Source organism: Magnetovibrio blakemorei, assembly GCF_001746755.1.
Lineage (GTDB): Bacteria > Pseudomonadota > Alphaproteobacteria > Rhodospirillales > Magnetovibrionaceae > Magnetovibrio > Magnetovibrio blakemorei.
On record NZ_MCGG01000017.1, the window covers coordinates 115344 to 171802 of the forward strand.

A 56459-nucleotide genomic window follows, 5' to 3' on the forward strand; every position below is an offset into this window, starting at 1 on the left:
CATGTCACGGCGAACCCGCCATCATCAAGCGCCGTAATTTCCGGCAAAACCTGATCGCCGGTGGTATACGTCGCGTTGACCTGAAACTCACCACCAACCGCAGAACCGCTGGAATCGAAACGTTGGGCGAAGATACCGATACCGTTTCCATCGGTTGCGTTTTCATCTTGCCACGTGACGACATAGCCACCGTTGCTTAAGCCGGTTACTGCGGGGTTGCGTTGGTTGCCCGCCGTCGTGCTGTTGATGACAAATTCATTGCCAATGGTATTGCCGCTGGCGTCATATTGTTGGCCGATAATCCCGGAAGAAGCGCCATCTAGCGCGTTGGCGTCATTCCACACAACGACATAGCCTCCCCCGTCCAAGGCAGCTATCCGATTTGCAGCCTGATCGCCAGCCGTTGTCGTGTTGACTTGAACATCAGCACTGTCAATGGCCTCTTGCGTGCTGATCGAGTTGGAAACACTGAAGGATGTCCCAGCGTCATTGGGGATCAGCTTGGCATCCCCACCGGTGCTGAGATAATAGCTCGACCCCGCGTACTGGCCGTTGATGTCGACCTTGCTGTCGCTTTTTTCGCTGAATTCTACGGTGTGGGTTGCGGTGGTGACGGCCTCGCCCGCAGAGGAAAGATTGGCCAGCAAATTGGTGCCCTGGTAATACGAGTCTCCCACCAGATTATTTAACTGGTTGAGCATCTCGTCAAATTGATTGGGATCGATGCTGCTGGGCACGGCGGAGGCCTGAACCAACCCTTTCATCTGCCCCAACATGCTGGTGACGCCGCTGAGGGCATTTTGCGCCGCCAGGACAAGGCTGACGCCCTGATCCATGCCGTCCTTGCGTTCCAGAAGGTCCTTGGTCCGATCAGATAAACTTTTGGCTTGAAAAAAGGATTCCGCCCCATCAATGGCACTGCTGACTTTAAGCCCAGTCGCCAGACGCTGCTGCGTGCGATCCTTCAACTTTGTTGTCTCTTTAAGAGACAGTAGAGCTTTGCGTTCTGCAGTTCCAAGACTGATGCCTGTCACAGGAACATCCTCCTTTAAAGGCATTTGCGGGCTTCTGCCCTGCGTATAATGTCATACTTATTGGAGAGGTTAAAACATGACCTTACAAAAAACAAGGCCAATGATTCACATGCGGTTGATTTATAAGGACTTAAGCTTAACCTTTGATCCGCTTAGGACGTCAGTTCCCCACGCCACGCCTTCACCACGTTGCGACCGCCCCTTTTGACGTCGTACAGCACTTGGTCGGCGCGTTCGATGGTTTTGGTGATGTGCTCGACCGTGTCAATTTCGGCAACGCCGAAAGACGCGGTTACACTCAGGTTTTCCCCCGCCGGACCATAGGGCATCTGTGTCTTTTCGATTTTGTCGCGCAAACGATCCAGGACCGAAACGGCGGTGTCCAGTTCGGTGTTGGGCAGGCACAGCAAAAACTCTTCCCCACCATATCGATAAACCATGTCGTAAGGTCGCAATTGGGCCGAGAACATGCCTGAGACGTGACGCAACACCATGTCGCCCACCACGTGACCATAGATATCGTTGATCTTTTTAAAATGATCCAAGTCCACCATCGCCAGAGAACACGGCAAATGAGACCGCCGCGCGCGTTCGCGCTCGTTGTCCAAATCCACCATCATATCGTGACGATTGCGCATGCCCGTGAGCGGGTCCATCTTGGTCAAGCCGCGCCAAGAATCATTTTGCAGTTGTTGCACCAAGCCGTTTATGTCCAGCAACGTGTTCATAAATTGGGTGTAATCATCAACCGGATGAGGTTCGCCATCGGCACGGACAGCCAAAAACCCGCGCACCTGAGCGACCATATCGTTAAGGCTTTCGCCCAAGGCTTGAAAACTGGGATTGTTGCGAAACGCCAAAGACGCATCGCTCTGATACCAGGCCCCCAACGGCACGTCAGACAGCGCCGCCACGGAAAAAGCCGAGATGTCGTGTTTCACCACAACCTGTTCCTGCCAGGTCTTAAACCATTCGGTTTGCTTTGAAATCGCCCGCTCTATTGCGCTGATGCCGTTGAGCACCGTTTCCGGCAAGACCATGACCGGACGGTCATCTTTCGCCGTGTTTTGCTTGTGTACCATTTTGAGGTTCCTCAGAACATCCCGGCGCATTGGGCGCGCCAAGTTCCTTTGTGGGTAGCAAAATTTAGAGAGATTCTCAATCGTCCATATGGCTCATGGTTGCCTAACGCCTCGCCGACCAATGATAAATCCACAAAGCGCCCTCAATCACATGTTCAATATAATTTACACCAATCCCCCCTAAAACTTGCAGATAAGGCCGTAAACCGCCAGAGGGGAAACACCCCCGTTTTAAATCAAGAACAGGCCTAAAATTATTTTTTAAAAGCTGAAATTACCTATTGCATTCAACCAACAAGGCGACTAATTCAGCAGACATAGACGCACACGCACGTGCCGCTGGCCCTTAGTGGTTTATGCAACGACGACCGCGTCCTTTTTGGCAACGCCGGCTGGTGCCGGATCTAAAAGGGGTGTACCGATGTTTGCAACCGAATTGGGCAGCAATGCCCGTTTGCGCCGACAAGTTTCTAAAAAAACTCAAATTTCACTGGTCCCAGAGCTGCCGCATGCGCCTGAGGGCCATCGTTTGCCTGAAGAGCAAGGCGGGCTTTCGCCACGTATTGCCGCCTTCATTAAAGCCCATGAATTGCCCTCGCCGTGCCTGGTGGTGGACGTCGATGTTGTCGAGCACAACTACGCGACCATGACCCACCTTCTGCCGTTGGCCAACGTCTACTTCGCCGTCAAAGCCAATCCGGCTGAAGAAGTGATTTCGCGCCTGGCCCAGTTGGGTTCAAACTTCGACACCGCCAGCCCTGGCGAAATCGATTTATGCCTGAAGTTGGGCGTCCCGCCGTCGCGCATTTCGTACGGCAACACCATCAAAAAACAAGCCGACATTGCTTATGCCTATACCCAAGGCGTGCGCATGTATGCCTTTGACAGCGACGCCGAATTGGAAAAGATCTCCATCAGCGCGCCGGGTTCAAAAGTCTATTGCCGCATTTTGGTCCAAAGCGAAGGGGCCGAATGGCCGCTGTCGCGCAAGTTTGGCTGCGATCCCGAAATGGCGCTTGAACTGTTGGTGAAAGCCCAGGACTTGGGTCTGGACGCGTCCGGCGTGTCGTTCCACGTCGGTTCTCAGCAGACCAATTTGAGCCAATGGGACCCCGCCATTGCCCAGGTCAAAAAGCTTTTTGACGAAGCCGCTCTGCGCGGTGTCGAATTGCGCATGATCAACATGGGCGGCGGTTTTCCGTCGCGCTACCGCGCCAATGTGCGTCCCTTGGAAGACTATGCCCAAACCGTCATGACCGCGATGGTGCGCCATTTTGGCGCTGCCTTGCCGGAAATGGTTCTCGAGCCCGGCCGTTCTTTGGTGGGTGACGCAGGCGTCATTCAGGCCGAAGTGGTTTTGACCTCGAAAAAGAGCGTCGATGACGAAAAACGCTGGGTGTTCTTGGACATCGGCAAATTTTCCGGTCTTGCCGAAACTATGGACGAAGCCATCAAATACCGTTTGGTGACGGACCATGACGGTACCGAAACCGGCCCCGTCGTGCTGGCTGGCCCGACGTGCGATTCCGCCGACATCTTGTACGAAAAAACCGCTTATGAATTGCCGTTGGCTTTGCAAGCGGGCGACAAGGTGCTGATTTTGTCAACGGGGGCTTACACCACCACGTATTCATCGGTAAACTTCAACGGCTTCGCGCCGCTTGAAGCGATCTGTATCTAACGAGGACCGGGGTGATGAACGCCCTTCTGCAAACCGCCTTTATCAACGCCCCCGCCGTATTGGTGCGGGCCGAACAAGCGGAGCACGGCCAAGATATTGATTCCTTGGTGGACTTAAACTTCGGACCGGACCGGTTTCGCAAAACCGCCTATCGGTTGCGCGATGGCCTTGATCCCCTTGACGATTTGGGCTTGGTGGCCACGCAAGGTAGCCGCCTGATTGGCACCATCCGCTTTTGGCAGGTGGCCGTCCAAGGTGTGTCCTCGACCTTGCTGCTGGGTCCGATTGCCATCCATCCCGACTTTCATGGTCGGGGGATTGGTCGGGCATTGATGAACGCCAGCTTGGAAAACGCCAAGGCACAAGGCTGGGACGCGGTGATTTTGGTCGGTGACGAACCCTATTACCGGCGCTTTGGCTTCACCCGTTCGTTGGTGCAAAACCTGGCCCTGCCGGGTCCCGTGGACTTGGCGCGGTTTTTGGGTCTTGAACTGGTGGACGGTGCCTTGAAGCACGCTTCCGGCATGGTTGGTCGCGTTGAAGTCTAACCGCTAGCGAATTCCTGAGGCCAACATCACGCCAAAGGCGATGAACAAAGCCCCGGATATCTTGTTGACCTTACCTGAAATGGTTTCGCGGCCCTTGCCGACCAATGTTTTGGCCAGGGCCGCGTACATCATCAAGGCGGAAAACGACAACACCATCAAGGTCCCGCCTAAAATCGCCAACTGTTGCCAAATGGGTCGGCTGACATCCAAAAACTGCGGGAATAAAGCGCCGATCAACAGCAGCGCCTTGGGATTGCTGAGCGCCACCATAAGGCCTTGCAAATAACTTCTGCGGTGCGACGGCACCACTTCAATCCGTTTCAAACCGTCTTTGGTTGAGACTTTGGCCGCGCGCGATGCGCGCAACACCTTCACGCCTAAATAAATCAAATACAGACCGCCCGCGATGCGCAGGCCTAAAAACCATTCCGAAGAAGCGCTCATCAACGCCCCGACGCCGAGCGTCGAGGCCAAAGTAAGCACCGCCAATCCTGAAACATTGCCCAAAATCGGAACCACGGAACGTCCCAGGCCATAGCGACCGGAATGCGTCACCGCCATCAAAACGGCTGGGCCCGGCGTCAACACAGCCGCTACGGCGATCAAAACGAAGGAAAGCCAAACGTGGAGGTCCATTTAGGCTAAATCAACCCCGCCAACGGTGAGCTTGGGTCGGCGTACATCTTTTTCGGCATACGCCCGGCCAAATAGGCCAAGCGTCCCGCTTCAACGGCCAGTTTCATGGCCCGCGCCATCTTGATGGGGTCTTTGGCTTCGGCAATGGCGGTGTTCATAAGCACGCCGTCACAGCCCAGTTCCATAGCGATGGCAGCGTCAGACGCGGTGCCGACACCGGCATCAACCAGCACCGGAATGTTGGCCTGTTCGATGATGATGCGGATACCGACCGGGTTTTGGATGCCCAAACCGGACCCGATGGGAGCCGCCAGCGGCATGATCGCGGCGCAGCCCATTTCTTCCAGAATTTTCGCCTGGATGGGATCATCGGCGCAATAAACCATCACCTTAAAACCCTCATCGATCAGCGTTTGTGCCGCCTTGAGGGTTTCCGGCATGTTCGGGTACAAGGTTTTTTGATCGCCCAACACTTCCAGCTTCACCAAGTCCCAGCCGCCAGCTTCGCGCGCCAAGCGCAAGGTGCGCACGGCTTCATCGGCGCTAAAGCAGCCCGCCGTGTTGGGCAGATAGGTGTAGGTTTTGGGATCGACGTAATCCGTCAGCATTGGCTCTTTGGGATTGGACACGTTGACCCGGCGCACCGCAACGGTGACGATTTCTGCGCCAGACGCTTCAATGGCTTTGGCGGTTTCTTCGAAATCTTTATATTTTCCGGTGCCAACCAACAGCCGCGACCAATATTTTTCTCCGGCCACTTCAAAACAATCGGCCTTCAAGCTGGGATCTTGCCCCGGATCGTTACACGGCGTCTTGGGTGCACCGCCGCCGATGAAGTGAACAATTTCCAATTTATCGCCGTCTTCCAAAGCGGCGTCGCCATAGGTGGACTTGGGCACAATCTCCAAATTGCGCTCAACGGCGACCTTCGATGAGTCAAGACCGATTCGCGTCAACAGCTCATTGACCGTCAAAACCGACTCAAATTCCTGAAATTCGCCGTTAATGGTGAGACGCATACCCTCTGCCTTTCCTATTATATTGCCTTGAAGACCGTTTTTTCACCGCTTTCGGCTGGTCTTGTGTGTTCAGCGTTGTAACATAAGCCAAAGTCCCTATTCCACAAGAGTATGTGCGTGCTATAAAACGCCCATACTGTATAACGAGATCTGAGTTACGATCTGAGGGTATTTCGATGACAGCCAAGGTGTTGGTCCTCAATGGGCCGAACCTCAATCTTTTGGGAACGCGTGAACCCGATGTCTACGGCGCCGAGACGCTGGCGGGCATCGAGGCCAATTGCCATGCGCGCGCCAAAGCCTTGGACTTAGAAATCGAATTTCGCCAAACCAATAGCGAAGGCCAACTGGTGGATTGGGTGCAACAAGCCCGAGGCACGTTTGACGCGTTGATTCTTAACGCCGGGGCCTATACGCATACCTCTGTCGCCATTTTGGACGCCTTAAAAGCCGTGCAAATACCGACCATCGAAGTACACCTATCCAATATTCACCAGCGCGAAGAATTCCGCAGCCATTCCTACATTTCCAAGGTTGCTGTCGGCATGATTTGCGGATTTGGCGGATTTGGCTATGAAATGGCGCTGGAATCCGCCGCGCGCCTGTTGACCAAGAAGTGAGACCAATCGCTCATGAGCAAAACAATTGACGTCGATGACGACCTGATCCGCAAGCTTGCGGGCCTGATGGACGAAACCGGCCTGACCGAAATCGAAATCGGCCAAAACGACTTTACGGTGCGCGTCGCCCGCGGCAGCACCGCTGTGGCCACCTATGCGGCTCCAGCGATGGGCCATGCCCCGGCAGCTGCACCAGAAACCCCGGCAGCCCCCGCCCATGCGGACCACCCCGGCGTGGTGACTTCACCCATGGTGGGTGTGGCATACACCGCGGCAGAACCCGGCGCGGCAGCATTCGTCAACGTCGGCGATCATGTCAGCGAAGGCCAAGTGGTGTTGCTGATCGAAGCGATGAAAGTGTTCAACCAAATCAAAGCCCCGCGCGGTGGCACGGTGAAAAACATTTTGGTGGAAAGTGGGTCTCCGGTCGAATTCGGCGAACCTCTTTTGATCATCGAATAAGCGGCGGGGCCAACATTTATGTTCGACAAGGTACTTATCGCCAACCGGGGTGAAATCGCGCTGCGTATTTTGCGTGCGTGTCGTGAAATGGGCATCAAAACGGTGGCCGTTCACTCCACCGCGGACGACAGCGCCATGCACGTGCGCTTGGCCGACGAAGCCGTTTGCATTGGACCACCCCCGGCCAAAGATAGCTACTTGAACATCGCCGCGATCATCTCGGCGGCACAAATTTCCGGCGCGGACGCCATTCATCCGGGCTACGGATTTTTGTCGGAAAACGCCCACTTTGCCTCTATTGTTGAAGAGCACGGCTTTGTCTTTATCGGCCCAACCGCCGAACACATCACCTTGATGGGCGATAAAATCGCCGCCAAAGACGCGGTCAAAAAAGCCGGTATTCCCGTGGTTCCTGGCTCTGACGGTGGTGTCAGCACCTATGAAGAAGCCATCAAAGTGTGCAAAGACATTGGCTATCCGATCATCATCAAAGCCACAGCGGGTGGCGGTGGACGCGGCATGAAGATGGCCACGTGCGAAGCTGAACTTGAACTGGCTTTCCGTTCGGCGCGCTCCGAAGCCGAATCCGCCTTTGGCAACGCCGAAGTCTACATCGAAAAATTCCTTGGTCGCCCGCGCCACATTGAAATTCAGGTCTTGGCCGACAACTACGGCAACGTGGTGCACTTGGGTGAACGCGATTGCTCGTTGCAGCGTCGCCATCAAAAGGTTTTGGAAGAAGCGCCCTCACCGGCCCTGAACAAAGAACAGCGCGACAGAATTGGCGCCATTGCCGCCGAAGCGGTGAAAAAAATCGGCTATCGCTCGGCAGGCACCATCGAATTCTTGTATGAGGACGGCGAGTTCTTTTTCATCGAAATGAACACCCGCTTGCAGGTTGAACACCCGGTGACGGAAATGATCACGCGCCTGGATTTGGTGCGCGAAATGATCCGCATCGCCGCAGGTGCACCGTTGGGCTATACCCAAGAGGATGTGGTGTTTATCGGCCATGCCATTGAATGTCGCATCAACGCCGAAGACCCGGTGAGCTTCATGCCGTGTCCGGGCACCATCGGCATTTACCATGCCCCGGGCGGCCTGGGCGTGCGCGTCGACAGCGGGCTATACACCGGCTACAAAGTGCCCTCGCACTACGATTCCATGATCGCCAAATTGATCGTCCACGGCACCAACCGCAACGAATGCCTAATGCGGTTGCGGCGCGCCTTGTCGGAATACGTCATCGACGGCCTGAAAACGACCATCCCGCTGCACCAAAGACTCGCCACCGCGCCCGACATCATCAACGGCGATTACGACATCCATTGGCTCGAAGCGTTTATGGAAGAGACCAAACCCAAATAGACCAACGGACAGACACGCGACCTCGGTCGCGTCACCTGAACACAGGAAGGCCGGGCGACATAACATCGCCCGGCCCTTTTTCCCGGTCCATTTACAGTTTCGTCAAATGGATCGGAATTCGGCTAAGGGATTCAATAGCCGCCTTTCTTTCCGGCACCCGCAAAGATAAACGATCCGGTGTAATCGAACGGTTTCCACCACGGCCCCACGCCGGTTTCCTTGTCGGTGTGACGCATAAAGGCGTGACCCTCGGGTGGCTGGATATGGAACACCAGATTGTATTCACCCGCACCGTCCAGTTTGACATTGGCACCGTAATGGGGGCCATCAGACGCAACCATGCCCATGAACATACCGGCTTTTTTCCAATCGCTGCCACTCTTCGTCAGCTCATAAGAAATGTTCAGGTAAGGGATCCATTCCCCACCTGCAAAGCCGTTTTCATTGCCGACAACGGCGTGAATATCGGCTTCCAGGTGAATGTCGGTTACGGCACTTCCTTGATCGTGCATGGCAGGTTCCATGTCGACGGGCTGGAGGAAGATGCCCATAACCTCCATACCGTTGATGACGATCGGCTCGCCGGCGGGCTGTTCGCCAGCCGTTGCAGCGGTCGTACCAATCGTCGCGGCCATTACGCTAATAATAATCATTTGCAACAGTTTTTTATGCATATTGAGACTTTCCTTTTCTGCCGTGTGTAAATTTGAGGAAAACGTTAGAGACTAAAGACGGCCGGATACCAGGCCGCACCGACAAAGGTGATGCTCACGGCACCACCTGCCAACGGAATAAACCGCACATGTGACGCAACGCCCTGGTGCGCCAAAATGCGCCAGCCGAGCCACAGGCTCCACACCGCACCCAGCGCAAACAAAACACTCTTCACCAAACGCACATCGTCTGCGGACAGGCCCAAAAGGGACAAAACGGAAAAGAGTTCCCCGCCCAAACCCAAGACCAAAGACACCATGGCCACCGGAGCGATTTGATAGCCAAGTTCGACAAACCGACGCGACCAAGTGCGCGCCCCGCCAAGCCGACCTGCCAACCATGCCGACGCGCCCGTTGTGAGGCTCAGAACGATAACCGACAACACCATCCATCCCACCATGTACCCCGTGATGGTGATAAAATCGACCCAGCGAAACACTTCACGCTCGACCGGAAACACCGCCATCAACCAGCTTGGGCCGGGCTCACCAACCCACAACCAGCCGGACTTGATGGCGCTCGTCGCCAACCACAGGCGAAAGCTCTGATAGTTGTCCAGCACCAGCCACAAAAACCCACCCAAGGCGACGCCGTTGCCCAAAAAGAGAAACAGAACTTCGGACAGGTTCGGATTGCGCCCGGCAATCTCTTCGATCTCTATGCCCGGTCGGCGCACGGCCAAGCGCAAACCGCCTTGAGTATTGGGGTGCACGCAGCGAAAACATTCGATGCAGTGACGGGTTTCCGTTTTGCGTTTGAGATCAATCATGGTTGGGCACGCCGTCGCCTCGGTCCATGCATCGCCCCCTTCGCGCAGACGCTTGGGACGAAAGTCCACCATGCCCAGTCGTGAATAGACGCCCAACAACAGGCCAATGGGGCACGCATGACGACACCACGCGCGCTTGTTCCGCCCCCACACGAAGCCGACGACAATGGCCACGGCCATCACCCCGCCAAACAGCAGCGCGGAGGTTTCCGCATGATCGCGCGCACCCAAGGTTTGCGCCCAAATGGTGATGACGATAAAACTGACAACTGGCGTCCCCGGCCACTGCAGCCACGCCGGAATGGCGCGTTTAAGGCCCTTCTTGTTCGCCCATTCGGACGCCGCGCCCATGGGGCACAGCAAGCCGCACCAACTGCGTCCGGTGAAAATCACCGACACGAACACAAGGGGAAACCACAGCCCCCACAACAGCAAGTTGGCGAACAGCCTGTAATTGTCCAACAGTCCGTCCTGAGGGCCCGGTATCGCGCCCAGGGGCGGCGCAAAAATCAACCCGACAAAGGCCAAAAACATCAGCACATGCACCCACACCAAACGGTGACGGTGACGCACGAAAAACGCCTCGATCCCGCTGACGATACGCTGTGCGCTCCGGGCGCCCCACTCGGTCATGACGCACGCCTGCGCAAAAGCGGCCAGCAACTGCCCAACGCGAGGATCACCAATACGGCAAGCTGCGCACCAAGACTTTCCAGGGTCGGAAACAGACCCAACCACGATACTTGAAAACCACCATCCCATTGCGTCGCGGACACCCAGCGAATCACCTGGAGCTCCGCCACGCCCTTACCCACAAACACCACCGCCAAGGCCCCTAAGGTCACCGCCGTGACGGTGAAAAACAATTTCAGCGGCAAACGCAAGCCGAGTATCCGAATGGCGACGAACAGCCCCCCCAACACGACGGCGGCCAGCACAAAGCCGCTGATGATGGCGTCACCGCCGTCTGGGTGATCGGCGATCAAGGCTTGATAAAACAGAACCGTCTCGGCCCCTTCCCTGTACACCGCCAAAAACACCGCCGCCATCAAGGACAAACCACTGCCCGACTCAATCGCGCCATCGACGTGTTTGTGGATGTAAGCCTGCCAACGTTCAGCCTCGCGCTTGGACAGCAGCCAATGGCCCACGTACAGCAACACCCCAGCCGCGAGCAGCATGGTCAGCCCTTCCAAGGCTTCCAACGCTCGTCCGTCCAAGCCCATCACAGAGGTAAAAATCGCCCACGCGGTGAAAAAGCTCGCAACCACCGCCGCGAAGATGGCCCCGTACAGCATCGTCATGTGTTTGCGCTCACCGACGCGCTGCACGTAAGCAACCAGAGCCCCCACCACAAGCAGCGCTTCCGCACCTTCGCGCAAAAGAATCAAAAAAGCCGAGGAAAATGACGGCCACCACGAATCCGCGCCCGAAGCCGCACTGAACACCGCCTGTTCTTCCATCAGTCCCAAACGCAAATGTTCCCATGCGCTCAACACCTCCAAGTGGGCGGCCCCTTTGGCGGACAAACTGATGAGTTGCGAAAATCGGCCTTCCAGTTCAGCTTTGCGTCCCCCATCGCGACGCGCAATGGCGTTTTCCAGCCCGCTCGCCTCGAAGTCGTCAAAATACAAATCCGAAAAAGCATCGCTTGACGTCAAGCCGTCCTCCGCCTGATAAGCATCTGCAAGCACGTTGCCGTGCTGGATTAAGGTTTCAAGCGCTGCGACAAAATCGGTGGCGGCCTCGGCCCTGGCCGCGCCGCCCATCAACACAAGGCCCAAAAACATCGTCAGAAGCAGCTTGCGCGCCACACCGAAAATTGCCGTGGACATGACCGTGCAATCGTTAGCGAACATCGTAAACATCCTTTGAAACCCCAGCCTGGTCGAGCGCCACGGCATCGTGCTCGATCAACCCAACCAGCGCATCGCGCGCGTCTTGGATCTCATCAGTGGAGCCCTTTCCGATCAGGCGCCGCACCTGTGAAAAGCCACTTTCAATCTCATAAGCCCGGGCCTGACCGAATGTTTTGCGGATCGCCGCTTCCATCTTTCGATCTTCAAACACGCCAAAATAGGCCCGCGTTTGGCTGCGCTTGGCGGCTTTATCGTCCCCGCGCCGGACCGCCTCAATCATTTCGTCGAACACAGCCGAAACCTCTGTAGCGACCCCACGCCAATACCCCGCCTCAGACGAAACGGTATCGGCGCGCACGCCGGAGGGGAGGCTTAAGGCCAAGACACACACCACACCTGCGACCCACAGCGTCAAGCGCGACGCCCAAGGGCCGAGGCCGGAAGAACCGTCAACGATGCGCATTCCGGGAAACGGGTTGGAGCTATGAGGAGACATGAATTACCTGCTATTAAGAATTATTCGCAACAAATACTACTCCTAACTAACACACCGATTTCAAGGTGTCAAATAATGATTATCATTCTCAACAAAGAATACATTCTGAGGGATGTGGACAAAAATTCTGCCCCTGAGCGTCCACAAAAAAAGCTCGTGAATCACTGAAAACGTTGAGAGTTTACGATTTCAGAGGACAGCAGTCTTGTCCGCATCACCGCAACGGTCGAGCCACAGCGATGAGATATCAAGAGCTGCGCCCCCGCCTTTGCGAGATTGACTTAAGAGAGAGAGTCATGGCGAGGAGCGAAGCAACGTGGCCATCCAGAGCAACACGCCCCTGCCCCACCGCATGGATTGCCGCGCGCCAAGCGGCGCTCGCAAAGACGGGGGAATCGCCGAAATTTCAACTCCGCTCTGCTTGACCGCGTGGTTGCACAAAAAACAACCAATGGTTATGCTCAGGCATTAGACAGAATAATGGTGATCTGAGAAAAGTAACCTGCCACCGTAACCACCGTACCCCCCCACCGTAATCCTCACACTTGCCATCAGGCCCCAAAATTTTCTGGGTATTTGTTGACACAGGAGGCATTTTCGTATCTTTCTCTCCGCATAATAGAAAATGAGAGAATAAGAATGAAGCGTGCAATCTGCATCGTCTTTTCAATGCTCATGATGAGCGGCTGTCAAACTACCCAAAGCACGGAAGGCACGAACTGGGATGCTGAACAAGCTCTCTGGGGTTCCGCCTACGATCAGGACAACAAGAAGCGCTTCATCCCCGTTCAACTGTGGACTGGCGGGTCTTGGGACAGCCAACACCAGATCACCACGCCCCTAACAAATTTCCAATTTGGTTCACGCAACCATAAGCGCACCGAAGGCCCTTTCGACTGGATAAACCCAATCACTAACAAGCCTAGCAAAATGTACAAACGGTTCAATAACGGAAAAATCCAGTTTTTTACGATCCGTGAGGACCAAACGGGATTGGGCCGTTCATACGATAACCGATGGTCCCTGTACTGCGCAGATGAAGCCAAGTTCCCACTGGGATGGTGGATGGAAGGCGAAGAGCGCACCTTCACCTACCAATGCACCAGTGGTGAAAATTTAGACACGTACACCGTGAAGCTGACAATCGATACACTCGATTACACCTATCAAGGCCGCAAACACGCCCTGAAATACAGTTGGAAACTGTTTCGCGGTGACAGCAGGGTGGATTCAAAGACCTATATTTATGCACCGCATAAAGGAATGGTTGAGGTGTGGTGAAAAAACAAAGATCTAACAAAAAGATGCTGGCAACGACTTAAAGGCTTCGGGGCAATCGTCTACATCTAATCCTGACTTACATTCCCTTGATTGAATTATAGTGACAGTGCACAAAACGCTTATATAAAAAAACCACGGTCACCATTACTCACACTCCCGACACGCTCCTCCCCCAAAAACCAACGCCCCCGAAAGTCGGAGGCGTTTTTTTGTTTAGCGGTTTTTCTTGATGGAGGCTGGCACGCGCTCTAGCGGCGGTGCCAGCCATTCGCGTGCGGCTTCCCAAATGCGCCGGAGCCATCGGCTTGATGGCGGCTGATTGTCCTCCGGTTCGCCCAACAGCATCACCGCAACGCCCATCTGCACGCTGGAAAAGGTCAAGCCGGTCATAAAGGTGAACAACGCCATTGCCACAAACCCGATGTCCGAGGCCAGCATCAAGGTGCGCATGCCGCCGATGTCAGCCAGCAAAAAACCGCCGACAAACACAAAAGCAATGACAAAGCCGATGGCGGCGTGCACGAGCAGAAAACGAACCAGAGGGGGCATTGGATATCTCCCATTTTGAAGGCAGTCGCGTTTGTCTTCATCAAAGTGGCGTATCAAGGCTAGAATGATAGCAGCACGCGTGTATGCTGTCCAAGAATTCCGTGTCCAGCCCCTGTTCATGTACGGTCAGATGAAATCCGTTCACACTTGCCCTATATTGTCTTCAAGACGCCTGTTCTTTTCCTCGGCACGCTCAAATTCATGGACTTCTGATGGCCGCACGCCCCATTCCCGGACCGCATAAGTTAACCCCCGAAATCCTCGTTCGCGCCTATGCGGCCGGGGTGTTCCCCATGTCGGAATCCCAGGATGATCCAACGATTTTTTGGGTGGACCCGCAATTGCGTGGGGTGATCCCCTTGGACGGGCTGCACATTTCCAAATCTTTGCGCAAGGTTTTGCGTCGGGGCGATTTTGAGATCACCGTGGACCAAGACTTCCCCGCCGTCATTGAAGGCTGTGCTCAACCCCGACGTCCGCGCCCAGAGGACGACTTGGACGACCAACCCGGCGGCACCTGGATCAACGATGAAATCCGCCGCGCCTATATCGAAATGGCTGAAATTGGCTTGGCCCATTCGGTGGAGTGCTGGCAGGACGGAGAACTGGTGGGGGGGCTTTACGGCATCAGCCTCAAAGGCGCGTTCATGGGCGAAAGTATGTTTTCAACCCGTCCTAACGCGTCCAAAGTGGCCCTGGTTCATTTGGTGGCACGGCTGAGACTTGGGGGCTTTGTGTTGCTCGACACCCAGTTCATCACCGACCACTTGGCCAGTATGGGCGGCGTTGAGATTTCCGGGTTTGAGTATCAAGAACGCCTCCAGCACGCGCTGGGCGTCGATGCTCATTTTCCGGTTTCGGCCTCAGCAGGCGCCATTTCTTCGGAACTCGAGATTTTGTTCTCACAGCCCAAAACCCACACGTCATAGACCGGGTGTTCCAGGGCGTTGAGGCCGGGGCTGGACGCAAACATCCAGCCGCGAAACACGCCGATGGCCGCTTCGCCGGGACGCACTTCCCAAATGTCTAAGAACGCCGCACTTTCGGGGGTATCTTCAGGGGGGCGTTTGTCGCAATGACGGGCAATGATTTCCAGGGTGCCAAAACGCACCACGTCGCCCAAATTGACTTTTAAGGTGGTGACCCGCGCGGTCACTTTGTCCAAGCCTTGCAAAATAACGGTCTCATAGGGCTCGGCGCCCGCAGGGGCGCTCAACAGCGTCGCCCAAAGAAGCCCGACAAAACCGACCGCAATCCTGAAACCCATCATACAGGCTTTACCACCTTAAACCGAAGACGCACATAATCCGCGACCCACTTGTTGTACGGGTCAAACAGGTGCGGTTGCAAGGCATCTCGAACTTCATCAATCATCTGCGCGTGCTCATTTTCAGGCACCGCTTGCATGAAACTGCCGGCAAACGTTTCCAGCCACGGCCCGATGTCGCCCGGCAAATCGGTGGGGCGACGAATCAACGTGACCGAGCGGGTCTCGAAGCCCGCACGTTGCAACATCATTTTGGCCGAACTATCACCCAAATAAGACCACGGATCATATTGTGCGGGATCAATACCGCGGCGCATCAGCGCGTTGTACAATGCCATGCGGATGGTTTGGATGTTGCCCGCCCCGCCCATTTCCGCGACAAACCGCCCGCCCGGCTTCAAAGCGCGGTAGACGTTTTCAAAGACTTTCGACAGTGGGCTCATCCAATGCAGGGCTGCGTTGGAAAACACCGCATCGAATTCGTTGTCGAATTTCATTTCCAGCGCGTCCATGCACACCACTTTCAAACCGCGGTGCTGGGCGCCTTCGATCTGATCGGCGCTGTTGTCCATGCCCAGAACATCTGCCCCACTGGCGACGATTTTATCCGTGAGGATGCCTTCGCCACAGCCCAAATCGAGGATACGTTCCCCCGCTTTCGGAGCCAGGATTTGAACCACGGGTTCACCCAAAAGGGATACGAATACCCCATGCCTAAGATAGGTTTCGGGGCTCCAACTCTGCTGTGCATTGATCATAAGATGGTCTCTCGATTTATACCTGGGGGGAGACACTCTATTTACGAAATCAGCCTGTTATTCGCAACTGCATTTTTTGCAATGCAGCATTGTCGACATTGCGCCGACGTTTTCGTTTGTGGTTTTCAAGCCGCCTTACTGACCGGGACCGCCCAAACCGGGTCCTGCATCAAGCCCACCACCGTTGGCCTCCCCTTCGCTGCCGCCGGTGGCCAGAAAGATGATTTCCCCCACTTGATCTTCCAAGGAACGGAAGTCTTTGGTGTTGGTGATCTCCGTCCCGGGAGCCAAGATTTCCTTCGCTTCGCCCGGAACCAGCAACACATACTTGTCGCCCAACATGCCCGAAGACGAAATGGTTGCGGACGTGTCTACGGGCAGCTGAATGTCGGGACGAATGGACAAGCTCACCACCGCATCGAAGGTTTTCGGATCCAGGGAGCTGGTCAGCACCGTGCCCACCTTAATGCCGCTGATGCGCACGTCCGAGCCCTTGCTCAAACCGCCAATTTTGAAAAAGCGCGCCGACACTTCATAGCCCGTAACCGCTTTGATTTGCGCGGTGTTGTAGGCAAAGTACACAAATACGGCCGCCACCAACAAAACGGCAGCCCCCATCACGGTTTCAATCGCATTGCGCCCCATGGTTAGTTTCCTTGATCTTCAGTAGAGGTGGGCATATCAGGCAATTCAGATGCGCCGTTCACAGCGTTCGCTGTTTTCGCTTTTCTGGCATTGCCCTCATCAATAATCAAATTCAGCAATTCGCTAACGATCATGGAACCTTGGGTGTATTGAAACACATCGCCCGATTTCAGCGCCGCGTCTTCAACCCCCGGTTCGATCTCCACCGATTTTGAACCGAACAGACCGTCCGTATGAATGGCGGCGGCGCTATCTTTTGGCAGGGTAATGGTGTTGTCGATGTTCAGGCCCACAACGGCGCGAAAATGATTGTCCAGGCTGACCGTTCCGACGGTGCCGATGGGAATCCCGCCCAGACGCACTTCATCGCCTTCGAACAAACCGTCAATACGGTTAAACACCGCGGTCACGTTATAACTGCCAACGTTGGCTTGGGTGCTTAAATCTTTGCCGCCGTAAGAGACGGCGAACATAAAGGCCAAGACCGCCATCGCCAGCCCGCCAACCAATATGTCGTGTGTGTCACTGTGGCGCATGACTACTGTCCTGGCGTCCAGGCTTGGTAATCACCGGTGGCGGCGGCGCGCTTGCCACCTTTGTAATCGCTGCCTTGGGGACGATAAGCATTGAGCGTGCCGGTCAGATTCGGAATATAATGTTCTTGCCAGTCCAGCGGCTGCGCAGCGGCTTCGGACAAGGGCTTAGCCGAGGTAAAGTGAATCCACGCATGCCATTCGGGCGGAATCTTCGAAGCTTCTTTTTTCCCCTTATAAATGACCCAGCGCCGTTCGCGACCATTGAGCTTTTTGCTGTTGCGATAGTACTTGTTGCCAAATTCGTCGGAGCCCACCTGCTCACCATGGAGCAAGGTATAAAGATGCGTGCCGATGCTGCCGATATCCATAACGAACGTGTCTCCGCTTTTTGAAACAAAGTATAAACCGGGTCGCTGCACGGTCAGCAGAGGATTCCCCCAACCGCACGGCACTTTTATCGCATGTGCTTAGCCGACAGTCCAGCGCATCAAAACGACGCAACGCATTCTTGTATATAAGTAAATGATAATATTTCCGATTCTCGTCCTGTCATTTCATCCCCGAAACAGTGTCCTCTCCCCTCCATAGAACTGATTACGTGCGGAGCATCTGTGAATTTGCAAAGGGATGTGCGGATTTAAGCCGCCAAATAGACAAATCGGATTAGTTTTCGGCTCCGGGCAAATGTGAAATTCATCTTTTGCGCGATGTGTCCCAAGCAACCCCCTGAAACATCACATTATTTAGTAGCTAGTAGAGTCTTATGCACAATTTATTGTGCTCACTGGCAAGAAGATTCATTGAGCGTTAACCCCTCTTGGTCTACATATAGTGCCACACCGAAACAAGCGACACATTGAGTAGTGTTTATTCACACAAACAAGGGTGTTTATTCACGTCAATAAGCGAGAGAGCCGATATAACGGTCATTTCGGTGTGCTCAAGGGGAAGATGGGAGGCGGTGTCTCCGTTCCGTAAGCCACTGTCAGCAACACAAATAACCTGGGATCTGGGGTCACATGCGTATACAGCGTCACTTCACAAAACAGGGGCAATCGCCCTACGCCAATATCGAATTTCGCACAACATCGAGCGAAATCCGCAATCCGAACGGCTCGATCGTCTTTAAACTGGACGATATGGAGGCTCCGGCAGCATGGTCCCAAGTGGCGTGCGATGTCATCGCCCAGAAATATTTCCGCAAGGCCGGTGTGCCCGCAGCGTTGAAACCCGTCGCAGAAGCCGATGTGCCCGAATTTCTGTGGCGCTCCGAACCCGACCGCGCCGCCCTGAAAAAGCTGAACGAAGACGACCGTTCCACGTCCGAAGTCAGCGCCAAGCAGGTGTTCGACCGTTTGGCGGGCACCTGGGCCTATTGGGGCTGGAAAGGCGGCTACTTTGACGCTGAAGAAGACGCTTCCGCTTATTATGACGAAATGCGCTATATGTTGTGCAAGCAGATGGCGGCACCGAACTCTCCCCAGTGGTTCAACACGGGTCTGTTTTGGGCCTACGGCATCGATGGTCCGGCCCAAGGCCACCACTATGTGGACTTCACCACCGGTAAATTGGTCAAATCCAAATCTGCTTATGAACACCCCCAACCCCACGCGTGCTTTATTCAGTCCATCAGCGACGATCTGGTCGGCGACGGCGGCATCATGGATTTGTGGGTGCGTGAAGCGCGCCTGTTTAAATACGGTTCCGGCACGGGCTCGAACTTCTCCAACCTGCGCGCCGAAAACGAACCCCTATCGGGCGGCGGCAAGTCTTCGGGCTTGATGAGCTTCTTGAAGATCGGCGACCGCGCAGCGGGTGCCATCAAATCCGGCGGCACCACCCGCCGTGCGGCGAAGATGGTCGTGGTTGACGTCAATCACCCTGACATTGAAAACTTCGTCAATTGGAAAGTCACTGAAGAACAAAAGGTCGCCGCCCTGGTGACCGGATCGAAGACCGTTTCCAAGCACATGAACGCAGTGATGGCGGCATGTCACGGGGGTGCCGACGGCGATGATGAAAACCGTTTCGACCCCAAAGAAAATCCGGCGCTGAAAAAAGCCATCTTGGCCGCCCGCCGCGCCATGATCCCGGAAAACTATGTCCAGCGCGTGATTCAGTTCGCCCGTCAAGGCTACACCGATGTCAAATTCCCCGAATTCGACACCGATTGGGATTCCGAAGCCTACATGACGGTTGCGGGGCAGAACTCCAACAACACCGTGCGCATCACCAACGATTTCTTGGAACGCGTTCTCCAAGACGGTGAATGGGAACTGATCCGTCGCACCAACGGCGAAGTGCACAAGCGCATCAAGGCGCGCGATTTGTGGGAAAGCATCGGTCATGCTGCATGGGCGTGTGCGGACCCCGGCATTCAATACGACACCACCATCAACGAATGGCACACGTGTCCTGAATCTGGTCGCATCAATGCGTCCAACCCGTGTTCGGAATACATGTTCTTGGACGACACAGCATGCAACTTGGCCTCGTTGAACCTTTACACCTTCCAGCGTCCCGATGCGTCTTTGGACGTGACGGCCTTTGAACACGCGGTGCGTTTGTGGACGGTGACGTTGGAAATTTCCGTGCTGATGGCGCAATTCCCATCCCCCGAAATTGCGCAACGTTCCTACGAATTCCGCACCTTAGGCTTGGGCTTCGCCAACATCGGCGGCTACTTGATGGCGGCGGGTCATTCCTACGACAGTGACGAAGGCCGCGCCATTTGCGGGTCCATTTCTGCATTGATGACGGGTGTCGCTTACGCCACGTCTGCCGAAATGGCGGGCGAGCTGGGCGCGTTCCCGGGCTATGCGCAAAATGCCGAAGCCATGCTGAAAGTCATCCGCAACCACCGTCGCGCCGCGCATTCCGATGCCACCGGCTACGAAGGCTTGTCGGTTCTGCCGGTGCCTTTGGATGTCGACAGCTGCACCGACGGTGCCTTGGTCGCAGCGTCCCGCGAAGCTTGGGACCTGGCCCTGGAACTGGGTCAGCAACACGGTTATCGCAACGCCCAAACCACGGTCATCGCCCCCACCGGCACCATTGGTCTGGTGATGGATTGCGACACCACCGGGATCGAGCCGGACTTCGCCTTGGTGAAGTTCAAAAAGTTAGCCGGCGGCGGTTACTTCAAAATCATCAACCGCATGGTTCCGGCGGCGCTGGCGCGTCTTGGCTACAGCGAAGCCGAAGTCGAAACCATGGAACGCTATGCCTTGGGCCACAGCTCGTTGAAAAACTACAAGGGCGCCATCAGCCACGCGGCCTTGATGGGCAAAGGCTTCACCGAAGAAGCCATCGGCGCTCTTGAAGCCGCCTTGAAGGATGCGTTCGACATCAAATTCGCCTTCAACAAATGGTCTTTGGGCGAAGAGTTCTGCACCCAGGTCTTGGGCATCGATGCTGCGCAACTTGATGAAGTCTCGTTCGACATGCTGGGTCACTTGGGCTTTAGCAAAGACGACATTGAACAGGCCAACACCTATGTGTGTGGCGCCATGACCTTGGAAGGCGCGCCGCATTTGGCTGAAGAACACGTGTCCGTGTTTGATTGCGCCAACGCCTGCGGACGCATCGGCAAGCGTTATCTGAGCGTCGACAGTCACATCCGCATGATGGCGGCCAGCCAGCCGTTCATCACCGGGGCGATTTCCAAGACCATCAACATGCCCAACGATTCCACCGTTGAAGACTGCAAAGACGCTTACATGCTGTCTTGGCAGTTGGGCATCAAAGCCAACGCGTTGTATCGTGACGGCTCCAAGCTCAGCCAGCCTTTGCAAGGCTCCTTGCTGGACGGCGACTTGGCGGACGACGAAGAAAGCTTGTCGGAACTCTACAACGACAACGCCGCCATCGCGGCCCGCACAGGTGTCATCACCGAACGCATCATCGAACGCATTATTGAACGCGACAAATTGCCCGATCGGCGCAAGGGTTACACCCAAAAGGCCATCGTGGGTGGACACAAAGTCTATCTGCGCACGGGTGAATACGACGACGGGCGCATCGGTGAAGTGTTCATCGATATGCACAAAGAAGGCGCGGCGTTCCGCTCCTTGATGAACAACTTCGCCATCGCCATTTCCATCGGTCTGCAATACGGCGTGCCGTTGGAAGAATTCGTCGAAGCGTTCACCTTCACCCGGTTCGAGCCGTCAGGCTTGGTTGAAGGCAACGAAACCATCAAGATGGCGACCTCGATCTTGGACTACATCTTCCGCGAACTGGCGGTGAGCTATCTGGCGCGCAACGATTTGGCCCACGCCAAACCCGCCGACCTGATGCCCGACGCCATGGGTGCCGGCCATACCGAAAGCGATATGGACATGATGGAAGACGCCATCAGTGCAGTTGAAAAACTGACCTCTCAAGGGTTCGTGCGTTCACGCAAACTGACCGTCATCAAAGGTGGCGCGGGTGACAAAAAAGCCAAACCGCAACCTGTCGCGGCTGAATTGAAAAAAGCGGTGTCCGGCGGTGGCGGCATGCCGCAATCAGTTTCCGGCGGCATGGCCCACGCGGGCGGCTCGATGAGCGTTGAAACCACGTTGGTGGAAACGGTCGACATCCACATGGAACGTGTGCGCGAAGCGCGCATGCGCGGTTACGAAGGGGACGACTGCCCTGAATGCGGTAACTTCACGCTGGTGCGCAATGGCACTTGCTTGAAGTGCGACACCTGCGGTGGCACGACGGGCTGCTCCTAAAGCCCCCGGCGTTCCCTACGCGAGGCCCCAATAGGGACCGTAAAAAGGGCTACGTAAGACGACTGTCGGTTAGGTTCGTTTTTCCGACATCCAAGGGATCCAGTACTCCTCCCTGGATCGACTTAGAGGGCGTTCAGCGAATTTCGCTGCGCCCTCCCCTTTTTTGGGGCCTAAAGCAAAATCGGCGAAAAATTGGCTTTTGGAAAATACCTTTAGGACATGGTATCCTTTGGCCTTGACGCAGAGGATGCCGCCCATGTTTCGCTCCGCAGTTTTATATCTCAGCACGTTCGTTTTGGCTTTGGTCTTAGGTGCCGGCCTTCCGGTGCTGGCCGATGATGGCTATGACGCTTATCAAAACGGCGACTTTGCCTCAGCGCGGAACATTTGGCTCAAGACCGCCTACAAAGACCCCTATTCCGCCTACAACCTGGGGACCCTTTTCGAAACCGGAAAGGGTGGCGATGCGGACCACAAGGAAGCTTTCAAGTGGTACGACGAAGCTGCCAGGAAGGCCCGTGGCGATGAGATGACGGCGCTGAAACGTCAAGTTGTACTGTCCATGGGACGGCTTGTCGTGAAGAACAAAGACGCCGATTTAATTTCGACGGCGGGCATGTATTTGTCCACCTTGGCGATGAAAACCGGCGATCCGGCGGCCCTGCGCATACGTGGCCTGTTGATGGAGTTTCAAGCCGATCATTCCATCGAAAACGACATCGCCAACGCCGATAACCCCATGCGTTTCGCCTATGGCTTGTTCACGGTCGCCGCGGAACGAGGTTCGCAAAAAGCTTCAGAGGACGCCAAACGGGTGTGGGAAAAAGTCGACGACAAAATGGCTGCGCTCAACAACACCAAACTGGTACGTGACGAGTTGCTGCGAAATGGTGTGAACTGATCAGATCCGGTCTTGATCGGAATGTTTGTCTTGCTCCCCCGGATTGCTCTTGGGCAACGTCTCGTCTGGCTCGGAGGGCTTGCGGCGAATGAGGATATCGCCGTTGGGTAAAATCACCGGAGCCGCGTACTGCGGCACGGCTTTGATCATCAGCTCCAGGGCTTGCAACATCATGCGCGACGCCCCTTCCAACAGTTCTTTCGGGCTACTTTGGCTGTCAACGCCCGGAATATCCATCGTGTCCGCGTGAGCGGGCTGAGCGCTGATGAGCAGGCCTAAAACGGCGAGTGGCGCAAATAACTTAATAAGCATCCGAGGGCCTTTCGAACGGTGTTGGAGCAGGACACACTCTAGCACCTCGGCACCCATTTCACCATCACCAGATCAGCATGAAGCCTTTAATACGGCCCCAAACATCCCCACATACTCTGGAGGCCGAAAAAGGATGACGCTGATCATGAACAAGCCAAAAATCGCCGCCACTGAACCCCAACCCGTGAATCTGGAAGCCGGCAAAAAATATGCTTGGTGCAGTTGCGGACATTCTCAAACCCAGCCATTTTGCGACGGTTCTCACAAGGAGCAAGGTTTTAAACCCGTCATATTTACCGCCGAAGAGTCCGGCGAAGCCTGGCTCTGCATGTGCAAGCAGACCGCCACCCCGCCCTTTTGCGATGGTAGCCATGCCAACTGCACAGATGAGCCGACTTGATTGTGCGGCTGAATAATTACTCGTACGTGCAGAGATAAGCCGTGTCGTGATAGACTTTGAGCTGGAAGCTTTTTCCAGATGCGACTTCAAACGATGCACCGGAGGCGAACACCTGCCAATCGGACGCGCCGGGCAGTTTGACCGTCAACGCGCCGGAAATCACGGTCATGACTTCTTTTTGGCTGGTGGAAAATTCGTATTCACCGGGCGCCATGACGCCAACGGTTGCGGGCAGTTTTTCACCTTTAAACGCGATGGATTTAACGGTGCCCTCAAAATATTCATTTACGCTAAACACGGTCTTCATCTCCAATTCAGTGTGAGTTGGAGGCATGTATACCCGTGCGCCCCCCCATGCAAGCAAAGAAATGCAAGCTCTGGAAGCATCATGGCTTGAATCTTGACCCTAAAAATCTTGAATAGCGATGATCACCTCTTTCAAACCGCAATCGCAGCTATGAGGATCATCGAAATGAACACAGCCCTTTTTATGCTGCACGTAGCCCAACGCTTTATAGGACATATTTTTCAGCGTGCCCGCATGGCTGTTTAAGGTGCGTTCGACCACGATGGACAGGTAATCGGGATCGATCGGCTTGGCAATAAAGTCGATCGCGCCATTGCGAAAACATTCCACCGCCACCGCCTGCGAGTTGTCGGATGTCAGCACAATGGTGGGCGTGGAAATACGCGCCTTGTCCATATCGCGCAACACCGACAGGCCGTCTTGCCCAGGCATTTGATAATCCAGCAGCACCAAATCAATGCCGCCTCGCAACAGCTGGCTGACCGCACCCTCGGCTCCGGGCAACGTGCTTACGCCATAGCCCTGATCCATCAAAACCGTTGTTACCCAGAGTCGAAAATCTTCGTCATCATCGATTACTAAGACGTCTGGCATGATCAATCCCCCGCAATCTCACACAACGTATTACATATGGGGATGTACTGATGATAGTGTTACAACTTTTTTTACATCATCATCCAATCTTGAGATCGATCCGCACAGGGGTTACAGTTCAGCCCAATTGTCCCGCAGCGCTTTTTATTAATTGAGGTCCACATGTCCACCATAGACGCCCGCTTGACCGAACTTGGCCTGACCCTGCCCCAAGCCGCCGCCCCTGCCGCAAACTATGTGCCCTTTGTGCGCACCGGAAACTTGGTGGTGATTTCGGGTCAGATCACCTTGGAAAATGGCGTTCTCAAATATGTGGGACGGGTGGGCGAAGATTTCACCACCGAGCAAGCCTATGAGGCGGCAAAATTGTGCGGTCTGAACCTGATTGCCCAACTCAAAGCCGCGTGTGACGGCGATTTGGACCGGGTCACGCGGGTTGTGCGCCTGGGCGGTTTCGTCAACTGCACGGCGGACTTCACCGAGCAACCCAAAGTCATCAACGGGGCATCGGACTTGATGGCCGAAGTTTTTGGCGAAAAAGGCAAACACGCCCGCGCAGCGGTCGGCGTCAACACTTTGCCCTTGGGTGTCGCGGTTGAAATTGAAGGCCTGTTCGAGATCGCATAAGCGCAATCTTCTTCTTGCCGTTACCCCTACGGCACCACATATCCAAGCCATGCCCGATGGTCACGAACACATAAACATTTCCTTGGTTGAAACGATTGGTGCTGTCTCGCCCGATCAATGGGACGGTTGTGCGGGTCCCGCCAATCCGTTTGTCAGCCATGCCTTTTTATCCAGTTTGGAAGATGCAGGGTGCGTGCAGGCCGACACCGGTTGGGCGGCCCGCCATGTGCTGATCCAAGACGACAGCGGTACCCTTTTGGCCGCAGCCCCAATGTACCTCAAGGGCAATTCCATGGGCGAATACGTGTTCGATTGGGGCTGGGCCGAGGCTTACGAGCGCGCAGGCGGACGTTACTACCCCAAACTCCTTTGCGGGGTGCCATTTACGCCCGTCACAGGACCCAGGTTGTTGGTGCGCGGCGATGTTCAGCCGAGCCTGGCCTTAAACCTCAAACACCAATTGGCCCAAACCATGTCAGAGGCTGTCCAAGGCGCAAAGCTGTCCAGCCTGCACGTCAACTTCATCCCCGTCACAGACGTCCAGGTCTTTGCCGACGCGGGCTATCTGGCGCGCACCGGGCTTCAATATCACTGGCAAAACCAAAGCTATGACTGCTACGATGACTTTTTGGCCCAGTTGTCGTCGCGCAAACGCAAGGCCCTGAAAAAAGAGCGCCGGGCGGCAACGGAAGGTACCGGGCTGCACATTGAGCACTTGAGCGGGGCCGACATCCAGGCGCGCCACTGGGATGCCCTTTATGGGTTTTACAGAGATACCTCCAACCGCAAATGGGGCCAGGCGTATCTCAACCGAGATTTTTTTGAACTGTTGGGCCAGCGCCTGGCGAACAAGGTCGTGCTGGTGATGGCCATGCGCGGCGCCGACATCGTCGCAGGCGCGCTCAATCTGGTCGGCGACGATGCCCTTTATGGCCGCTATTGGGGCTGCAAAGAAGAGATTCCCTACCTGCATTTTGAAGTCTGTTACCACCAAGCCATCGATATCGCCATTGAACGGGGTTTGGCGCGGGTCGAAGCCGGGGCTCAAGGTGAGCACAAAATAGCGCGCGGCTACCTGCCTCAGATAACTCATTCCGCGCATTTCATCCCCGATACTAACTTTCGCGCCGGAGTATCGGCATTTTTGGATCGCGAACGCACCGCCATTGCCCATGAACGTCAAATCCTGCTGGCCGAAAGCCCCTATCGACAAAGCGACAGCTTGGGTTAGAATTGGTTATGAAAATCATCTTGAAATTAATCGTATGGCCGATGGTGTTGATGGTGTTGAGCGCTGGTGCACTCAGCAGTGCGGCCAACGCCATGGCGATCAACCGCTGCATGCGCGTGCTGAAAGATTCGGCTGGACGCGAAACCGTAGTCAACACGTGTGCGCCGTGCATGACGGTCAAAGTCGAACGTCAGCGTCCCGGACAAACCATGGGCACCCCCAGCCAGCGCGAATTCAACATGCCCGGTGGGTCCAGCATGCCGCTACCGTTTCTCGGCCCCGGCACCACCCGCATCATGAGTGAAGCGCCCTGCCCAGAAGCACAATAAGTAGCTCAATAAGGGTTTAAGGGCACGGCTTTATCTCGGCACGGTGACGATGGCGTCTTGTTCGTCAAGCGCTGCCAAAATGTGTCGCCACCCGTTTTTGCGGGCCTCATAGCGGGCGTCCTCCAATCCCAAATGACGGACCAACAATATGGCCAGCTGGTGGTTGGCATTGAATTTGCGGCCCAAATAAACGTTCATGCTCATGTTGCATCCTCCGCTTTCATTCCCGGTTTCCCAAATTGGCAAAGGGGCACAGAATAAAAAAGAAGCCACGGTCTGAAGTTTGTGTATTTATATGAGTTGATTGCCCTGCTTACTTAAAGTAAATACACAACGCAACCTTCTCCCCCCCTTAGAGAACGCCCAAAGGTGGGGTTTTGTGAACGCAAAATGCAAAATGCGCGGTCACTGTCCTGACCCGCGTTGGGTCGTACCTAAGCCACCTCAAAACACCGCTAATGATTATGACGATGATGCTCATCGGGATAATGTGGATGGGTGTGACGTGTGGCTTCGTGAAGATGTTTGTGAATGTGCGGACCATCAGGGGAATGATCGTGCTCATGTCCGTGATGCCCATCGGCATGAGCGTGAACATGGGAATGTTCTAGGGGTTGGTGTTCATGGGCGTGTGCATGGCGTTCACTCATATGGAGCCAAACTCCGATTGCCATCAGCCCGCCCGCCAAAACAAGGGCTGGGGTCAGGGGATCACCAAGAAGCGGGACAGCTATGATTGCCCCGACGAAAGGAGCGGTAGAAAAATATGCCCCTGCCCTGGCCGTACCAAGTTCGCGCAAGGCCATCACAAAGAGCACAAGGCTGATCCCATAGCCCAAAAACCCAACAATTCCCGACAGTGCAAGCGTACCTGCGGACGGAATGGCGGTCCCGACAATCATCGCAAGACAAACGTTCGTTGCACCCGCAACAAGTCCCTTGATCGCAGCGATTTGAAACGGGTCTGACAGCGACACTTTGCGCGTCAGGTTGTTATCAATTCCCCAACACAAGCAGGCCGCCAAGATGGCAAATACAGGCCAGGGGGATTGCACGTCGATCCCGCCCGACCATGACAGGACGACGGCCCCAACAACGATGGCCACCATGCCAAGGGCAATGCGCAAATCGAAGTTTTCACGAAAAACATACCACGCAAGCAGCGCCGTAAAGACCCCTTCCGCATTCAGCAAAAGTGAGGTGGCAGAGGCGGACGTTCCTGCCAACCCCCACATAAGAAGGACAGGCCCGGCGATACCGCCGGCAGCCACGGCACCCAACATCCAAGGCCAGTCACGGCGCACAAGTTCGTCGCCCTTAGAACCACGGACAAAGCGGACAACTGTCAACCCAAGGCCCGAACCGAAATAAAAAAGCCCGGCGAGCAACCATGGGCTTACGTCAACCAACAACATCTTTGCCATCGGCGTGCTGGCTCCGAAAAGAATGGCCGCACTCATGGCTGAGATAATACCAGTTCGTTTTGAACTCATGAGCACGGCTTTATCTCGCGCCAACGCTATTTCACGACGGCCGGGACTGGCGAACGACCGGCCTTGACGGGCAAGCCGCCCTTTTCTCCACCCTCTGGGTTTTTAGGGGACTTAGGCTTCTGAGAGCGGCGGCGCGGGGCTTTGGGAGCAGGTTCGGGGTAATCGAAGGCAATCAGGCCATCTTCGACCTTGATTTGCACGGTACCGCCGTTCATCAGCGCGCCGAACAACAGCTCTTCGGAAAGCGGCCGCTTGATGTGCTCTTGGATCACGCGGCTGAGCGGACGAGCGCCAAAGTTGCGGTCGTAGCCCTTTTTGCCCAACCAGGCCCGCGCTTCGTCGGTCAACTCGATGGTGACGTTGCGTTCCGCCAATTGGACTTCCAGTTCCATGATGAACTTGTCCACCACCCGCGCCATAACCTCTTGCGACAGGTTGGCGAAGGTGATGATGGAATCCAAGCGGTTGCGAAACTCCGGCGTGAACATGCGCTCAATGGCTTCTTTGTCGTCGCCTTCGCGCACCGAGCGTTCAAAGCCGATAGCCGCCTTGGCCAAATCCGCCGCGCCCGCGTTGGTGGTCATGATCAGCACCACATTGCGGAAATCAATGCTTTTGCCGTTGTTGTCGGTGAGCTTGCCGTGATCCATCACCTGCAACAAAATGTTGAACAGATCGGGATGGGCTTTTTCGATTTCGTCCAACAGCAACACACAATGGGGTTGTTGATCGACCGCGTCGGTCAACAGACCGCCTTGGTCAAAACCGACGTATCCGGGCGGGGCGCCGATCAAGCGCGAGACCGAGTGGCGTTCCATGTATTCCGACATGTCAAAGCGCACCAATTCCACGCCCATGGTCATGGCCAACTGACGCGCGACTTCGGTTTTGCCGACGCCCGTGGGGCCGGAAAAGAGATATGAGCCGATGGGCTTATTGGGTTCGCGAAGACCCGCACGGGCCAACTTAATGGACCCCGACAAGGCCGTGATGGCTTTGTCTTGTCCATAAACCATCGATTTAAGATCGCGCTCTAAGTTCTTGAGAACTTTAGCATCGTCACTGGAAACGCTCTTCGGTGGGATGCGCGCAATTTTCGCCACCACCGCTTCCACGTCTTTGACCGTGACGTTGCGTTTGCGTTTGTTTTCGGGCAGCAGCATGCGCGATGCCCCCACTTCATCAATCACATCAATGGCCTTATCAGGCAATTTGCGGTCGTTGATGTAGCGCGACGCCAATTCCACCGCCGAACGCAACGCCGCGTCGGTATAATGAACCTTGTGGTGATCTTCGTAATAGGGTTTGAGACCGCGCAGAATTTTCACCGTGTCTTCGACGGAAGGCTCTTGCACATCGATCTTTTGGAAGCGCCGCACCAGGGCACGGTCCTTCTCAAAATGGTTGCGATATTCTTTGTAGGTGGTTGAACCGATGCAGCGCAACGCCCCCGACGCCAGGGAGGGCTTTAAGATGTTGGACGCATCCATAGACCCACCCGAGGTCGCCCCGGCCCCGATGACAGTGTGAATCTCGTCGATGAACATGATGTTTTCGGGCGCAGCTTCCAATTCCTTGATGACCGCTTTGAGGCGTTCTTCAAAATCGCCGCGATAACGCGTTCCAGCCAGCAGAGAGCCCATGTCCAAGGCCCAAATGATGGCGTCGAACAGCACTTCCGGCACGTCTTTTTCAACAATGCGCCGGGCCAATCCTTCGGCAATGGCGGTTTTGCCGACGCCGGGATCGCCGACATATAGCGGGTTGTTTTTGGTGCGCCGACACAAAACCTGGATGGTGCGCTCAATTTCGGCGGCGCGCCCAATCAACGGGTCGATTTTACCCTCAGCCGCTTTGACGTTTAAGTTCACACAATAGGTTTGTAGGGCCTCTTGACCCTTTTTCACGACGCCTTCTTCATCCATATTTTCTTCGGCACCCGTGACCAGACGCTCTTCGGATGCACCGGGGGCTTTGGCGATGCCGTGGCTGATGTAGTTCACGGCGTCCAAACGGGTCATGTCTTGTTCTTGCAAGAAATAAACGGCGTTTGATTCCCGCTCGGAAAACAGCGCCACCAACACGTTGGCACCCGTCACCTCTTCACGTCCCGAAGACTGCACATGGATGATGGCGCGCTGAATAACGCGCTGAAAGCCTGACGTCGGCTTGGGATCTTCCAGGCCGTCCAAAGCCGGCAGAACCAGTTCATTTTCCAAGAAATTGGTGACGTCGGCATGGAGGACTTCCAAATCCACCTCACACGCGCGAAGCACCGAAATGGCATCGGGATCGTCGGTCAAGGCCAACAAAAGGTGTTCCAGCGTCGCGAATTCATGGCGGTATTCGCCGGCAATATTGAGCGCGCGGTGCAAAGTCTGCTCTAAGTTTCTCGACAACATTGGATCAAACTCCCTTGGCTCCGGTGGCTTTGTTGGCTCGTATTCTTTTTATATTTAGGCATCTTTTTCAATTGTGCACTGTAAAGGATGCTGATTGTGACGCGCCAGGTCCATCACTTGGTTGGCTTTGGTCTCCGCCACCTCAAAGGTGAACACACCGCAAATGCCGACCCCCTTTTGATGCACGTGCAACATGATGCGGGTCGCCTCTTCTTGGCTTTTGCTGAAGATGTGTTCCAAAATGTACACCACGAATTCCATCGGCGTGTAATCGTCGTTCAGCAACAAGACTTTATACATGGACGGTTTTTTGGTTTTGGCACGGGTTTTCAGGACCACGCCAACGTCGCCATCATCGTTTCGTCCACCGTCGGACCCGCCCCCGGATCCATTTTTATCCGGACCGGCCATGGTGAACACCCTGTCATATTGGGGGGCCAGTTGCAGGTCCCATTGCGGGCTAAATGTAAAATTCGTCGTCACGTACTTCAAATCTCCGCCGTTTGTCGTGCATCGAGCTTCGGGCAGAATCACCCAAGTCTTGTCGATGATAGCGCAAACGAACAGGGCCGTAAATTTGGCCCTGCAACCAAGATATCGTCTGCACCTCTAAGACTTGGGGTGCGTCGCCTAAAATCACCAGTCCTGGGCAGAAAAAAAGGCAAAAAAAGGCCCGGTGGATAAACCACCGGGCCTTTAGTTTCGCTGCCCATAAGGGAGTATGGGGAGGTGTGTAATTAGGCAGCGGTCTTGGAAATGATGTCGTTGTACGCGGTGCCGAACTGGCTGGTCAGCGGTGCGCTTACGTCACCGGCAACCTTCATAGCCGCTTGGCTGATCGAGGTGCTGGTTTCGACGGCAGCTTCAAGGCCGGATTGAGCCAGCTTCATCTGTGCCGAAGAAATTTCTTCCGGGGTTTTGCAAGACGTCAAGGTCAGTGCAGCGTCGCTGTTGAAGCGAACGGCAGCTTTAGCGGCCTTGAAGAACAAGTCGTTCAGTTCCTGGATACCGGAAACATAAGCTTCGCTGGCTTTGACAGCGGCATCGAAGTTTTCGCGACCGGGGAATTCAACGCCTTCAAAAGCTTTCGCGGATTTTGCTTGTTCGGTTCCAGCTTTGATGGCGGCATCCAGGCCGTCTTTGATCATATCTGCAGTAGCATCGAAGTTGTCAGCAACAGCTTCAATGGCGCTCGTTGCAGAAGCGGTCTTTTTCTTTGCGGTGGTCATTTCTCATCACTCCTAAAAAAGTATTGGGGTTTCAATCGCAGGGCTTCTACCCAAAGCCCATTTTGCGACATCGTGACCCCCGGCTTGCTCCATGAGGCCCTTTGCATATGAATAATCTATGCTGCACTGCAACATTAGTCAACTGTTATTTTGCAGTGCACCATAAATTCATGTTTCTTCCACATCAACGTAACATTTCAGCCCTTTTCTCCGACATTCTGGAGGTTACCCACCCATTTATCTTCACCAAATCCCTTGGCCTTAACCTTTTGTTAGAGCGAAGCGGGAGAGAATCGTTCTAAGCCATTATGAAAAAGGAAGGGGACGATCACCTTTCCCCTTGCGACGTCATCCACTTTCCAGCGATGATGGGCGCTGCAATGATGGCGATTGCGATGCACCTTGTGCATATGAAGGTTGGGACAAACCCAATCTCATAAAAAAAGCCCGAGTCAGACTGCAGGTAAAAGGGAAGCCGTGTTTTGAGGAGCCACATTCGCAGGACCGCTTTGTTCGCCATCAGCGCCATTGTGCTGCTGGCTTTTACTTTGTGCACCCCTAATCTGGCCTTTGCGAAGTACGCATCGTTGGTGATTGACGCCAAAACCGGCGAAGTGCTGCACGAAACCAACGCCGACACCCGCAACTACCCCGCCTCTCTGACCAAGATGATGACCTTGTATATGGTGTTCGAGGCGTTGGAAGATGGTCATCTGCGCATGGATGACCGCATTATGATGACCCGCCACGCCGCCAACCAGCCACCTTCAAAATTGGGCATCCAGGTCGGCCAATCCATCAGCGTGGAAACCGCCATCCGTGCCTTGGCCATCAAGTCCGCCAATGACGTTGCGTCTGCCGTCTCTGAGCATTTGGCCGGAACGGAACGCCAATTTGCCCTGCTGATGACGACCAAAGCCCGCGCGCTGGGCATGAGCAACACCACATTTCGCAATGCATCCGGCTTGCCCCACCGTGGCCAAATGTCGACCGCACGCGACATGTCAAAACTGGCGCGGGCGCTGTTGATGCACTTTCCCCATCGCTATCATTATTTTTCCGAACCCGATTTTGAATACGCCGGCACGACCCATAAGAGCCACAATAAATTGCTCACCAATTATGAGGGCACCGACGGCATCAAAACGGGTTACATACGCGCTTCAGGTTTTAACCTCGTGGCTTCGGTCAAGCGCGACAACCAGCGTCTGATCGGCGTGGTGTTCGGGGCCAAAAATTCTCAAATCCGCAATCATCACATGGTGAAGCTGCTTGATGAGGGCTGGGCAAAGATCGACCCCAATGCGACCACCGTCGCCCAAGACATTCCCAAACCAACACCATCGGCCAAAGCAAAAACCACCGGCACCAGTGCTCACGTGGCGTTTGCCCCGGGGCAACCTGCAAAATCAAAGTCAAAATCAGGGCCATCCAAGACCACCTGGGGCGTACAAATCGGCGCGTACAAGTCCTACGATCCAGCCTATGAAATCGCCATGCGCGCCATCAATCTTGCGCCGTCCTATCTGGGCGACGGCGACATCACCGTGGCACCGTTGGAAAAGAAAAACGGGCATGTGCTGTATCGTGGTCGGGTCATGAACATCAGCAAAAGCCAAGCCTACAAGGCCTGCAAATACCTCAAAAAAATGAAAATCGGCTGCATGCCGTTAAGCACCTCAGAGCCGCTTGAAGTCGCATCCCTCAACTGATCCCCAGCCAACGAAATGCCTGCAACGTAAAGCCCGCAGCTCATAAAGCGCAGCGGGCTTTGTCGCGTTATACTTGGGGCCATTAAACTTTGGGACGGCCGATGCAATGGTAATCGAAACCGGCTTCCGCCATTTCGTGGGCTTCATAGATGTTGCGCAAATCGACCAAAATCGGCGATGAGAGCAAAGATTTCACCCGCGCCCAGTCGAGACTACGAAAGGCGTTCCATTCGGTGATAATCACCAAAACGTCGGCGTTGACCATGGTCGCATAGGTGTCGTCGCACCACACGACCCCGTCGATCATTTCCTTGGCCTCTTTCATGCCTTCGGGATCAAACGCCTGGACGCGCGCGCCCGCGTTGATCAGAGCGGGCAGAATATCGAGGCTGGGGGCATCGCGCATGTCGTCGGTATTGGGTTTAAACGTCACGCCTAATACCGCCACAGTCTTGCCCGCGACCGATCCGCCGCACGCGTTAATGATGCGCCCGGCCATGGCTTTTTTGCGCTTGTCGTTGATGTCGACGACGGCTTCGATAATGCGCAAAGGTGAGCCGACATCCTGGGCCGTATGAACCAAGGCCAGAGTATCTTTGGGAAAGCACGATCCGCCGTAACCGGGGCCTGCGTGCAAGAATTTTTTGCCAATGCGGCCATCCAAACCGATGCCCTTGGCGACGTGATGCACATCGGCACCAACTTTTTCGCACAAGTCCGCAATTTCATTGATAAACGTGATCTTGGTCGCCAAAAAGGTGTTGGCCGCGTACTTGATCAATTCCGAAGAGGTGCGCGAGACAAACAAGATCGGCGCCTCAATCAGCGACAGCGGGCGGTACAATTCGCGCATCACGTCTTGGGCACGCGGACTTTGGGTGCCGATGACCACCCGGTCGGGATGGGTAAAGTCGGCAATGGCGGAGCCTTCGCGGAGAAACTCAGGATTGGAAACCACGTCAAACTCCGCATCGGGGCGGGCTTCGCGAATGATCCGCTCGACCTCGTCCCCCGTACCCACCGGGACCGTCGATTTGGTTACGATCACGGTGTAGCCGGAAATATTTTCAGCGATTTCTTTTGCCGCGGCGTAGACGTAGCTCAAATCCGCATGCCCGTCACCGCGGCGGGTCGGCGTCCCGACAGCGATGAACACCGCATCGGCGGCCTTGACCGCTTCGCCCAGATCGGTGGTGAACGTCAGGCGGCCAGCTTTAACGTTGGTGTTGACCAAATCGTCCAAACCCGGCTCAAAAATCGGCATGATGCCATTTTCTAGCATCTCAATTTTTTTGCTGTCTTTATCGACGCACACCACGCTGACGCCGAATTCAGAAAAACACGCCCCAGAAACCAAGCCGACATAGCCGGTACCGATCATCGCTACATGCATGGGTAATCCCCTAACTCTGCAACAGGGCAAGACGGGCGAATCCCGATGCCTGCACACGCTTGAGGGTTTTTAAGCGATGCCCCCGGCGCTGGCAAGGGAAACAGGTGAAAACTAGGTTTACAGATGGTTCTTCAGGTAAGTCCGAAGTTTGCTTTCATGCTGAGAGCTTTTAAGCCCAAATGCCACGTTGGCCTCGACAAAGCCGAACATGGAGCCGCAATCGAAACGCGTACCTTCAAACCGCAAGCCGTGAAAGGGCACCTGACCGATGGTCGCCGAAATGGCATCGGTCAACTGGATTTCGCCCCCAGATCCGGTCATTTTTTTGTCCAAATGCTGAAACACCTGGTGGTCGAGAATATATCTGCCAATGATCGACAAGGTCGACGGGGCTTCTTCAGGTTTCGGTTTTTCCACCAAGCCCTTCGCCGAGACGATAGAGCCATCGTCTGAGCTGACATCCAAAATGCCATATCGGCTGGTGAGTTCGCGCGCGACGTTTTCAACCGCGACAATATTCCCGCCCAATTTGGCGTGGAGATCGACCATTTGTTTGAGACAGCCCGGTTTCGCCATAATCAAATCATCGGGCAAAATGACCGCGAACGGGCCACCCTCCAGATATTCCCGCGCGCACCACACCGCATGGCCCAACCCCAATGGTCGGTCTTGATAGCAAAATTTGACTTGTTCGGGTGCCAAAGTGGTTTCTTTGACGATTTTCAGTTCCGCCAGCTTGCCGCGTTCGGCCAAGGTGGCTTCCAATTGCGCATTGGTGCTGAAATGGGCTTGCAGCAGCACCCGATTGGTCGGATTGGTGACGAAGATAAACTCTTCGATTCCGGCCTGTTGGGCTTCTTGAACCGCATACTGGATCAAGGGCTGGTCGGCGATCGGCAGCATTTCTTTGGGGATAGCCTTGGTGACAGGCAAAAAACGTGTGCCCAACCCGGCCACGGGAAACACCACTTTGGTGATCGCTGTCGTCATGATAACTCCCAATTGTGAGCTTAATTTGTGACACAGCGCCCCAACTTAAGCAACGGACCTTAGGGTCAGGACCCTAAACAATAAGCTCTGCCTGGCGCGCACGCTGGGTTACAGCCCGCGTTAACATCACCTGCAAAGCGATAAACGGCAAAAACACCAACACGCGCTGAGAACCATCAAGATTCACCAAGACCAACGCCCCCAGCCCCTGCAGCACACCGATAGCCATATAAACACTGGTGACCCGAGCGTGAGAGGCCCCTAAGCGGTTCATCAACTGATAAAGATGGCTGCGGTGCGCTTCGGTGATGCGCTCCCCCGCCCGCCAGCGTCGAATAAGGGTATAGGACGTATCCCAAATGTAGTGAAAAAACAGCAACGGCATCACGTACAGCGACATCTGAGACTCATCAAAGCACCCCGCCATCACCGCCAACGTCGCCAGGGCAAAGCCCAAAAATTGACTGCCGCTGTCGCCCATGAAAATTTTCGCCGGCTGCCAGTTCCACAGCAAAAAACCCAAGGAAGCCCAAACGATAAGAGCGCTCACGAGATACAGAACGCTGCTGCCCTGCAAAAACAGTATGGCCCCGAAAAACCCTGCCGCAACGATAGCCGTGGTTCCCGCAATGCCGTCGATGCCATCCATAAAATTAAACGCATTGGTGAGCCCAACGATCCACACCACCGTCAGCGGATACGCCACCCAGCCCAAATGCCAAATGCCGATCCCCGGCAAGCTGATATGCTCGACAACAATACCAAAAGCCGCCACCAGGGCTGCGCAAGCGATTTGCACCCCCAACCGAGTGCGAAACCCCAATCCCGCCACATCATCTACAATCGACACCGCCGAGATCACGAGCGCCGCCCCGCAAAACGCCCAGAAATAGGCTTGCTCAAACACACTATTTTCACTCAACAGCCACAGACCAAGCAAGCCGATGTAAAAGCTGGCGACGATGGCGATACCCCCCGAACGCGGCGTCGGGTTGGTGTGCGATGAGCGTTCATTGGGCGTATCGATGATGCGCACGCGTTTCATCAACAACCACGTCAAGGCCGCCGATAACGCGCTCAAAGAGGCGCCAAACACAATCAGGTTCAAAAAGGACAAGCTCGTCATAAAGGCTTTGTGCCACAGCACAACACAGTTGTCACTTGCCCATCAACACGTCTTTGGCGCGGTTGATTTGCTGCGCCAAATAATCGGAACCGCCCTTATCGGGATGGAGATTGCGCATCAAACGACGATGGGCTGTCTTAATCGTGGCCTGATCCGCATCTGGGGCCAGCCCCAAGACCTTAAAGGCTTCCTCACGGCTCATAGCCCCCCCAGAAGACGGTGAAGATGACTTTTCCTGCCCACCACCACCAGAGTGATGACGCCAACTGGGTTCATGGCGATCAAGATAACCTTCCAGGACACGCGCGCTGTCAGGATCACCCTGTGCTTCGGTATACAGTGCCAAAAGCTCACTCAAAGAGAGGCTTTCCAACGCCCGGCCCGCGAACTGTCCGTCAAGGACACGCCCCGACACATGCCCCGACGCGTGGTCCAAGTGTAAATCGACAAAGCGCGTGCGTACGTCAGAGCCCTGCCCCGCCCCCGGATTGGCACCGCTGCCCGGTGTCTGCCAGCCCTTGGCCCCACCGCCTAAGCCAAAAATATTGGCGAACGCTTTTGCGGTGCGCAGACCTGTAAACATGCGCACAAACCACACCCCCATGGCCGGCAATGCCGCCACGGCGGCCCACAGCTTGCCCGTCATGGCCAACCACACTACAACCAAGACCACCAGGGCAAAGGCCACCCACTTCAGCATTTTCACAAGGCTTTTGGGCGACGCCGTCACATACCAGCGCGACAGCAAGATGAAGGCGATCAAGACCGCGACACCAAGAATGAACCAAGACACGTTTAGCCGCCCCCGCGCATTTGTTGGGTGATCTGCAGGATTTCGGCCCCATGCACCTTGGCATAGGCCTCCAGCGCGCTGCGCCCGCCAGCCGTAAACACCGCCACCGCCGCCAACAGTTTTTTCAGCTGTTCGGCGCTGGTGGCGTCAAAGTGCGCGTAGGCCCCGCCGCTGAGCTTGGCGATGTGGCGAAAAGCGCGCTCCGCCGTACCGTCCTGGCCTTCGTGAAAGACGAACACCGGAACCCCTATCAGTCCAAGCTCCCCGGCGACCTGTCCCACCGCATCGACGTTTTCTTCAAAGCAGTCGCCGACGTAGACAACCGCGCGCACCCCAGAAAGGGTCGCTTCATTGCGCGCATGCTTGAGGACCTTTTCCACCTGGGTCTGCCCAGCCAGACAAAACACCGACGACATCAAGCGCTGGATATCTTGGGCCCGACTCAGCCAGCCCGACACCTTAAACTCACCAAAGCCGCGAAAAAACGCCAATTGCACCGCCAACCCGCCAATATCTTGAACGGCTTCGAACATGGTGCCTTGAATGCGCGCCGCCATGTCCCAGCTGTGTTCACGCGACGCGGTGGCGTCCATGGCAAACATCAACCGTCCCCCATTCCCACCTTGGGCCCCACCTTGAAAAGGCACAGGCTGGGTGTTGAGCTTATCCAAAAACGCATCAACGGCCGACGGCGAAGAAGAGTTTGACGGTAGGTTATCGGTATCGTCTGTCATGGTTTCCTAGGTGTCCTCACATGGCGACCTAACTGGCCGCCACAGCACCGCCGGCGCCGATCATCAGACCGCCGGCCCCCCGGTGCAGGTTTTTCACCGCGCGCCTGGACCGAAACAGGCTGCGTGCCTTGGCCGCCATGGCCGCATAACCCGCCAAAACGATGAACAACGTAACACTCACCACCAGCGCGGCGCTCACCAGACCGCCGACGCCCAGCAAGGACAAGTCCATAAACGCGGGCAAAAAGGCGACGTAAAAAACCATCGCCTTGGGGTTGCCCAGCGTCAAGCTCAGACCGGACAAAAAACGCCGTCCCGAATGGCGCATTGGGCCGCGTTCCGGTGCGGGAACCAAATCCGTCTCGACGTCCCTGGCGGCGCGCCACATCTGCACGCCCAGATACACCAAGTATAAGCCCCCTGCAATTTTCAACAGACCGAAAGCGGCGACATATTGGCTGGCGAGGACGCTGAGTCCCAACGCCGCCAACACCAGATAAAACAAATCGCCGACGATGATGCCGAAGATGAAGACCAAGGTCGGACGAAAGCCCAAAGCCAGAGCGCGCGCGACGATCGCAAACACGCCGGGACCGGGCGTGACGCCCAATACGAAGATGGCAACGGCCAACGCAGCCGCGCTTTCAATGCTCATGACGACAGGTTCCTCATATCAGTTTAATCGCTCAAAAAAGTGGGGCTACTCAGTCTGTTTTTGCGCCTGTTTTTGCAAGAAAAGCTGATGGTGCTCCGAGCCTTCACGCAGCATCTTGGCACGGCACTCTGGGCAGCGCTCGTCTTGACAGCGCACGCCGTCTCGATGCGGGGTTGTTTTACCGCATTTAGGGCACACACACTGCCCACCGTCACCCATTTGATGTTTTCGATGCTCTGCCATAAGCCGATCTCCATCCAAGCAAAAGGCTGACCATGAGTCTAGCACGCCCAGGCGATATATCCACGCGCGAATGCCAAGACCAACGAGGCGCAGATGGCGTTTAGGAAAGATTGATCGCTTCCACCAAAGCGCGGACTTCTTGGCGTGCGGCGATGTGCGACATGCTCAGCGCGCTTTCGCCGGAGACCTCTGCCACATCCATGAGGGTGAGGCCTTGATGGAACAGTTCGCGGAAAATCACCCGCTCAGAAAAGCCCGCCACGGTGCGAAAGCCGATGCGCTTGGCCAGATCCGCCAGCAGGCGCTCAATCTCGCGCTTGTTGATTGAATCCGTGTGCCCCATGCGGTTGCGCATGACGATCCAATCGGCGGCTTTGCGCCCCCGTTTGGCGCGGATCATGCGCTGCTGCCACACCAGTTCGGCGTAATGGCTGGGGTTTTTGATGGTCATCGTGCCCGGATCGATTTTCGCCAAAACGTCCAAATCAATAAAACTGTCGTTCATCGGCGTGATCAAGGTATCAGCAAACGAATGGGCCAACCTGGACATAGGCGTATCGGACCCCGGCGTGTCGGCGATGATCACATCGGCGTTGTTGCTGGCGTCTTCAAACACCCCGGCCAACAACTCCTCAATCCCCTCAGCATCTCCGCCGCCGTCTTCGGCGCGCAGGGTGAGAAGCTCAGGTATAGGCAAATCAAGACTATGCTTTTTCATATGCAATTGACGGTTTTCAAAATATCGACTGATGGTGCCTTGGCGGGCATCCAAATCGACCACCGTCACGCGCAACCCCTGGCGCAACAAACTGACGGCCAAATGCATGACCGTGGTGGACTTGCCACTGCCGCCCTTTTCATTGCCGATGATGATCACATGCGTTCTCATGGGCCGCACTCTAGGGCCGCATCAAGAGAATGAAAAGCACCGAATGAGGCCCGTTTGCAAATTGCACCCAACCAATAACGCCCGAACAAGTCATACCCTTAACCCCGAGAATCGGATAAAAGAAAGGGATGGGAGATTTAACGATGACACGGCAGAGACGGATAAAGGCAGGGTTGCGGGTCTTGGCGGTGACGGCGGGTCTGCTGGGACTGGCCATGCCAACGATGGCGCAAAACGCCGGGCCGGGCGGTGGAGAAAAAATCATCGATTTTCGGGAAACCATGCGCGCCTTGGTGCAAAACATCAGCGCCTATGCGCGCAGCCTCAAGCCCGGTTTTATCGTGATTGCCGAGCACGGTCTTGATTTGGTCACCAAGCCCGACTTCCAAGACAATACCTTGCTGTTTCCCGCGCGCACGTTCGCCCGCTCTCTCGATGGCGTGTTAGAGCCCGAATTGTTCCCAAGACTCACGCCGCCAAGCGGCAAAGAGGCCGCCAAGGAAGCCCCTGCGCTCAGCGCGGCACGCGCGGTCTTGTCCACCAACGTCGAGACCGCCAAGAGCCTTGGCTTGACAATTTTAGACCTCGAGTTTGCGACCAAGCCCCAAGACATTGACCGCGCCTATGCTCAGGCGAGCGCAAAAAAGTATCTCCCTTTTGTCGCCGACACACCCATCTTGGGACGGATACCGCTTTACCCCAAGCTTGCCTATAACGCCAACCCCAAGTCCTTAGACGACTTGAAACAGGCGACGAATTATATCTACATCGCCAATGCCCAAGGGTTTGGTTCGACCAACGACTTCATTCAGGCGCTGAGTTACACGAACCACGACATCGTTATCACCAACGTGTTTCATGGCCGCAACCCCTTGACCAAGTTGGATGTAGAGCGTTTGAAATACAAAAAGCTGGGGGCCCGTCGCTTGGTCTTGGCTGAAGTCGATGTGTCCACGGTGGCGACCTATAACTTCTTGTGGCAACCGGGCTGGCGCATGGAAGACCCGGCGTTTGTCAACGTCCCGCTACGGGACGATCCCGACCGCTACCGCATCACATATTGGGATCCGGCATGGCATTCATTGCTGTACGGCGGTACGGCGTCGTACCTTTATGGCGTGATGGATTTGGGATTTGACGGCGTGGTGCTCAAAGGCGTCAATGGCTGGCGGTACTTTGAAAGCGGCGGCGAAGAAAACCAATAGGTATTGGACCGTTACAGGCCCAACTCGGTACGCTTCACGCGGGTGAGCTTAGCCGCAATCAGCGCATGTGCATCTTCAATGTAAGAGCAAATTTCCGTTTCACTGAGCGCAGTTTGGTCTTGAATCTGCACCCACTTGGCGCGCGCCAGATAGGGTGCCGGAATGATTCCCTTTTGCTCACACAAAATGGAATAGCTGAGATCGCTACATTTGAAGCTGATTTTGTCGCCCGAATCGGTGGCCGCATCATCGCCCGCAGGTTTTCCCCACGTGGAGCAAATCGCAAAAATCTTGCCGCCAACCTTCCATACCGACGAACCGCCCCATTGCACCACGTGGGTGACGGAGCGTAACGACGCGCAGAAGGCATCAAATTGAGCCCGGTTCAACGCTGCTGGCCTTGCTGCCGACTAAAGTGCAGACAGCATCACCGTTTCAATCACAAAACCATCTTCAGGCCGAAACCGCTTGGCGATTTTGGTCCGGGCTTCGGCTTCGGTGCGCGCGACAACGTCTTGCGTATGGACATCGGCCCAGTGATCTTCATAAAAATTGTGGCTCTGATTTTCCTTCACCAGGGCACGCACAACCTTGTTGTAGAATTTCACCAAAAAAACTTGGCCTATGCTGGGATTCAACATCCCGTTCCCCCTTCATGTTGAACATCATATGTCTTGATGTTCAGACTAACGATTCAATCGCGAACGTTCCCCACTCACAATAAGGAAGTCCCGATCCCATAACGTGCCCAATAGCTTGGTCACAAATCGTTAACAAAGCTTTGTCGCAAGTCAATTCATTTGTAAGAACTTTATGAATTTAAGTAACCGACGTGTTGCTCTGCAGATACACTTTCCCCCTAAAAGCACACTTTGATGAAATCAGATGAGTTCACAGACCTAACTACAATCGTGTCCCTTGTAGATGTAGATAATTTCACATCAGGACTGACATCATGATCAATATTGAACAATTTAGAACACGCGTCGTGCAGCCCGTGCTGCAGACTTTGGCGGGCTGGAACGCCCAGATGAACTCCCTTGCAGCCGAAAACCTATTGGTGGGCACGGCTGTGCAAGAAAGCCGCCTCACGTATTTGGCGCAAGTCGGCGGCGGACCGGCCTTGGGCGTTATGCAAATTGAGCCCAATACCCACGACGACGTCTGGACCAACTATTTGGCCTATCGCACCGACTTGGCCCAGGTGGTGGAAACATTTTCGGCCGGGGACGGTCACACGGCGCAACAACTGCCGTGGAATTTGGCCTACAGCGTCGCCATGTCCCGACTTGTATATTGGCGCCAACCCGCCCCCCTGCCAACGGACGGCACCGACATAGAGGCCCTTGGGGCGTTTTGGAAAACCCATTACAACACCCCAGGCGGCGCCGGAACAGCCGCCGAATGGGTGGCGAATTATCAAAAATATGTCACTTCACCTTAAGGTTAAGCGCAAACGGAAATGGAATTTTCGCGCTCTTTGCGTATGATGGACAAAACGCCATCCTCTCGAAGCGAGTTCCCATGGAAAGTCACACCTATCACATCGGCGATATCATTTTTCAAGAAGGCGACCACGGCGATTGCGCTTATTTGATCAAGTCCGGCCAAGTCAAAATCACCAAAATCGCCCGCGATGACCAACCGCGCACCATCGCAACGTTAAATGCGGGCAATATCCTTGGGGAAATGGCGCTCATTGACAACGAACCCCGCGCAGCTTCGGCGGTGGTCCTACAAGACACCGAAGTGCTGATCATTTCAAATGAAGAATTTCAAAAGCGTCTTGACGGTTCGGACCCCGTCATCGGCCTTCTGATGCAAACCTTCACCAACCGCCTGCGCCAGCAAGCGCAGCAGCTTGTGCGCATGATGTCATAAGCCCCGCCCCCTTTGATTGATGACATAAAGAAAACCCCCGGCTCCGTATTCGGAACCGGGGGTTTAAAATGGTGGGCACAGCAGGATTCGAACCTGCGGCCGTTCGATTAAAAGTCGAATGCTCTACCAACTGAGCTATGTGCCCGCATGTCACACAATAACGATGTGTGCGGGGCGGAACTTAAGGTGCGGCGGCGTCCCGGTCAACCCCTCCTAATACAAAAATAAACAACAATGCAAAGTTAGCAGTCTAAAATGGCGCAACAGTTTGATTTTTAAGATTTTTTAATCTTGAAACGCTCGTCCAGGCGGGCCGCGACCTGATGGGAAACGAAATGACGGACATCCCCACCGAGACGGCCAATTTCCTTGACGAAACGACTGGAAATAAATTGATTCTTGTCCGAGGCCATCAAAAAGACCGTTTCCAATTCACGACAGAGGTGTGAGTTCATCCCCGCCATTTGAAATTCATACTCAAAGTCCGATACCGCGCGCAGACCGCGCACGATGACGCTTGCCCCAGCCTCAACCACAAAATCGACCAGCAAGTTGTCAAAGGGAATAACTTCGACATTGACGCCCGCGCAGGTTTTGGCCGTGAGCAATTCCGCTTTGACCATTTCGACGCGTTCATCAAGGGTGAACAAAGGCTCCTTGCCGGCATTGACGGCCACTGCAACGATCAACCTGTCAACCACACGGGTGGCCCGGCAAATGATGTCCATGTGCCCATTGGTGGGCGGATCAAAGGTGCCGGGATAAACACCTGTGCGAAATTTCGTTTCAGGCGAAACAATATCAGAGGACATAATGGGGGAGGTCTCCGCTACGTGTTATCATTTTCGTCATCTGCAGCTCCGCCATCAGCTTCCGCCTCGACCTCAGCATCAACTTCTTGGGCGTCAACTTCGGCACCAGCCTCAGCGTCCGTTGCGTCTGTTACAGGTGCTTCATCCATATCATCGGCATCTGTATCATCTTCCACATCGGTCAGACGGGTGACGGACACCACGTGTTCGGAAGCGGCGGTCTTAAACAAGGTAACGCCTTGAGTGTTGCGCCCGGCGATGCGAATGTCCACCACCGTGGTTCGAATCAGTTGCCCGCCGTCTGACACCATCACCAGCTGATCTTCGGCTTCCACCGGGAATGAGGCGACAACCTGGCCATTGCGGGCGTTGGTTTCGATGTTGGTGATGCCCTGACCGCCACGCCCGGCGATGCGGTATTCATAGGCCGAGGTGCGTTTGCCAAAGCCGTTTTCGGTGATGGTGAGGATAAAGTCTTCCATCCCTTCCATTTCGGCGAAGCGCTCTTCGGTGAGGCCCAACTGGGTGGGATCGGTGATCAGGTCGTCATCGCTTTCGCCTTCCGCGCCCGCCGCCCGGCGACGCGCGCTTTGTACCTTCAGGTACAGGTCCCGTTCGTCCGTATCAAAATCAATGTGGCGCAAGATGGACATGGTGACGACTTCGTCGCCCTTGGCCAGTCTCATACCGCGCACACCCGTAGACGCCCGGCTGGCGAACACGCGCACGCCCTTTTCGTTCCCTTCCGCGTCCTTTTTGGACACCGGGAAGCGAATGCATTTGCCGTTTTTGGCAGCCAGCAGCACGTCATCACCTTCCGTACAGACCTGCACGCCAACCAGGCGATCACCGTCGTCCAATTTCATGGCGATTTTGCCATTGGTCATGACGTTGGTGAAATCCGACAAGGAATTGCGCCGCACCCCGCCAGACGCGGTGGCGAACATCACGAACATGGTGTTCCAGGTGCTTTCGTCTTCAGGCAACGGCATCATGGTGGAAATGGTTTCCCCCTTGTCCAAGGGGAAGATGTTCACCATCGCTTGACCGCGCGCCGTAGGCCCGCCCAACGGCAGCTTGTAAACTTTGAGCTTGTAGACGATGCCGGTGGAAGAGAAGAACAGCACCGGCGTGTGGGTATTGACCACAAAAACCTGACTGACAAAGTCTTCGTCGCGCATCGACATGCCGGATCGGCCCTTGCCGCCCCGGCGCTGGGCACGGTACGTCGACAACGGCACGCGCTTGATGTAGCCCGTGTTGGTCACCGTCACGACCATGTCTTCGCGCTGGATCAAGTCTTCGATGTCGTGTTCGAATTCGGCTTCTTCCAAGGATGTGCGTCTGGGCGTGGCGAATTGCGTGCGCATTTCTTCCAGTTCTTCGCGCAAAATCGTATAGAGCTTTTCGCGGGACCCCAAAATGGCCAAAAGCTCTTTGATTTCATCGCCCAAGGCACGCAAATCATCGGCAATTTTGTCGCGTTCCAGGCCCGTCAAACGGTGCAAACGCAATTCCAGAATGCCGCGCGCCTGAATTTCAGACAGCTTGTAATTGCCGTTTTCGTCAACCAAGCGGCCCGGTTCGTCGATCAGTTCGATGAGCGGGATAACGTCACCCGCAGGCCACGCGCGCTCCATCAATTGTTCCCGCGCCACTTGCGGATTGGGGGCCTTGCGGATCAGCGCGATGACTTCGTCAATGTTGGCGACCGCAATGGCCAAGCCGACCAACAAATGGGCCTTGTCCCGCGCTTTGCCGAGCAAATAAATGGTGCGACGGCGAATGACTTCCTCGCGAAACGTCACAAACGCTTGAAGAATTTCCTTCAAATTCATCAACATCGGACGCCCACCGTTGAGCGCCAACATATTGACGCCAAACGACGTTTGCAGCGGGGTGTGCTTGAACAATTGGTTCAGCACCACTTCAGCCATGGCGTCGCGCTTGATTTCAACCACCACCCGCACACCGTGACGGTCCGATTCGTCGCGAATGTCGGAAATGCCTTCGATGCGCTTGTCGCGCACGCATTCAGCCATGGTGGCAACCATGCGCGCCTTGTTCACCTGATAGGGCACTTCGGTGATGATGATGGCTTCACGGCCCTTGGCGCGTTCTTCAATTTCCGTACGCCCGCGCATAATCACCGAGCCGCGCCCGGTGTGAAATGCCGAGTTCACGCCTTGCTTGCCCATAATCAAGCCGCCGGTGGGGAAATCGGGCGCTTTGACGTATTCCATCAAGCCTTCGATGGTGATGAAAGGATCGTCGATCACCGCCATACAGCCGTCAAGCACTTCGCCCAAGTTGTGCGGCGGAATGTTCGTCGCCATACCCACCGCGATACCGCCCGCGCCGTTCACCAGCAAATTGGGAAAGCGCGCCGGAAGCACGGTCGGTTCACGCTGGGTGTCGTCGTAGTTGGATTGAAAATCGACGGTGTCCTTGTCGATGTCGTCGATCAGTGCATGCGCCGATTTGGCCATACGCGCTTCGGTGTAACGCATAGCCGCTGCACGATCACCGTCCATGGAGCCAAAGTTGCCCTGGCCGTCAATCAAAGGCAGGCGCAAGGAGAAATCTTGCGCCATACGCACCATCGCGTCGTAAATCGCGCTGTCGCCGTGGGGGTGATATTTACCCATGACGTCACCAACGATGCGCGCCGATTTGCGGTACGGCTTGTTGGAGTCATAGCCGTTCTCGTTCATGGCATGCACGATGCGTCGGTGAACCGGTTTCAAACCATCGCGCACGTCGGGCAAAGCCCGGCTGACGATCACGCTCATGGCGTAATCGAGATAGGAGCTTTTCATCTCCTCTTCGATGGCGATGGTTTCGAATCCTTCAGCAGGAGAAGGAGGCGGCGCAGACGATTCGGAGGTCAAATGATTTTCCCAGCAAATTCAATATGTTAACCAAGATCAAAAGCGGCCAAATCTGACCGCCTCCTGACCCCTGAAATCTAGCAGTTTGAGGGGGGGAAAACAACCTTATGACGCCTGATTTTAAAGCTTATTTCCGCGCCCGGTTCATAGGGAGAATTGCTGAGGTTCTGCGACGAAAAAGCGCGCAATTTTGGAAATTGCGCGCCTCGCATAGTGTCTTGGACAGAGCTGGTAGCCTGTTGTCGGCTAGAACGGAATTTCATCGTCCAGATCGGAGCCTGGAGCCGGACCGGAGCCACCGCCGAAGCTGTCGTTGCCGCCGCCGTAGCCACCACCGGAACCACCGCCAAAGCTATCGTCTCCGCCGCCCTGACCACCGCCTTGGCCGCCCCCAGACGTCCCACCGGGACCGTCCAGCATGGTCATGGCGCAGTTAAAGCCCTGCAACACCACTTCGGTAGAGTACTTGTCGTGGCCGTCTTTATCCGTCCACTTGCGGGTTTGCAATTGACCTTCGATATAAACCTTGGAGCCCTTGCGCAGGTATTTTTCGGCGATATTGGCCAGACCATCGCTGAAGATGACCACACGGTGCCATTCGGTCTTTTCCTTGCGCTCTCCGGAGTTTCGGTCTTTCCAGCTTTCAGACGTCGCGATGCTCATGTTCACGATTTTTTTGTTGTCTTGAGAAAAACGCACTTCCGGGTCGCGACCGAGGTTGCCAACCAAAATAACCTTATTCACACTGCCTGCCATGAGGTCCCCGCTGCCTTTAAAAATCGATCAAAAAATCACTGAGAATCACTGATCCAAACCTTACACGCAAAGCACAGCAGACCGCCACTATTTTAGGGGCAGAACCTTTGCACCATTTCGCTTGTCGGGGCCGGAATACTTTTGCTGGCTGAGGCGACGATCAGGGCCATAGTAGCTCGTGCACTCGACCATGGGGCGTGGATTTTCCATCACACTCACAATGCGTCCCAGCAAGGACTGAGGGGAAATGGGCTTGCCCAGGAAATCGTTGACTCCGGCGTTGCGGGCCTCGTTTTGCAAGCTGGTTTCAGTGTAACCGGTCACCATAATGATGGGCACCGCACGACTTACGCCTTGGAGTTTACGGATCATGCTGACGCATTCCACCCCGTCCATACCCTCCATTTTCCAATCGAGGATCACCAAATCAAACGCCGTATTCGGATGAACGTTGTCGAGGATGTCGATGGCCTCAATCCCATCGCGGGCTTCTTCCAGCAAGGTCATGCCCAGAGCTTGAAGAATCGAACGCAACAACGTGCGAAAATGCACATTGTCTTCGACAATCAAAATTTTGAGTTGCGACACATCGAGCGAACTCATGGATACCCCAAAAAGATTTTTTATTCTTAAATTTTCACACCGCCCCCAAGCGTCTTCAGCGACACCATATCGAATTCACACTGGGGCTTAAAGAAAAATAACAGGGAAAGAGGTGTTTACCTTACAGCAGGCCCAATTCTTCCAGATCGCGGGCCAATTCGAGCGGCATATCACCGTTCGGCGTGGATCCGACATCGGGCGGGGCTTTGGCGGGATCCAGGTAGCGCCAGCCTTGAAACGCGCGGTGGGGGCGATTTTGGGTCGCCACCAGTTTTGGGGACAAAATCATCACGCAGCGCTTTACGCCTTCGTCATCGCTGTAGCTTTCAAACGCCAGAAGCTCTTGACGTGCCCGAATGGCCCCCTTAATCACCCAATAGATGGATCCCCCGTTCAGCACTTCAGCCTCTCGTTTGGGTTTCATCCGGGTGACATGACGAGGATTTGCAGACAGACCTTGAGCCACGTACGCGGCCATGCGCTGTTGTTGCAGATGCGCCAGATGGTCAAAATCCTCGACCCCAACGGCCAGTTTGATCAGGTGCACGTTCAAAGCCTCCTCGGATAGGACGTTCTTTACAATAAGAACATCGCTCCCAGCCCCAAAAACACCAAAAAGCCGACCACGTCGGTGACGGTGGTGAGAAACACGCTCGACGCCACGGCGGGATCGATGCCGTGACGGTCCAGCGCAATGGGAATAATGGCGCCGAACAAGCCTGCCACCACCATGTTGATGACCATCGCAGACCCGATCACCAAACCGATGGCCGGGTTCGAAAACCACGCCCACGCCACACCGCCGATCAACACCGCAAAAACCACCCCATTGATGGTCCCCACCAAAATCTCTTTGCCGATTTGGCGCCGGGCATTGGTCGAGGTGAGTTCTTTGGTGGCCAACGCACGCACGGCAACGGTCAAGGTTTGGGTGCCGGCATTGCCGCCCATGGACGCCACAATGGGCATCAACACCGCCAACGCCACCACCTGTTCAATGGTGGCTTGAAAAAAGCCGATCACGACTGAGGCCATGATGGCCGTCAACAAATTGATAAACAGCCAGGAAAAGCGCTGTTTGGTGGTGTCCAAGGTTGCTGAGTACAAATCGTCCTCACGCACACCACCCATCAGCAAGATGTCGTCTTCGGCCTCTTCATCGATGACGTCGACAACGTCGTCAATGGTGATGATACCGACCAAGCGGCCATCTGAACCGACCACCGGAGCGGACACCAAATCGCGCTGACGAAACAGAAAAGCAACTTCTTCTTGGTCCATATCGACCGGCACAAGTTTCATCTGCTCGTGCATGATGTCCGTCACCGGAACCGGACGCTTGGTTTGTAACAAGGTGCTGAGCGGAATGGTCCCAACCGGCCTGTGACGCGGGTCAACCACCACAATGTCATAAAAAACGTTGGGCGTTTCCCATTCATCTTGCTCGGCGATTTCACGCATGAAAGTGATGGTTTCGCCCACCGTCCATATTTGCGGCACGGTCATGACTTCGCGCTGCATCAAACGGCCTGCGGAATATTCCGAGTACGCCAGACCTTGTTCGATCAGGGTGCGGTCAGCGGCCGGAATGGCATCTAGGACGTGAAGCTGTTCATGCGCTTCCAGCTCGTCAATAATCTCCACCGCGTCATCGGTGTCCAACTCAGCAACCGCAACCGCGACCGCGTCCAGACCGATGATGTCAAAAACATCGTCACGAACGGTTTCATCCAGCTCGGTGATGAAATCTGGATCGAGAACGTCGTGGGCGGCTTCCAAGAATGTGCGGCGCTGTTCGGGACTGAGACGCTCGGTAAGGTCGGCAGCGTCGGCGAAGTGCATATCTTCAACCAGATCGCGCACACCTTGCGTATCACCCGCTTCCAAAGCGGTGATGATTTCTTCGACGTCTGCGACATGCAACCCGTCATAGATTTCGCTGGGGTCTTCGGGCGGCACGGCACCGGGCGTTGTGATCGCGTCCTGATTTTCCAGATTCGGTTCGGTCATAGAGACCTCCTCCAGTTCATTGGCCCGACTGGATAGGCGGTATAAATTGACACATGAAAAATGCGCGATGTTCGGACAAAAAAATAACGGACGGATCAAAAACGCCCCGCCGTCGAAAAGACCGCCTAGCGGGGGTGATACTAGCCTATGAGGCCCGGAACATAAAGCCCTGTTCCTTGTTCCACAGCCCCTTAAATGAGGACACCCCAAATGGTCGGCTAGAGGCGTTGTGCCAATGCTCAGGCCACCTCATGACGTCTGCTTTCAAGCGGATAGCGAGTAACTTTGAGGACTTATACATAGCCCATGAGTTTTATCAATCCGGCCAAAATCATTTGGCCCGATGCATCCCATTTTGGCCCGATTTGGCACATGAATGAGACTTGCCGATGATGAGAGTTGCCATCGCATTGAACATCCCACTATTTTATATGCTGAGGAATGACGATACGTCATTTATCGTATATGTTGTAACAATCGATTGTTGCGTTGCAGGATCTAAACAAAATCCACAGAGGTTTGTGAACCTGTTTCGTCAAATAGCCGTAGATGTTGACAGCCTGGGGGGGCAAACGATGGCTTATCGAGCAGGAACAGTTTTTTTCACGGCAATGGCGCAGCTCGCCATGACGATATCCATGCCCTACTCCCAACACTGGGCGAAGGGCCTCGGAATCATCTGCATCTGCATCGGCTCGTTTTGTTTCGCTCAAAACGTATTCGCCCAGAACCCAAACACGCGGGTCATCGCCGCTGCCAATTCCACCTGTTCAAGCATCAAAAAGGCTGCGGATCTCTTTGCCCAACGCCATGATATCTCCTTCTCATACATCTGCAAATCGTCAGGACGCCTCGCAAAAGGCATCAAGGGCGGCATGCTTTCTCCCGATTATTATATTTCCGCCAGCGAAGAATGGATGATGGATTTGGTGCAGAGCGGCCATGTGAACGCCGCTGCGGTTCGGCAACTTTGGGGGAATGAACTGATCCTTGCTTGTCCCACCAAACACCCTCTCGACATCACCAAATGGGAAGACGTGACCTCCGCCAAAGTCGCCCATCTTTTAATTGGCGATCCGGGCACCGCGCCGTTCGGACGTTATGCGAAACAGGCCTTAGAATCGGCTGGCTTTTGGGACCAAGTCAAAACCAAGGTGGGCACGCGCAAACACATCACGCTGCTGGCCGACGATCTCTCTGTCGCAGCGGAAGGAACGGCAGGAATTCTTTATTCCACCAACCTTACCGATGAATTGCAGACCGTTTTGCATGTGCCGTCTGAATGGCACGATCCGATCCGCTATTACGGTGCTGCGCCCGTGGGAAAGGAGGACGATGCCATAATGGTTGATTTTATTTCATTCCTGAAGAGTCCCGAGGCGGTGGAGATTTTCAGCAACGCCGGCTTCCTAATTCTGCCTTGACAAAGCCCCACAAGCCCAACGACTGACAAACTTAACGCGAGGCCCGACCACAACATGAAGTACAATGACCGCCCCCTCCTGTGGCAAATGCTTCTTCCCCTGTTATTTGTAAGCTTATTGTGGGTTGGGGCCACGGCGTTCACCATCGCGAGCTTGAATGAATCTCTCTCGCTGACGAAGCAACTACATGCCAGTCACGTCACTTCGGTACTCCGGCTCGAAAACATTAAAAACAAATTCTCCGCACTCAATCAAAATCTTTTGGAACTTCTGGCATCAGAAGAGGCAACTCAAATACAAGACCTCGCCAAAGAGATCGAAGTGCGTCAACAAAAACTACATGGCGAGCTGATCAATTTAAATTCGGCACTGCTAAGATCACACCCGGATGCACTTTCATATTACAAAACGGTCCACAACTATTTTGGGCTTTATATCAGCTCAGTACGGCATTTGATTTTTCTCATTAAAGATTTTGAAAAAGAAGCCGCCTTTCTCGAATACCAAAAAACAGTTAGCCAACTCCTGGGAGATATTGACGAAACGCTCAACAAAATGACCAAACACGAGGTCACTGTTATGAATGAAGCATTTGACGAGTCATTAAGACAGGAAGCCCAAAACACTTACTTGTCTATGTTTTTCAGCATCATCTCGGGAACGGTATCCCTTTTGGTTTTGATCTGGAACGCACGGAGAATCGTCAAGCGTTTGAAGGTGGTCAGTAAGTTTGCATCAGGTTTAGATAAGGGCAATTTGTTGTTGAAGAGCCCTGAAACGGCAAAAGACGAAATCGGCAAACTCAGTCATGACCTGGAACATATGGCACAACGTCTCGACAGTTCGATCAAGGAACTTGACACCTATCATTGCCACCTTAAAGAACTGGTCAATGAGCGAACCAACGAACTGAATATCTCCAAGATCAATGCGGAAGTGGCGAACCGCACCAAATCAGAATTTTTGGCCAATATGAGCCACGAGCTTAGAACCCCTTTGAATGCTGTCATTGGTTTTTCCAGCGCCATGCAAACAGAAATATTTGGTTCTTTGGGGGATGCAAAATACGTTGAATATATCAACAACATCCATGATTCCGGGATTCATCTTCTTGAACTCATCAACGACATTCTTGACCTCTCCCGGATTGAAGCGGGCGCTTTTGAACTTGATGAAGAACCTATGGATATTTCGGTGCTTTGCCACAACATCACCAAATTGGCTGGGCCACGGGCACTTGCGGGACAGATCCAGCTTAAAAACCGAGTTCCCAGGGACTTGCCATTATTTATTGGCGACCAGCGCCGAATGAAACAAATTCTCTTCAATCTCCTCACCAATGCGACCAAATTCACAGACCCCGGCGGCACGGTCACGTTGGAAGCTTCGGCGAATGACAAGCACGCCCTGTCGATAACCGTGACGGATACCGGCCTGGGCATGACGAAGGAAGAAATCAATCTTGCCTTGTCTCGTTTTGGCCAAGTTGATGGATCTTTGTCCAGAAAACATGAAGGCGCTGGCTTGGGCCTGCCTTTAACGGAAGCACTCGTGCAATTGCATCATGGAGAACTGAAAATACAAAGCCAGAAAGGCCAAGGCACCACCGTAACCATTTCCTTCCCGCCAGAGCGGACGTTGACCTCTGTGGTAACAAACGGGGGCTAGGACCTTGATCGAATTTAGCCTCCTCCATAAGAGGCTTGAGTTCCAAACGTATTGTCAGTCCAATTCTCTGAGCATCTCGGCCGTCGAATATTTATCGAGGGCAACCTTAACGGCATTCCGTCCAGCTTCCTTGGCTTTGTAAAGGGCGACATCGGCACGTCGAAGAACTTGGCCCAGGGTATCTTCTTCGTCTCTGTAGTTCGCCCTGAAAAACTCTCAACATATTGATAAATAATGATTCCCTTGGGATTCTAAATATAGGAAAATGCCAGAAAGCAGTCCCGTAACGCTCATTTTCTGGTAGATTCTCATGAAGCCTAAAAAACCCCGCCGCCGTGATGCCGATCTGTTTCGCGAACGTCTGGACGCCATCATCGACATGAAGCATCACTTGATCCGGTTGGCCGGGATGTCCGACACCGTCGCCCAGGCCGCGCAAATGACTGGTGTCGATCCCGAGCGGATTTATGCCGATAGGGGCTATCGCGGCCATAATTACGAGGGCGAGGCCTCGGTCATGCTGTCCGGACACAAGCGCGGATTGAGCCCCCAAATGAAGCGTGAGTTGAAACGAAGATCGGCCATCGAGGCGACCATCGGGCATATGAAAACCGATGGCAGGCTTGATCGAAACTTCCTAAAAGGCCAAACTGGCGACGCCATCAACGCTCTGCTGGTTGCCGCAGGCCACAACATGCGCCTGATCCTCAACGCCCTGGCATTTTGGCTTGCCTGGATCATGAGCGTGACAGAAAAGACAGTCAAAATAGTAAAAACGGATACTTCCCGACTTATGATCCGATACCAAACATCAATGGCTTAGGCATTGTTCAGGGCGAACTCTGTAAGTGCTGACGCCCAAGCTAATGGTCAAGAAAACCGTTTGGCCATGAGCGATGACCGGGGTTTCAGAAATGATGGTTCTCAGACGTTCCGCAAGAACAACTGCAAACTCACTCTTGGTGTCCGGCAAACAAATTGCAAATTCCTCACCACCAATCCGACCCGCAATATCAACCGTGCGGATGGTATCCTTTATAATATTGCCAATCAGGGTAAGAGCTGCATCGCCCATTTCATGGCCATACGTGTCATTGACGTCTTTAAAACGGTCTACATCTAACATGATAATGGAGTACGACTGACCAAACCGCTTTGCTTGCTTGTTGATGTACTCACCCTTTTCGATAAATGACCGACGATTGTTGATGTCCGTCAGGACATCTGTGTGCGCCAATATTTCGGCCCGTACTTTTGCATCGCTTAGGGATTGCGTTCGTTCACGCACCCTTTCCTCAAGCAAAGCGCGCTCGCGTTTCAAATCAAATATGGCAATGGAAAGCTGACGAAACGACGTGGACAGAAAGAAGGCAAGTATGGCGGCAGTCAGCAAAAACTCTTGCATGGCCACCACGGTTTCCGCTTGAGTTCCGATATGAGTAAACGCACCAAGTTCATTGGTTGCCCCAAAAGCAGCCGTGAAGGCAATCACCACCAACGCTGCGGTTGCCCCACGTTGACCAAATCGTATCGCTAAATATGCTATGAGCGGGAGCAAGAGTGATGGCATCCCTGTCCAGTACGGCCATGAGGCAGGAGATAAAAAGACAACGGCACTCAGCAACAGGGTAGCAGCCGCGCTTGCCACAATTTCAAAAAATTGCGTGCGCCAATGAATCAAGGCTCTCTCGTCCCTCGTGAGCCACGCCAACAAGAATGGTGTTATGAGAAGCAACCCGATTGCATCCCCAAACCACCAAACGCGCCAAAACGCCCAATACGATATACTCTCATCGCCCAATTCATAAATGGCCGCACCGCACAAAGCGGCGATTGGTGGAGAGACAAAAAGAAAAACCCCGACCATACCAAGAGACAGATCAATGGAGATGTCTTTGTATGACTTGCCGCGCAGCAGAACAAAGCGAATAAAAAATGCCGTTAATGTCGCCTCTAGCGCGTTGACCAAAGCGAAGCCAGCGATCTGCCAAATTGGAAAATGTCCAAAATCGGCCAAAAACTCACCAATTATGCCCGCACCGACGAACCAGATCCAATGCCGAGGCCTTGAAAGAATTAAGGCGGCCACAATCACCGCATTGGGGGGCCAGAAAATCGCGATGCCTTCGGGCATGATCGTCGTCGAAATGGCCAGTTGCGCTAAACCGTAATATGTCAAGCAGGCTAAGATGGATTGAGTGAGAATGTGGCTGAAAAATCGCTGCAATAGGTCTTACTCTTATCCAGAACCAAATACGCAGCCAAATTTTAGCGGAATGAAGATCAGATGAATATAATAATATTCAGCACATGCGCCTGACTCCCGGACAGGCCCGTCAATCAGGGATCAAGCTCCGTTTGATGAAGAGGCCCTACAGTTCACCTGAGCAGCACCATCATGGGCACCGCATAAGCTCGGCGCTGACCAAAACAACTTAAGAATTTAGCGTTGTTTTTATAGTCTCTAAGAGTTGCTGTTCTGTAAAGGGTTTCGCGAGGACTTGATTAGCGCCGAATCTTTCTGACATTTCAAGGAAGTCCATATTCCGCGAACGTCCGCCACCTGAAATGGCAATAATCTTTAAGTTCGGAAACATACTTTTGAGCTCGATAATTGTCTCAATGCCCTCTTTCTCAGGCATAATCAGATCTGTGATGATCAAATCAAATGGGGTCTCAACCTGTTTTTTGACACCAATACGGCCATTTTCGGCTTCTTCAACATCATAATGAGCATTTTCAAGAATTTCACGTATTGCAAAGCGCGCCAGTTCTTCATCATCAATAATGAGTACACGCATAAA

General features: G+C 54.5%; 59 protein-coding genes, 1 tRNA gene and 1 pseudogene (1 of these 61 only partly in view). 20 read left to right on the forward strand and 41 right to left on the reverse strand.

Annotation, left to right across the window (positions count from 1 at the left end):
* Positions 1 to 1058: the beginning of a flagellin N-terminal helical domain-containing protein gene (locus BEN30_RS05840; RefSeq protein ID WP_084005095.1), read on the reverse strand. It extends 1156 nt beyond the left edge of the window; 1058 of the gene's 2214 nt are visible here — the first part of the coding sequence; the start codon lies at positions 1056 to 1058; its stop codon lies off the left edge, out of view.
* A gap of 128 nt (positions 1059 to 1186) precedes the next feature.
* Entirely contained in the window at positions 1187 to 2116 is a 930-nt protein-coding gene (locus BEN30_RS05845; protein WP_170826975.1) for a diguanylate cyclase, read from the reverse strand.
* A gap of 421 nt (positions 2117 to 2537) precedes the next feature.
* Between BEN30_RS05845 and BEN30_RS05850 the strand changes: the two genes are divergently transcribed.
* Positions 2538 to 3797 (forward strand): type III PLP-dependent enzyme, encoded by a 1260-nt coding sequence (locus tag BEN30_RS05850; RefSeq protein WP_084005097.1) that lies wholly within the window; start codon positions 2538 to 2540, stop codon positions 3795 to 3797.
* Positions 3798 to 3811: 14 nt separating this feature from the next.
* Positions 3812 to 4345 (forward strand): GNAT family N-acetyltransferase, encoded by a 534-nt coding sequence (locus BEN30_RS05855; RefSeq protein WP_139134875.1) that lies wholly within the window; start codon positions 3812 to 3814, stop codon positions 4343 to 4345.
* A 3-nt stretch (positions 4346 to 4348) separates the two neighbouring features.
* Here BEN30_RS05855 and BEN30_RS05860 read toward each other — a convergent pair whose 3' ends face one another.
* Together BEN30_RS05860 and thiS are read right to left on the reverse strand one after the other, a co-directional pair.
* Positions 4349 to 4981, reverse strand: coding sequence for a LysE family translocator (locus tag BEN30_RS05860; RefSeq protein ID WP_069957402.1), 633 nt, complete (start codon positions 4979 to 4981; stop codon positions 4349 to 4351).
* A gap of 5 nt (positions 4982 to 4986) precedes the next feature.
* Positions 4987 to 6000, reverse strand: coding sequence for a sulfur carrier protein ThiS (gene thiS / locus BEN30_RS05865; protein WP_069957403.1), 1014 nt, complete (start codon positions 5998 to 6000; stop codon positions 4987 to 4989).
* 176 nt (positions 6001 to 6176) lie between these two features.
* Here thiS and aroQ point away from each other — a divergent pair, with 176 nt between their 5' ends.
* The 3 genes from aroQ to accC are packed head-to-tail and all read left to right on the forward strand — an operon-like array spanning position 6177 to position 8450.
* Entirely contained in the window at positions 6177 to 6620 is a 444-nt protein-coding gene (gene aroQ, locus BEN30_RS05870; protein ID WP_069957404.1) for a type II 3-dehydroquinate dehydratase, read from the forward strand.
* A 12-nt stretch (positions 6621 to 6632) separates the two neighbouring features.
* Positions 6633 to 7082: an acetyl-CoA carboxylase biotin carboxyl carrier protein gene (accB, locus tag BEN30_RS05875; protein ID WP_069957405.1), complete on the forward strand. Its 450-nt coding sequence runs from the start codon at positions 6633 to 6635 to the stop codon at positions 7080 to 7082.
* Between the two features lie 18 nt (positions 7083 to 7100).
* Positions 7101 to 8450: an acetyl-CoA carboxylase biotin carboxylase subunit gene (accC, locus tag BEN30_RS05880; RefSeq protein ID WP_069957406.1), complete on the forward strand. Its 1350-nt coding sequence runs from the start codon at positions 7101 to 7103 to the stop codon at positions 8448 to 8450.
* A 131-nt stretch (positions 8451 to 8581) separates the two neighbouring features.
* Here accC and BEN30_RS05885 read toward each other — a convergent pair whose 3' ends face one another.
* The 4 genes from BEN30_RS05885 to BEN30_RS05900 are packed head-to-tail and all read right to left on the reverse strand — an operon-like array spanning position 8582 to position 12288.
* The gene (locus tag BEN30_RS05885; protein ID WP_069957407.1) at positions 8582 to 9124 is read right to left on the reverse strand and encodes an iron transporter; all 543 of its coding nucleotides are present in this window, start codon (positions 9122 to 9124) and stop codon (positions 8582 to 8584) included.
* Positions 9125 to 9168: 44 nt separating this feature from the next.
* A complete protein-coding gene (locus BEN30_RS05890) occupies positions 9169 to 10566 on the reverse strand; it encodes a 4Fe-4S binding protein (protein ID WP_069957408.1) in 1398 nt (465 codons plus the stop codon).
* Positions 10563 to 11792 (reverse strand): FTR1 family iron permease, encoded by a 1230-nt coding sequence (locus BEN30_RS05895; protein ID WP_170826976.1) that lies wholly within the window; start codon positions 11790 to 11792, stop codon positions 10563 to 10565. Before BEN30_RS05895 ends, BEN30_RS05890 begins: the two co-directional genes overlap by 4 nt.
* Positions 11782 to 12288, reverse strand: a complete 507-nt coding sequence (locus BEN30_RS05900) for a hypothetical protein (protein WP_139134876.1) — start codon at positions 12286 to 12288, stop codon at positions 11782 to 11784. The genes BEN30_RS05895 and BEN30_RS05900 overlap by 11 nt, the downstream gene beginning before the upstream one ends.
* 639 nt (positions 12289 to 12927) lie before the next feature.
* On the opposite strand from BEN30_RS05900, the gene BEN30_RS05905 reads away from it, so the two are divergent.
* Positions 12928 to 13569, forward strand: coding sequence for a hypothetical protein (locus BEN30_RS05905; protein ID WP_139134877.1), 642 nt, complete (start codon positions 12928 to 12930; stop codon positions 13567 to 13569).
* A gap of 213 nt (positions 13570 to 13782) precedes the next feature.
* Here BEN30_RS05905 and BEN30_RS05910 read toward each other — a convergent pair whose 3' ends face one another.
* Positions 13783 to 14118: a hypothetical protein gene (locus tag BEN30_RS05910; protein WP_069957411.1), complete on the reverse strand. Its 336-nt coding sequence runs from the start codon at positions 14116 to 14118 to the stop codon at positions 13783 to 13785.
* Between the two features lie 212 nt (positions 14119 to 14330).
* Between BEN30_RS05910 and aat the strand changes: the two genes are divergently transcribed.
* On the forward strand, positions 14331 to 15047 hold the full coding sequence (aat, locus tag BEN30_RS05915; RefSeq protein WP_069957412.1) for a leucyl/phenylalanyl-tRNA--protein transferase: 717 nt from the start codon (positions 14331 to 14333) through the stop codon (positions 15045 to 15047).
* Here the strand turns inward: aat and BEN30_RS05920 are convergent.
* The 5 genes from BEN30_RS05920 to BEN30_RS05940 form a co-directional block, all read right to left on the reverse strand.
* Positions 14963 to 15388, reverse strand: coding sequence for a DUF2155 domain-containing protein (locus tag BEN30_RS05920; protein ID WP_069957413.1), 426 nt, complete (start codon positions 15386 to 15388; stop codon positions 14963 to 14965). The two genes, aat and BEN30_RS05920, sit on opposite strands and share 85 nt — an antisense overlap.
* Positions 15385 to 16065, reverse strand: coding sequence for a class I SAM-dependent methyltransferase (locus BEN30_RS05925; RefSeq protein ID WP_211563293.1), 681 nt, complete (start codon positions 16063 to 16065; stop codon positions 15385 to 15387). The genes BEN30_RS05920 and BEN30_RS05925 overlap by 4 nt, the downstream gene beginning before the upstream one ends.
* Positions 16066 to 16278: 213 nt before the next feature.
* Positions 16279 to 16788, reverse strand: a complete 510-nt coding sequence (gene mlaD, locus BEN30_RS05930; protein WP_069957415.1) for an outer membrane lipid asymmetry maintenance protein MlaD — start codon at positions 16786 to 16788, stop codon at positions 16279 to 16281.
* Positions 16789 to 16790: 2 nt separating this feature from the next.
* Positions 16791 to 17324: an MlaD family protein gene (locus BEN30_RS05935; RefSeq protein ID WP_069957416.1), complete on the reverse strand. Its 534-nt coding sequence runs from the start codon at positions 17322 to 17324 to the stop codon at positions 16791 to 16793.
* A 2-nt stretch (positions 17325 to 17326) separates the two neighbouring features.
* The gene (locus tag BEN30_RS05940) at positions 17327 to 17692 is read right to left on the reverse strand and encodes an NADH:ubiquinone oxidoreductase subunit NDUFA12 (protein ID WP_069957417.1); all 366 of its coding nucleotides are present in this window, start codon (positions 17690 to 17692) and stop codon (positions 17327 to 17329) included.
* Between the two features lie 651 nt (positions 17693 to 18343).
* Between BEN30_RS05940 and BEN30_RS05945 the strand changes: the two genes are divergently transcribed.
* Positions 18344 to 22045 carry a vitamin B12-dependent ribonucleotide reductase gene (locus BEN30_RS05945; RefSeq protein WP_069957418.1) on the forward strand — a complete coding sequence of 1234 codons (3702 nt, stop codon included), beginning with the start codon at positions 18344 to 18346 and terminating at the stop codon, positions 22043 to 22045.
* A gap of 69 nt (positions 22046 to 22114) precedes the next feature.
* On the opposite strand, the gene BEN30_RS05950 is transcribed toward BEN30_RS05945, so the two are convergent.
* Complete coding sequence (locus tag BEN30_RS05950) at positions 22115 to 22303, reverse strand: hypothetical protein (RefSeq protein WP_069957419.1); 189 nt, start codon at positions 22301 to 22303, stop codon at positions 22115 to 22117.
* On the opposite strand from BEN30_RS05950, the gene BEN30_RS05955 reads away from it, so the two are divergent.
* Positions 22302 to 22946, forward strand: coding sequence for an SEL1-like repeat protein (locus BEN30_RS05955; protein ID WP_069957420.1), 645 nt, complete (start codon positions 22302 to 22304; stop codon positions 22944 to 22946). The genes BEN30_RS05950 and BEN30_RS05955 overlap by 2 nt on opposite strands.
* On the opposite strand, the gene BEN30_RS05960 is transcribed toward BEN30_RS05955, so the two are convergent.
* A complete protein-coding gene (locus tag BEN30_RS05960; protein WP_069957421.1) occupies positions 22947 to 23258 on the reverse strand; it encodes a hypothetical protein in 312 nt (103 codons plus the stop codon). It lies immediately after the preceding gene.
* A 145-nt stretch (positions 23259 to 23403) separates the two neighbouring features.
* On the opposite strand from BEN30_RS05960, the gene BEN30_RS05965 reads away from it, so the two are divergent.
* Complete coding sequence (locus tag BEN30_RS05965; protein WP_069957464.1) at positions 23404 to 23658, forward strand: CDGSH iron-sulfur domain-containing protein; 255 nt, start codon at positions 23404 to 23406, stop codon at positions 23656 to 23658.
* 16 nt (positions 23659 to 23674) lie between these two features.
* Here BEN30_RS05965 and ppnP read toward each other — a convergent pair whose 3' ends face one another.
* Positions 23675 to 23956, reverse strand: coding sequence for a pyrimidine/purine nucleoside phosphorylase (gene ppnP, locus BEN30_RS05970; RefSeq protein ID WP_069957465.1), 282 nt, complete (start codon positions 23954 to 23956; stop codon positions 23675 to 23677).
* A gap of 108 nt (positions 23957 to 24064) precedes the next feature.
* Positions 24065 to 24559, reverse strand: a complete 495-nt coding sequence (locus BEN30_RS05975; RefSeq protein ID WP_084005101.1) for a response regulator — start codon at positions 24557 to 24559, stop codon at positions 24065 to 24067.
* A gap of 162 nt (positions 24560 to 24721) precedes the next feature.
* Between BEN30_RS05975 and BEN30_RS05980 the strand changes: the two genes are divergently transcribed.
* Genes BEN30_RS05980 through BEN30_RS05990 form a run of 3 tightly spaced genes read left to right on the forward strand, consistent with a single transcriptional unit; the run spans position 24722 to position 26746 of the window.
* A complete protein-coding gene (locus tag BEN30_RS05980; RefSeq protein WP_069957423.1) occupies positions 24722 to 25186 on the forward strand; it encodes a RidA family protein in 465 nt (154 codons plus the stop codon).
* A 49-nt stretch (positions 25187 to 25235) separates the two neighbouring features.
* Positions 25236 to 26417: a GNAT family N-acetyltransferase gene (locus BEN30_RS05985; RefSeq protein WP_069957424.1), complete on the forward strand. Its 1182-nt coding sequence runs from the start codon at positions 25236 to 25238 to the stop codon at positions 26415 to 26417.
* Positions 26418 to 26425: 8 nt separating this feature from the next.
* On the forward strand, positions 26426 to 26746 hold the full coding sequence (locus BEN30_RS05990) for a hypothetical protein (protein WP_069957425.1): 321 nt from the start codon (positions 26426 to 26428) through the stop codon (positions 26744 to 26746).
* Positions 26747 to 26776: 30 nt separating this feature from the next.
* Here the strand turns inward: BEN30_RS05990 and BEN30_RS18580 are convergent, their stop codons facing one another.
* From BEN30_RS18580 to BEN30_RS06010, 5 genes are all read right to left on the reverse strand, one after another.
* On the reverse strand, positions 26777 to 26950 hold the full coding sequence (locus BEN30_RS18580) for a hypothetical protein (protein WP_170826977.1): 174 nt from the start codon (positions 26948 to 26950) through the stop codon (positions 26777 to 26779).
* 251 nt (positions 26951 to 27201) lie between these two features.
* Entirely contained in the window at positions 27202 to 28263 is a 1062-nt protein-coding gene (locus BEN30_RS05995) for a DMT family transporter (RefSeq protein WP_322091068.1), read from the reverse strand.
* Between the two features lie 2 nt (positions 28264 to 28265).
* Positions 28266 to 30641 (reverse strand): ATP-dependent Clp protease ATP-binding subunit ClpA, encoded by a 2376-nt coding sequence (gene clpA, locus BEN30_RS06000; protein WP_084005103.1) that lies wholly within the window; start codon positions 30639 to 30641, stop codon positions 28266 to 28268.
* Between the two features lie 54 nt (positions 30642 to 30695).
* Positions 30696 to 31052 carry an ATP-dependent Clp protease adapter ClpS gene (clpS, locus tag BEN30_RS06005; RefSeq protein WP_069957427.1) on the reverse strand — a complete coding sequence of 119 codons (357 nt, stop codon included), beginning with the start codon at positions 31050 to 31052 and terminating at the stop codon, positions 30696 to 30698.
* 326 nt (positions 31053 to 31378) lie between these two features.
* Positions 31379 to 31870, reverse strand: coding sequence for a phasin family protein (locus BEN30_RS06010; RefSeq protein ID WP_069957428.1), 492 nt, complete (start codon positions 31868 to 31870; stop codon positions 31379 to 31381).
* A gap of 482 nt (positions 31871 to 32352) precedes the next feature.
* Here BEN30_RS06010 and BEN30_RS06015 point away from each other — a divergent pair, with 482 nt between their 5' ends.
* Positions 32353 to 33582, forward strand: coding sequence for a D-alanyl-D-alanine carboxypeptidase family protein (locus BEN30_RS06015; protein ID WP_084005105.1), 1230 nt, complete (start codon positions 32353 to 32355; stop codon positions 33580 to 33582).
* A gap of 82 nt (positions 33583 to 33664) precedes the next feature.
* On the opposite strand, the gene BEN30_RS06020 is transcribed toward BEN30_RS06015, so the two are convergent.
* The 7 genes from BEN30_RS06020 to BEN30_RS06055 all read right to left on the reverse strand — a co-directional run bounded on the left by BEN30_RS06020 (position 33665) and on the right by BEN30_RS06055 (position 40405).
* Positions 33665 to 34975, reverse strand: coding sequence for a UDP-glucose dehydrogenase family protein (locus BEN30_RS06020; RefSeq protein ID WP_069957429.1), 1311 nt, complete (start codon positions 34973 to 34975; stop codon positions 33665 to 33667).
* 117 nt (positions 34976 to 35092) lie between these two features.
* On the reverse strand, positions 35093 to 35965 hold the full coding sequence (locus BEN30_RS06025; RefSeq protein ID WP_069957430.1) for a UTP--glucose-1-phosphate uridylyltransferase: 873 nt from the start codon (positions 35963 to 35965) through the stop codon (positions 35093 to 35095).
* A 73-nt stretch (positions 35966 to 36038) separates the two neighbouring features.
* Positions 36039 to 37091: a glycosyltransferase family 4 protein gene (locus tag BEN30_RS06030; protein ID WP_069957467.1), complete on the reverse strand. Its 1053-nt coding sequence runs from the start codon at positions 37089 to 37091 to the stop codon at positions 36039 to 36041.
* Positions 37092 to 37122: 31 nt separating this feature from the next.
* The gene (locus tag BEN30_RS06035; protein WP_069957431.1) at positions 37123 to 37884 is read right to left on the reverse strand and encodes a J domain-containing protein; all 762 of its coding nucleotides are present in this window, start codon (positions 37882 to 37884) and stop codon (positions 37123 to 37125) included.
* 2 nt (positions 37885 to 37886) lie between these two features.
* Positions 37887 to 38618, reverse strand: coding sequence for a hypothetical protein (locus tag BEN30_RS06040; RefSeq protein ID WP_069957432.1), 732 nt, complete (start codon positions 38616 to 38618; stop codon positions 37887 to 37889).
* Positions 38619 to 38646: 28 nt separating this feature from the next.
* Complete coding sequence (locus tag BEN30_RS06045) at positions 38647 to 39273, reverse strand: LysE family translocator (RefSeq protein WP_069957433.1); 627 nt, start codon at positions 39271 to 39273, stop codon at positions 38647 to 38649.
* Between the two features lie 343 nt (positions 39274 to 39616).
* Positions 39617 to 40405, reverse strand: coding sequence for a division plane positioning ATPase MipZ (locus BEN30_RS06055; protein WP_069957435.1), 789 nt, complete (start codon positions 40403 to 40405; stop codon positions 39617 to 39619).
* 143 nt (positions 40406 to 40548) lie between these two features.
* Between BEN30_RS06055 and BEN30_RS06060 the strand changes: the two genes are divergently transcribed.
* Positions 40549 to 41610 (forward strand): hypothetical protein, encoded by a 1062-nt coding sequence (locus BEN30_RS06060; protein WP_139134878.1) that lies wholly within the window; start codon positions 40549 to 40551, stop codon positions 41608 to 41610.
* An 11-nt stretch (positions 41611 to 41621) separates the two neighbouring features.
* On the opposite strand, the gene BEN30_RS06065 is transcribed toward BEN30_RS06060, so the two are convergent.
* A complete protein-coding gene (locus BEN30_RS06065) occupies positions 41622 to 41999 on the reverse strand; it encodes an MmcQ/YjbR family DNA-binding protein (RefSeq protein WP_069957437.1) in 378 nt (125 codons plus the stop codon).
* A 21-nt stretch (positions 42000 to 42020) separates the two neighbouring features.
* Positions 42021 to 42251, reverse strand: coding sequence for a hypothetical protein (locus BEN30_RS06070; RefSeq protein WP_069957438.1), 231 nt, complete (start codon positions 42249 to 42251; stop codon positions 42021 to 42023).
* Positions 42252 to 42565: 314 nt separating this feature from the next.
* Here BEN30_RS06070 and BEN30_RS06075 point away from each other — a divergent pair, with 314 nt between their 5' ends.
* Positions 42566 to 43054: a hypothetical protein gene (locus BEN30_RS06075; RefSeq protein ID WP_069957439.1), complete on the forward strand. Its 489-nt coding sequence runs from the start codon at positions 42566 to 42568 to the stop codon at positions 43052 to 43054.
* An 80-nt stretch (positions 43055 to 43134) separates the two neighbouring features.
* Entirely contained in the window at positions 43135 to 43491 is a 357-nt protein-coding gene (locus BEN30_RS06080) for a Crp/Fnr family transcriptional regulator (protein ID WP_170826978.1), read from the forward strand.
* Between the two features lie 69 nt (positions 43492 to 43560).
* On the opposite strand, the gene BEN30_RS06085 is transcribed toward BEN30_RS06080, so the two are convergent.
* The 7 genes from BEN30_RS06085 to mgtE form a co-directional block, all read right to left on the reverse strand.
* Positions 43561 to 43636, reverse strand: a tRNA-Lys gene (locus tag BEN30_RS06085).
* Between the two features lie 130 nt (positions 43637 to 43766).
* On the reverse strand, positions 43767 to 44303 hold the full coding sequence (gene coaD / locus BEN30_RS06090) for a pantetheine-phosphate adenylyltransferase (RefSeq protein WP_069957440.1): 537 nt from the start codon (positions 44301 to 44303) through the stop codon (positions 43767 to 43769).
* A 17-nt stretch (positions 44304 to 44320) separates the two neighbouring features.
* Entirely contained in the window at positions 44321 to 47194 is a 2874-nt protein-coding gene (gene gyrA / locus BEN30_RS06095) for a DNA gyrase subunit A (RefSeq protein ID WP_281201825.1), read from the reverse strand.
* 246 nt (positions 47195 to 47440) lie between these two features.
* Positions 47441 to 47950, reverse strand: a complete 510-nt coding sequence (gene ssb / locus BEN30_RS06100) for a single-stranded DNA-binding protein (protein ID WP_069957441.1) — start codon at positions 47948 to 47950, stop codon at positions 47441 to 47443.
* Positions 47951 to 48037: 87 nt separating this feature from the next.
* Positions 48038 to 48553, reverse strand: coding sequence for a response regulator (locus BEN30_RS06105; protein WP_069957442.1), 516 nt, complete (start codon positions 48551 to 48553; stop codon positions 48038 to 48040).
* 121 nt (positions 48554 to 48674) lie between these two features.
* Positions 48675 to 49100 (reverse strand): DUF1489 family protein, encoded by a 426-nt coding sequence (locus BEN30_RS06110; protein ID WP_211563295.1) that lies wholly within the window; start codon positions 49098 to 49100, stop codon positions 48675 to 48677.
* Positions 49101 to 49129: 29 nt separating this feature from the next.
* Complete coding sequence (gene mgtE, locus BEN30_RS06115) at positions 49130 to 50563, reverse strand: magnesium transporter (protein WP_139134879.1); 1434 nt, start codon at positions 50561 to 50563, stop codon at positions 49130 to 49132.
* A 389-nt stretch (positions 50564 to 50952) separates the two neighbouring features.
* Between mgtE and modA the strand changes: the two genes are divergently transcribed.
* From modA to BEN30_RS06130, 3 genes and pseudogenes are all read left to right on the forward strand, one after another.
* Positions 50953 to 51987 carry a molybdate ABC transporter substrate-binding protein gene (modA, locus tag BEN30_RS06120; protein ID WP_084005115.1) on the forward strand — a complete coding sequence of 345 codons (1035 nt, stop codon included), beginning with the start codon at positions 50953 to 50955 and terminating at the stop codon, positions 51985 to 51987.
* Between the two features lie 54 nt (positions 51988 to 52041).
* Positions 52042 to 53655 carry a HAMP domain-containing sensor histidine kinase gene (locus tag BEN30_RS06125; RefSeq protein WP_069957445.1) on the forward strand — a complete coding sequence of 538 codons (1614 nt, stop codon included), beginning with the start codon at positions 52042 to 52044 and terminating at the stop codon, positions 53653 to 53655.
* 409 nt (positions 53656 to 54064) lie between these two features.
* Positions 54065 to 54478: pseudogene (locus BEN30_RS06130) on the forward strand (transposase); the annotation flags it as partial.
* Here BEN30_RS06130 and BEN30_RS06135 read toward each other — a convergent pair.
* Together BEN30_RS06135 and BEN30_RS06140 are read right to left on the reverse strand one after the other, a co-directional pair.
* Entirely contained in the window at positions 54467 to 55882 is a 1416-nt protein-coding gene (locus tag BEN30_RS06135) for a sensor domain-containing diguanylate cyclase (RefSeq protein ID WP_084005117.1), read from the reverse strand. The pseudogene BEN30_RS06130 and the gene BEN30_RS06135 overlap by 12 nt on opposite strands.
* Before the next feature lie 208 nt (positions 55883 to 56090).
* A complete protein-coding gene (locus BEN30_RS06140; protein WP_069957117.1) occupies positions 56091 to 56456 on the reverse strand; it encodes a response regulator in 366 nt (121 codons plus the stop codon).
* Positions 56457 to 56459: the final 3 nt, after the last annotated feature.

Coding starts and splice junctions, on each gene's coding strand:
- clpS (WP_069957427.1), bottom strand. CDS start 31,052: ATGGCCGGTCCGGATAAAAATGGATCCGGGGGCGGGTCCGACGGTGGA.
- BEN30_RS05845 (WP_170826975.1), bottom strand. CDS start 2,116: ATGGTACACAAGCAAAACACGGCGAAAGATGACCGTCCGGTCATGGTC.
- coaD (WP_069957440.1), bottom strand. CDS start 44,303: ATGTCCTCTGATATTGTTTCGCCTGAAACGAAATTTCGCACAGGTGTT.
- BEN30_RS05860 (WP_069957402.1), bottom strand. CDS start 4,981: ATGGACCTCCACGTTTGGCTTTCCTTCGTTTTGATCGCCGTAGCGGCT.
- BEN30_RS05910 (WP_069957411.1), bottom strand. CDS start 14,118: ATGCCCCCTCTGGTTCGTTTTCTGCTCGTGCACGCCGCCATCGGCTTT.
- BEN30_RS06040 (WP_069957432.1), bottom strand. CDS start 38,618: ATGACAGACGATACCGATAACCTACCGTCAAACTCTTCTTCGCCGTCG.
- BEN30_RS06070 (WP_069957438.1), bottom strand. CDS start 42,251: ATGTTGAATCCCAGCATAGGCCAAGTTTTTTTGGTGAAATTCTACAAC.
- aat (WP_069957412.1), top strand. CDS start 14,331: ATGGCCGCACGCCCCATTCCCGGACCGCATAAGTTAACCCCCGAAATC.
- mgtE (WP_139134879.1), bottom strand. CDS start 50,563: ATGACCGAACCGAATCTGGAAAATCAGGACGCGATCACAACGCCCGGT.
- BEN30_RS05905 (WP_139134877.1), top strand. CDS start 12,928: ATGAAGCGTGCAATCTGCATCGTCTTTTCAATGCTCATGATGAGCGGC.
- ssb (WP_069957441.1), bottom strand. CDS start 47,950: ATGGCAGGCAGTGTGAATAAGGTTATTTTGGTTGGCAACCTCGGTCGC.
- BEN30_RS05945 (WP_069957418.1), top strand. CDS start 18,344: ATGCGTATACAGCGTCACTTCACAAAACAGGGGCAATCGCCCTACGCC.
- BEN30_RS05965 (WP_069957464.1), top strand. CDS start 23,404: ATGAACAAGCCAAAAATCGCCGCCACTGAACCCCAACCCGTGAATCTG.
- BEN30_RS05900 (WP_139134876.1), bottom strand. CDS start 12,288: ATGTCTCCTCATAGCTCCAACCCGTTTCCCGGAATGCGCATCGTTGAC.
- BEN30_RS06030 (WP_069957467.1), bottom strand. CDS start 37,091: ATGACGAGCTTGTCCTTTTTGAACCTGATTGTGTTTGGCGCCTCTTTG.
- BEN30_RS06045 (WP_069957433.1), bottom strand. CDS start 39,273: ATGAGCATTGAAAGCGCGGCTGCGTTGGCCGTTGCCATCTTCGTATTG.
- aroQ (WP_069957404.1), top strand. CDS start 6,177: ATGACAGCCAAGGTGTTGGTCCTCAATGGGCCGAACCTCAATCTTTTG.
- BEN30_RS05960 (WP_069957421.1), bottom strand. CDS start 23,258: ATGCTTATTAAGTTATTTGCGCCACTCGCCGTTTTAGGCCTGCTCATC.
- BEN30_RS05990 (WP_069957425.1), top strand. CDS start 26,426: ATGAAAATCATCTTGAAATTAATCGTATGGCCGATGGTGTTGATGGTG.
- BEN30_RS05975 (WP_084005101.1), bottom strand. CDS start 24,559: ATGCCAGACGTCTTAGTAATCGATGATGACGAAGATTTTCGACTCTGG.
- BEN30_RS06105 (WP_069957442.1), bottom strand. CDS start 48,553: ATGAGTTCGCTCGATGTGTCGCAACTCAAAATTTTGATTGTCGAAGAC.
- clpA (WP_084005103.1), bottom strand. CDS start 30,641: ATGTTGTCGAGAAACTTAGAGCAGACTTTGCACCGCGCGCTCAATATT.
- BEN30_RS05920 (WP_069957413.1), bottom strand. CDS start 15,388: ATGATGGGTTTCAGGATTGCGGTCGGTTTTGTCGGGCTTCTTTGGGCG.
- BEN30_RS06020 (WP_069957429.1), bottom strand. CDS start 34,975: ATGCATGTAGCGATGATCGGTACCGGCTATGTCGGCTTGGTTTCTGGG.
- BEN30_RS06055 (WP_069957435.1), bottom strand. CDS start 40,405: ATGAGAACGCATGTGATCATCATCGGCAATGAAAAGGGCGGCAGTGGC.
- accC (WP_069957406.1), top strand. CDS start 7,101: ATGTTCGACAAGGTACTTATCGCCAACCGGGGTGAAATCGCGCTGCGT.
- BEN30_RS05955 (WP_069957420.1), top strand. CDS start 22,302: ATGTTTCGCTCCGCAGTTTTATATCTCAGCACGTTCGTTTTGGCTTTG.
- BEN30_RS05950 (WP_069957419.1), bottom strand. CDS start 22,303: ATGGGCGGCATCCTCTGCGTCAAGGCCAAAGGATACCATGTCCTAAAG.
- BEN30_RS05935 (WP_069957416.1), bottom strand. CDS start 17,324: ATGCGCCACAGTGACACACACGACATATTGGTTGGCGGGCTGGCGATG.
- modA (WP_084005115.1), top strand. CDS start 50,953: ATGATGAGAGTTGCCATCGCATTGAACATCCCACTATTTTATATGCTG.
- BEN30_RS06025 (WP_069957430.1), bottom strand. CDS start 35,965: ATGACGACAGCGATCACCAAAGTGGTGTTTCCCGTGGCCGGGTTGGGC.
- BEN30_RS05850 (WP_084005097.1), top strand. CDS start 2,538: ATGTTTGCAACCGAATTGGGCAGCAATGCCCGTTTGCGCCGACAAGTT.
- BEN30_RS06075 (WP_069957439.1), top strand. CDS start 42,566: ATGATCAATATTGAACAATTTAGAACACGCGTCGTGCAGCCCGTGCTG.
- BEN30_RS06010 (WP_069957428.1), bottom strand. CDS start 31,870: ATGACCACCGCAAAGAAAAAGACCGCTTCTGCAACGAGCGCCATTGAA.
- BEN30_RS05855 (WP_139134875.1), top strand. CDS start 3,812: ATGAACGCCCTTCTGCAAACCGCCTTTATCAACGCCCCCGCCGTATTG.
- BEN30_RS18580 (WP_170826977.1), bottom strand. CDS start 26,950: ATGAGCATGAACGTTTATTTGGGCCGCAAATTCAATGCCAACCACCAG.
- BEN30_RS05985 (WP_069957424.1), top strand. CDS start 25,236: ATGCCCGATGGTCACGAACACATAAACATTTCCTTGGTTGAAACGATT.
- thiS (WP_069957403.1), bottom strand. CDS start 6,000: ATGCGTCTCACCATTAACGGCGAATTTCAGGAATTTGAGTCGGTTTTG.
- BEN30_RS05940 (WP_069957417.1), bottom strand. CDS start 17,692: ATGGATATCGGCAGCATCGGCACGCATCTTTATACCTTGCTCCATGGT.
- BEN30_RS06125 (WP_069957445.1), top strand. CDS start 52,042: ATGAAGTACAATGACCGCCCCCTCCTGTGGCAAATGCTTCTTCCCCTG.
- BEN30_RS05885 (WP_069957407.1), bottom strand. CDS start 9,124: ATGCATAAAAAACTGTTGCAAATGATTATTATTAGCGTAATGGCCGCG.
- BEN30_RS05890 (WP_069957408.1), bottom strand. CDS start 10,566: ATGACCGAGTGGGGCGCCCGGAGCGCACAGCGTATCGTCAGCGGGATC.
- BEN30_RS05895 (WP_170826976.1), bottom strand. CDS start 11,792: ATGTTCGCTAACGATTGCACGGTCATGTCCACGGCAATTTTCGGTGTG.
- accB (WP_069957405.1), top strand. CDS start 6,633: ATGAGCAAAACAATTGACGTCGATGACGACCTGATCCGCAAGCTTGCG.
- BEN30_RS06140 (WP_069957117.1), bottom strand. CDS start 56,456: ATGCGTGTACTCATTATTGATGATGAAGAACTGGCGCGCTTTGCAATA.
- mlaD (WP_069957415.1), bottom strand. CDS start 16,788: ATGGGGCGCAATGCGATTGAAACCGTGATGGGGGCTGCCGTTTTGTTG.
- BEN30_RS06060 (WP_139134878.1), top strand. CDS start 40,549: ATGACACGGCAGAGACGGATAAAGGCAGGGTTGCGGGTCTTGGCGGTG.
- BEN30_RS06080 (WP_170826978.1), top strand. CDS start 43,135: ATGGAAAGTCACACCTATCACATCGGCGATATCATTTTTCAAGAAGGC.
- BEN30_RS05980 (WP_069957423.1), top strand. CDS start 24,722: ATGTCCACCATAGACGCCCGCTTGACCGAACTTGGCCTGACCCTGCCC.